Origin of the sequence: Shewanella morhuae, from assembly GCF_900156405.1 — a bacterium.
In the GTDB taxonomy this organism is placed as follows: domain Bacteria; phylum Pseudomonadota; class Gammaproteobacteria; order Enterobacterales; family Shewanellaceae; genus Shewanella; species Shewanella morhuae.
Genome location: NZ_FTNN01000004.1, coordinates 1 through 57,671, shown reverse-complemented (window position 1 = coordinate 57,671; position 57,671 = coordinate 1). Strand labels below are relative to the sequence as shown.

Below are 57,671 nucleotides of genomic sequence, written 5' to 3'. Positions count from 1 at the left end.
CAGTTGAAACTGGTGAATACTTTCACCTTAGTAAAGTTATTTTTGAATATCAAATAGAAGCAATTAAATTCATTGGCGATGAACTTAAAAAACTGTTCCCTAAATTAGGGTTGGAGTGCAAGTTTGAATTTACATTAATTGATTTGAAGCCTTATAGAATAAAACATGATTGCATGAGTCATAGTTCCTTTGAATTAATCCCAGATTTTTTAGTGATAAATAACTTCAGTATGGACGAGTTGTTTAAAGAGATTGATGTATTAAATAAAATGATATTCGATGTTTTATATATTAAAGACAATATCAAGTTGATAGATTTAGGAGATGCGTTATTTCCGCTGAGTAAACCATGGTTTAATTGGACAATTCAGTCGTTACAAGTTCAGATTGGCCGTATAAAAGATGCTCAAAACAATTAACGTACCCGTTAACGGGTATACTTTTCTCCGTCCAAAATTCCCTGAGTGTACTTAGCCAACGCTGTGAAGCGTAGGCACGTTAACCCGCGGAAAACCATGCTTAAAAAATACCTGCCTTTTGTGGAGATGGGAAGGATGTGACAGGCACAACTCTATGCAGGATTTACAGTCTACACAGAGACTACAGAAGTTCCTCTTCCCCTCGGAGTTGCCGCAGGGCATTTGCGTTTGTTGCGTGAGCGAGGCATGGATGCCGAGATAGCGTCAGTCGAATCAGGGACGAGCGTCTGACGCGATAGCATAAGGACGCTTAATGCCTAAGGAGCTTTCAACTCCGTTAGGGGCGTCTTGGAGAATCCAAGGAGGATAGGACGAGCAGTCCTCCTTGGTCGGGTGTGGGGTGAAGCCCCACGACTTTGATTCACCTCGGCCGAAAGGCCGCAATCGAAAGATGGGACATGCATAACTTCTAGGTCGAATTGTAATGGGATCCTTTCACATCAATTTTTCTATAGGCAAAGCTTTACTTGGCCAATTTCCCTTTTGAGCTGTGAAACCCATTTTTGGGCAATAGTTTTTTAGCTAAACTAACAGTTAGAGGGTTGATAAGGATTGGCATTGTTGCAGCAGTGACCGCTGACGATATGGTTGTTCATTCGCTCAATGTGATCGCAACATTCGTACATCTATGTGCAGCAGATGGCGTCGAGCCTATAGGGATGCTTCTTATTAAATCAAAAGATGGCGTGTCACAGGAAAAATAATAGCAATGAAAATAGTGCAATTGAGAAAGTAACTAGCTTTGGGACTAAAGCATCTAGGACAATAGATCTATATTGCTTACGTTTGAGTCGCTTGTGAGGCACGGCTTACAGGGGCAAACGAAACCATACTTATTCTTGGTCTGGCGGTGAGCCTGTATCACATTTCTTGCAGTTCAATTTAAAGCCAAGCATACCCGTCCTTCCGTTTTGTGATATTACCCATGGTCTTACTGACCACGGAGGGTTGTGGCGTACATGCTGAAAGTGACCGCAACTTAATTTCGCCACCCAATGATTCTCTGTATCAAGATGGAAACCTATTATCGGTTGTTCCAAAAAACACCTAGCCTTATTTTTAACTATATGTATTAACTGTAATTTATCATTTCTCTATCGTTTTTTATACACAAAAATCATCAGGAATGTACAAATATATTGATTTATAAATGTTAAAAAGTAAGTAGTTAACATGCTAGCGCATAAGTGGTCGTTAGGATTGGCATTGTTGCCCTAAATAACGGTTAACGATATAGATTTTATCATCGTGCTTATTAAGGGGGATGCTAATAAAACTAAAGTGCGTCAAATTAGTGGGGATCAATGGTAGTCATTATTGTTCCCCTTGACGCTTGCATCGATTGATTCCTACACGCCTTCCTGTAACACCGCTGCATGTTCTATTGATTAAGCTCTAGCAACATCGGTATTTCACAGGCATCGTGGCCTGTGTTACCTAGCGGTGCTGATAAATGCACAAAGCCCAATTTCTCATAGAGTTTTACCGCTTCATTTAGTACCGCTGTAGTTTCTAAATAACAGCCTTGATAACCCGTTTCGCGGGCAAAATCGAGTGCCATTAACGCTAAGCGTGTCGCGAGTCCTTTGCCGCGAATTTCGGGCATAAAGTACATTTTTTGCAGTTCACAAATGCCATCATTGTTGGCTAAAGGCGCAATGCCAGCACCACCTAAAATGCGGCCTTCTAATTCGATAATCCAATAGTTGGCGCCCGCTTGGGAGTAAATCTGGCTGAGGCAATCTAAGGTTGGGTCTGCCACGCCATAGCCTTTATCTGCGGTTAAACCGTATTCAGCAGAAACATCGCGGATGACTTTGGCGATTGCGGCATCATCTTGGGCTGTGGCTTGGCGAATCTGACAACCACTTTGCTGCTTGGCGTTATGTACGGCTTGGTTATATAACATAAGAGCTTCTTCTATTTGTGAGGTTTGTGCAGAGGTTAGTTGGGCTAAAATTTCTTGAAATAATTGATTTTGCTGCGTATCTAATTTTACGAGTAATTTTTTACCCGCTGGCGTGAGTTGCACCACTAAGCAGCGGTTATCCCGTGGGTGAATTTGACTGTGGGCAAGATTTTTATCAACCAGATGTTTAATCGCTCGACTGGCGTTGGACTTATCGATGCTGAGTTTGCAGGCCAGCTCTTTGATGGTTAATGGCTGCTTACCTAGCTCAAATAAAGTATGTGCTTGCACGGGCGAGAGAGGCAAGTCTCCAAAGGCGGCGTTGAGCATGCCTAAATTTCTCACCAGATAGCGAGATAAGTGCCTGAGCTCTGTGGATGAGTCTGGCTCAGCCGTTTGCCTAGTTTGAGGCGTTGGCTTAACTTGCGTCGCCATTATTGCAGAGCCTTGAGTCGATACTGCATTTGTTAGCGCCATAGCTGAATAGGTTTGGTTGTAGGTCACAACTAAGTTAGCGGGCTTCAACTGCGCTTGCAACATGTGACTAACAAGTTTGTGCGTAAATATCGGGATTTAGCAGTGGCGCCATGGCGAGAATTATCGCTTGAGTGTAATTGCTTTCACGGGTTGCATGCCCGTGGGTGAGTAAACCAATAGCGCCACCTTTCTGCTTGATATTGATGGTGTTAAATAACCTATCCATCACATGCCCGAGTTCTTCACCTGCTTCTAATGCGCGATAAACCTGCATTGGCAGCGGCAAAATTGCGCTACGGCCAATGGCGAGTTGGTCTTTATGACCAATAGCGATGTAGGCGAAAGTGGCTGGACCAAAGTCAAAGTTATCAACGCCACCTTCCATGGCAAAGTAGTAATCAGCCTTGGTTGCTTGCGTGTCTTGTTGTTGACAATAGTGCACCCGATTAATCGCGCCTTGGCGAGTTTCACTATCCGTCATTGGCTGCGCCGCTACGCCTGAAGGCGCATCCATACCCTTTACTTCGATAATGCTATCGGGGAACAGTTGCGCCATCGCCGTCGTTGCTGCATTGATTTTAACTGGGTTTTTAGAGCCCACTTTTATGTTAATTATTTTTCGCTGCACACTTTGTTTCATATATGTTGCTTATTTTGGTTATTAATGTGGACGCTCGTTTGAATCATTGCTTAAATGGTCTGAGGTGTCTAAGCGTTTGGGTTTTCTATTTTGCCACAGTCTTTGGTGAAGCTCAGTAAAAAAGCCAACAGTAGGGGAGGCAAAATAGCCAGCTTAGGCACTAGGAAGCGACATGCAACTATTGCTCCTTCAGTCATTTGTCTGGACAGGCAGTAAGGCAATGTCATTGAAGGAATCAAAACCAAGAGATAATAATAATGAAATTCAACAAACTCATGATCGCAATGGGAATGGCCTGCGGTGTCATACTCGCAGGTTGTAACGATAGCGACGATAGCTCTACGCCTACCGAACCTGAAACCCAATTACAAACTTTTGCGCCTAATGGTTTACTCAAAGCCAGTATTCGCCGTACTACCTACGGTGTGCCGCATATCCAAGCCGATAACTTAGAAAGCCTAGGTTTTGGTAGCGGTTATGCACAAGCGCAAGATAATTTATGTGTGTTAGCCGATGGCTTTATTAAAGCTAACTCGCAGCGCTCTATGTATTTTGGCCCCCATGCGTCAATTGATTTTACGACCGGTCTACCCACGGCTGAAGATAACGGCAACTTGATTTCAGACTTTGCCTATAAAGCATTAAAAATCAGGGCACAAGCCGAAGAAAAATGGCCTAGTTTTAGTGAAAATTCACGGGCATTAATCCAAGGTTTTACCTCTGGTTATAACCAATATCTTGCAGATGTCGAAGCGGGCAAACAAACGGCTGAACCTTTTTGTGGTGGTCAGCCTTGGGTGAAAGCCATAGCACCAGAGGATGTGGTCACCTATCTGTTTTCTATCGCGTTATTACCGGGCGCGGCTAATTTTCTCGATTTGATTTTCTACGCTAACCCAGGGGATGCGCAGGAATATATGCCGCGTATTGTTGGGCCTGCGCCAAGCCAAGACCAAACGGCATTTGTTGCCGATATGCAATCTAAGTTGATTGCCCGCGTGGCTCGTATTACTACGCCAGAGACCAATCCTGGTGAGTTAGGCTCCAACGGTTGGGGGTTAGGTAAAGATAAAACTGAAAATGGTAAAGGTATGGTGCTGGGTAATCCGCACTTCCCGCATACGGGCAACCTGCGTTTTTGGCAGTCGCATATCACTATTCCTGGGCATTTAGACATGATGGGTGGCTCGCTAGTCGGTATGCCTGGACCGATTAATATCGGCTTTAATAAAGACTTAGCTTGGACGCATACCTTTTCAACTGCTGAACATTTTGTGATATATAACCTTGAGTTAGTCTCAGGCGATCGGATGCAATATCTGTTTGATGGTAAACCGTTGCCGATCACCAAAGAGACAGTATCGATTTTAGTTAATGGCGGCCCAGCGGGCATGCTGGTGGCTGAGAAGGATATTTATACCACAGCCAAAGGCCCTATGGTCGAAGCACCCGCTGCGTTAGCGCCATTTGGTTGGGATGATGGCGGCGCCTTTATGCTCCAAGATGCCAATATGGGCAATATGGATCCGGTTGACCATTGGCTAGCAATGGATATGGCGACCAATAAAGAAGAGTTTCAACAAGCCTTTAAAGATTACGACGGGGTTATTTTTAATAACACTATGTATGCCGATAAAGAGGGTAATGCCTTCTATATTGACGATTCTACTGTGCCGGGATTGTCAGAAGCGGCGGTAGTGTTACTCAAAACCTCGCCAGACATTAAGGCGGCAAAAGAGAAAGCAGGCTTTACGATTTTACCCGGTAATACCTCGCTGTTCAGTTTCGATGGCCCAACACCCTATGAGCGTGCGCCCAAACTTGAACGCACTGACTTTGTGCAAAACTCTAATGATTCATTCTGGTCAACAAACTTAAATGAACCACTCACTTATTTCTCGCCCATGTATGGTGTAGAAGCGGGGCAGTTATCACTGCGTACACGTATGGGGCTGAGCTTAATGCAAGATGCCGCTGGTGCAGATGGCAAGTTTAGTTTGGAAGAGCTTGAAGCAGCGGTGTTATCTAATCGCAGTTATTTAGCTGAGCTAGTGCTGCCTGATTTGATTGCCCAGTGTGATGCCCAAGGCAGCACACCTGTGGTGGTGTCAGCGAGTTTATCAAAAGATGTCACTTCGGCTTGTGCAGCGTTAAAAGCATGGAATGGTAAGCAAGATAACGACAGCAAAGGCGGCGTCTTAGTGCGTGAGTTTGCTCACCAGTTTAGCCAAACGACGATGTTGACCCAAGGGTTTGATCCCGCTAATGCGGCCACAACTCCTAAAACGTTAACTGCCGATGGCAGTGCATTAGTCGCCTTGGCTTACGGTGCACTTAACCTTGAGGCGGCAGGCTTTGCCTTAGATGCACCATTAGGTGATGTGCAGTTTGTGGAAAAATCTCTGCCCGATGGAACGCCAAGTGGAACACGTTTACCTTGGCCGGGTAGCCATAATACTGAAGGTGGCTTTAACGTGTTCTCGACCAGTTTGTCGGGCGATGACACTTTGATCCCGCAGCACAAATACGCACCAGTTATGGATGTGGTCACGGGTAAGGCGATGAGCTCTGGTTTAACCGCGAAGGGATATCAAGTCCGTTACGGTTCGAGCTGGATGATGGCGGTGCATTTTACCGACGAGGGGCCAGTAGCGCGGGGGATTTTAACTTACTCTGAGTCGAGTAATATCTTAACTCCAGCTTTTGCCGATCAAAGTATCTTGTACTCGACTGAAAAAAGCTTCAGGCCGCTGTTGTTTAAAGAGGCGGATATCGCCCCTGCAGTGTTATCAACAACGGAGTTGAGTTTACAGAAACCTTAAACTCGATAGATTTAACTGCTCACCGTTTATTATTAATGGCTCACCGTGAAGTTTAATTCGCGCTGAGCCATTTTTTATGCAGGGTAAAAACTGATAGTTATTTGTAAAAATTTAACATTGCCAACAGTGATCCGGATCAACTTTACCCGCAAGTTTGTGGTGTTGTGTCATGTTTTGTGGATTTTTGTGACTCAAATTGATTTAGCTGTTTTTATCAACGCACAGGCAATGTCACGACATTGGGCTTTTGGTGAAAAATTTGTGATCTAATGGGGTTTTAGTGTTTGTTTTTTGCTGTTAAATTGATGATTTATTACGTTAAATCAGAGATCTGCATCCCAATATTAGTTTATTATTAAATTCCCTTACATTAAGCGGTGTCAGATCAACTTTTATAGACTTTTTTTGGTTATCCTTAGCACGAATTTATTAAATCAGTCACATGTAAGGTAACTTCTATATGCAAAAAGATGTGATCAGTGTTCTTGGAACACCTCAAAGCACGCAAGAAAATAACACCACAAAAGACTTACCTTGGACACGCCAAGATACTACTTGGATGTTGAGCTTGTTTGGCACTGCAGTAGGTGCTGGTATTTTGTTTTTACCTATTAACGCGGGTATGGGCGGTTTTTGGCCGCTGGTACTAATGGCCGTAATTATTGGCCCTATGACTTATCTTGCTCACCGTGGTTTATCTCGTTTTGTGTGTTCATCAAGCATTCCCGGTAGTGATATCACCCAAGTAGTGGAAGAGCATTTTGGTATTGGTGCAGGTAAGGCCATTACAGTGCTGTATTTCTTTGCTATTTACCCGATTGTGCTTATTTACGGAGTGGGGATTACCAACACCGTTGATAGCTTTATCGTGAACCAGTTAGGTATGGCATCGCCACCGCGCTTCATTCTATCAGGGGTGTTAATTCTTGGTATGATGGCTGTAATGGTTGCTGGTGAAAAATTTATGCTCAAAGTGACTCAACTTTTAGTGTATCCGCTGGTGGGTATTCTCGCTTTTATGTCCCTTTATTTAATGCCTGAATGGAAAATGGACGCGCTGCAAGTGGTGCCAGAAGTGGGGGCATTTTTAGGAACCGTCTGGTTGACTATCCCTGTGTTAGTGTTTGCCTTTAACCATTCTCCTGCGATTTCACAGTTTTCAGTATCATTAAAACGCGACCACGGTGCTAATGCTTCTCGTAAAGCCGATGTAATTTTACGCAACACTTCGATGATGTTAGTCGGCTTTGTGATGTTGTTTGTATTCTCTTGTGTGTTGTCGTTATCGCCAGCTCAGTTAGCTGAAGCTAAAGCGCAGAATCTACCGATTTTGTCTTACTTAGCTAACGTACATTCTAGTGGTTTTGTAAGCTACTTTGGTCCGTTTATTGCCTTTATCGCGATTGCGTCTTCTTTCTTCGGCCATTACATGGGCGCGACAGAAGGCATGAAAGGTGTGATTGTTAAGCAGTTACGCTCAAGTGGTAAATCTGTTTCTGATGTGAAAATCGACAAGTTTATCCTAGGCTTTATGTTCTTCACTATCTGGGCTGTGGCTGTGATTAACCCAAGCATCTTGGGTATGATTGAAGCCTTAGGTGGTCCAATTATCGCTGCAATTCTGTACATTATGCCTATGTATGCTGTGTATAAAGTACCAGCATTAAAAGCATATCGCGGCCGTATTAGTAATATCTTTGTTGTTATTGCAGGTTTACTCGCGATGACAGCAATCGTATTTGGTTTCTTTAGCTAGGTTTGAATGTTCGTCGACGCGCGGCATTAAGCTGTTGCGCCATCTGTAAAAAAGGTCGAGCCACTGGTTCGACCTTTTTATTTTTGTGAATATTTTAAAGTGCTTATTTTTCTTCAAACATTAAGTAGTAACTCTGCTTCATTCCTAGTGCTTGGTAAGTCTGCTGGGCAGCAAGGTTTTCTTGTTCGACATATAAACGAAAACTTGCGGCGCCGCCATTGGTTTCGGCCAGTTGTTTAACTTGGTTATACAGTTTGCCATAGATACCTTGACGACGATTTTGCGGGCGAATATACACACTTTGGATCCAGTAATAATCCTTAGCACGCCAATCGCTCCATTCAAATGTCACCATCAGTGAGCCTACGATTTCACCAGCGATTTCGGCGACGAGATAAAACCCTTTTTGTGGGCTTTCAAGTAACGTGCCCACGCCTTGCGTGAGTGTGGTTTCATCTAAGGCTAAGCCTTCGGTCTCTTCAGCCATGGCTTGATTAAATTGCACTAAGGCCGTTAGGTCTTGGGCTTTCGCTTTACGGATTAACATACAACAACTCCTAGGCGGGTATCTTGATAGACCCTTCTTGTTAATAGAGGGATTTTTAGCGCCACTTTAACATAAAGTACAAAGCAAAAAACGACTAATGCCATAGCTAAATACAGGTTGAGATGATAACGATTAATCGCTGCTGTTAGCGCCGCTAACTTGGCGCAAGCTTAGTTTGTTACCGATTTATCGCTCTATATAAAAGGCATTTTAGTCGACATTATTGACGTGTTTGGCTGATTTTGCGGCGGTTGATTCTTACGTGATACAGATCATCCTTAGATTTTTATCCTTTATGCTAGACTCTGCGCTCTGCTAATTAGGGGAATCGATTAGCACCTGCCAAGGATGGAATTTCGCCATATCTTCATTTCAAATTCAAGGTTATTAACATGTCAAAACAAACATCGTCAGCGTTAGGCCGCGTATGGTCCTACTGGATGTCAGTACCTTTATGGCTACAAATTCTTGTGGGTATGATACTGGGTATTACGGTCGGCGTGGTATTTGGTGAGCAAGCGACCGTGTTAAAACCGATTGGTACCTTATTTGTTAACATTATTAAAATGTTGATTGTGCCCTTGGTATTTTGTTCGCTGATTGTCGGTGTCACTTCAATGGAAGATACCGCTAAAATGGGGCGAATTGGCTTTAAATCTTTTGCCTTTTATCTTTGCACTACCGCAATCGCGATCAGTATCGGTCTGGTTGTTGGTTATGTGATTCAGCCAGGTGCGGGCCTTAATTTACCTCTACCTTCTGGTATGTCTGATGTGGTTAAAGAAGTGCCTTCTGTCATGCAGACATTGCTTGATATCGTACCGACTAACCCGATTGCAGCATTAGCAAATGGTCAAATTCTGCAAGTGATAGTGTTTGCCGTTGCCTTAGGTATCGCCTTGGTACTGATAGGTGACCACGGAAAACCTGCAATTAAAGTATTCGAAAGCTTAGCTGAAGCCATGTATAAACTCACCGATATGGTGATGAAGTTAGCGCCTTATGGGGTGTTTGGCTTAATGGCTTGGGTGGCGGGTGAATACGGTATCGATATGCTATTGCCGCTGCTTAAGGTGATTGTTGCTGTTTATATTGGCTGTATTATTCACGTATTAGGTTTCTACAGTATTGTTTTAAGCGTGTTTTCTAAGTTGAATCCTTTGCATTTTTTCAAAGGGATCAGCAATGCCATTGCAGTGGCTTTTACGACCTCAAGTTCTGCCGGTACGTTGCCCGCTAGCATGAAGTGTGCAAGTGAGTATTTGGGGGTTAATAAGAAGATTTCGAGTTTTGTATTACCTCTTGGCACCACAATTAACATGGATGGTACTGCATTATATCAAGGCGTTACGGCACTTTTTGTAGCGCAAGCTTTTGGTATTGATCTCACTTGGGTGGATTATCTCACTATTATTTTAACTGCTACCTTAGCTTCTATTGGTACTGCTGGCGTGCCTGGTGCCGGTTTAGTGATGTTGACCTTAGTGTTATCGACAGTGGGTTTACCGTTAGAAGGCGTGGCGTTAATTGCGGGGATTGACCGTATTTTAGATATGGCGCGTACTGTCGTAAACGTCTCGGGTGACTTAGTGGCCACAACCGTGATTGCCAAATCTGAGGATGAGCTCGATATGGAACACTACAATGCCGATATGGTGCAAAGTGCTGTGTTAGCAGAGCAGAATATCATTCTTGAAAATACGGCAGCTAAAAACCGTTAAGTCATAGCGATAAAACTGTATTTTGAGTATTAAAAAACCGCCTGATGGCGGTTTTTCTCATTATTTATCTTATCTCGATTCCGCGTCAGCTTGATCTGAATCGATTGAGATATAATGCTTATTTCAGTTGGCTTAGCACCAGCAAAGGTTTGTCGTCACTACCGAGTAAGGTCAGTCGACCTTGGACTAATTTGGCTTGGGTCACTAACGGCATCGCTTGCATCACTTTATGCTCTTGTTGCATTAAAGCATCAACGCAGGCTTTCATCGTACTACCTGCAGGAGATAGCTTAAGCTCTTGGCCTTGTTGGGTATATTGGCCAAAAAAGTTATTACAACTGTTGTTTCCATGCAACTGGCCTTCGGCTTCGAAGGTAATTTGTGCTGGGCTATAATCGATAGTAGGTTGACCTTGTACCATCTCAATTTGCCAACTGCCCAGCAATGGAATGGTGTCGTTTTTAGCGCTATCAGTACTCTCACAAGCAGTAAGCCCGAATAGTAACGCACTTAATATGAATGCTTTTTTTAACATTATCGCGGTTCCTTTTTCATTATTCTTGCCATAGTGTGACAAGTTTAGCTCAAAATCTAAAGAGGTTTATATGACGGATAGCATTAAAAATACTATGAATTTGTTGAAGTTTTTACATTGGTTAGGTGTATTGATGTTAGTTTGTGGGCTTGGTCTGTATATGTTGACTCAATGGAGTCTAGATATCAGTGGGATGTTAGTCATTGCTTGCTTGATTGGTTTAGGGCTAGTGCTTATGTCTCCTTATCCGGTAGTGCTATTTATCCAATGGGCTAAGCGCCAAGACGATATCGGTAAATAAAACCTTGGCTTAGCTGTGGCTCTATTTTTAAACTTGTATACTTACCACGATAAGTGCTCCCAAAATGATACTGCGAGAATGCTGTGAAGATTAGATTAGCCTTACCCCAAGACATTGATTTATTAACGATGCTAGAGAAAAAATACCTGAATGACGAGTTAGCATCTGCCGCGATGGGGCTGCAAGGCCAAGCGTTTTCCCATCGTGAGTTAACTGAGCTAGTAAACAAGCATTGGGTTGTGGTGGCGCAGGTTGAGCAGCAAATTGTGGGTTATGTTATTGCTGGTCGCTGGGGATTTTTTGAGCATTGGCCCATGTACCGCACGTTACTCAATCGTTTACCCCAACTTGATTGGGATGGGCCTAAATTAACCAAAACTAACTCTTGCCAATATGGGCCGATTTGGGTGCAACAAGCCTACAGAGGGCAAGGCATTTTTGTGGCGTTAGTTAATGAAATTCGCCGCCAAGTTGCCCCGCATTTTAGTTATATGTTGACCTTTATTGCTGAAGATAATGAGCGCTCTTTTGCCGCCCATTCAGGGAAAGGCCAAATGCAGGTGGTGGACTTTTTTACCGTAGCCGCACGAGATTATTATTTAATGGCGGCAAAAACACAGCTGTAATCACGCTAATTACTTTGCACTGGCTCAGGTTTATATATGCAAGATTTAGTATTAATGGCAGCCAATGCGACAGTGAATGATGGGAGTCGTACATGAGTACACAATTTGTTGAAGCATTATTAACGGCTTATGCGAGGGTTAATTTAGCGGCTTGGGATAATTTGAGAATTATCTTATCTGAGTGTGCTCAGCATGGGCATGAGGCGAGGGGATTGGAAGTCGAGTTTGCCTCAGGCTCAGGGCAACAGCCGCACTATTGGGTACAAATAGGCCATATATGGCTCGATTGCGGCCGAACTAATGCGTATTCGGCGGCAATGACAATATTAACGGATGAAGATGTTATCCGCGCAAACTCTCAAAAAACCTTAGAGTGCGCGATGTTATCTCAAGAGCAGATTGGTCTACTTTGCATGCAAAACGCCCATTTCGACCATTGTATTTAAGCGTTTTGCTAGGCTAAAAACAGTGCTAATTACGAGCTGTTTTGTGAGGGCATCGCAAGTCATGCTGTTGATTACCGCTTAAATGATGCTAAGCATAACGGCTAATGTATAGCCGTATTATTGTATTAGAGCTTTTATAGGTATCTAAAATCTACTGCTTGCATTAGTCATTTCAGCCATAAAATGTGTATTAATTATCCAATACACGCCATCAAATTGGCCGGCAAACTTTAGCTCTAAAACAGCGTTATTTTCCAACGAAACGGTTATCGGATAGCGTGGTTAAGGGATCTTGTCCATGCTCATACCAACCATCGCGGGTCGGGGTGATATTATCGAAAGCTTGAATATAGGGTTTGATATCGATAATTGGAGTCTGGTTTAATATATCGATCCCTTTTACATAAATACGATTGCCTTCGATGCGTTCAATTTCAACAATTGATAGCCCAATAGGATTGGGGCGTTTCGGGGAGCGGGTTGCAAAAATACCGCGTAATTGATTATCTAAAAAAGGCTTTACCTTTAAGGTGTAATCATTACAGCGGTGTAAGTGAAAGAGCACATATAAATGTGAAAATTCGTGTAAATCGGCTAATCCTTCAGTAAATTCAGCATCGATCACTAATACTCCCTGATTATTTGCCACTTTACATCCTTGAATTGGCATATTCGCTATGTCGTTATATTCGCTTTCAACAAAGCCTATTGCAGAGAAATTGATCATGATTAACTATCCTATGATTAACCCATTAAGGTTAATTTAAAACGATAAAGCCGCCATGCTGGAGGGCGGCTTTGTGCTTGAAAATAGATTGTCTCGTTATATTTTAACCTCAACACCTAACCAGTAGTTGAGACCTTGTTCGATAAATCCTTCTGAATACTCATAACTATGGTCAAAAAGGTTATTGACTGAGGCATTGAGTTTTACATTTTCTGATGCAGTATAGTCAACTCGGATATTGGTTATTGCAAACCCAGCAGCAACTTGAGAAGCATCGCTATTACTATAATTGGAAGAACGCGCTTCTTCTGCAAGTGTAATGCCGATAGGCTCCCATGGTGTAACCGTAATCCACGCATTCGCCATTTGGGTTGGCAAGCCAGTAATTTCGCCTATTTGACCACTTTTTACATCACTATTTGTATAGCTATAGCTCAGTCCCATTTCAGCAATACTGTTGATACGACCCTTGAGGCCTATATCGACTCCCGAATAATCAACTTGGCCTATATTTCGATTTTGTAATGTATTGGCATCAATATTTACCGCCTGAATTGCATCATCCACACGATTATAATAAATACTGGCTTCATAGCTCCAATCATCGTTGAATAAACCATTATAGGTAATATCAATACTACGAGCGCGCTCTGCATCTAAGTGTGGATTAACGATTGCCACTTGACCCGTAGAAGGCTTAGAGGTCGTATAGCGCTCTTTTAATGTAGGGAAACGGCTGCGTTCAGAAAATGATACCGATAGATAATCCTGCTGACGAATTTGATATTTCGCCATTGCTTGCCAGTTAAAAGCATTTTGGTCATTATCGTCGTATTCTGTAATGCTACCGTTATTTTCAAATTGCATTGCTTGTAAGCTAGTGCGTTTATCGTAACTGATGCCCGCCACAATATTAAGCTTTTCATCGACAGCCCATTGGTATTCTGTGGATGCAGAAATAGTGCGATCTTTAAAGCGATCATAATCGCCAATAGGATCGTCTTTTTCCCTATGGATATCTTCTTTCCAATGAATTGCGAAAGCGAGTTGGTCTTGCTGGCGGACTTCTGCGGCTAATTGTAATCCTGCACCATTACTATAATCATCATAATGACTATAAGAGCCATTTTTATTATTTAAATCTTTTAATGAGTTATACATCATTAGGGTATTAACAAAATTATCATGATAAACGCGACTTTTAAGCGTAAAAATATCGCCTAATTTAGTCGTCCCTTGATAGTAATAACTTTCTTTATCATATTCAGGCCACTGCCAATACCGTGACTTTTGTGGGCTAGTACCTGCATAGGGTGGATTATTTTTTTCACTGTTTTGATTAATATAAGTAAAAACATACTCATCGTCAGCATTAGGGGTAAACCCCAGTTTTACTATGCCACGTTTATCATCAGCTGCAGAGTTGATTAACTCCCCATCTGAGCCAGCAATATCATTATCAGTGCCGTAAGGTAAGCCTAAGTAATCTTGTTTTAATTGGCTACCGGAAAACTGTAGATAACCTAAATCATTACTCATACTTAATGAAGCATTAGCATCGTAGGCGTTAGTTTTATTACGGGTAAACCCTTGGCGGTAGCCTGCGCTAGCTTCTAACGTTTCTGTGGGTTTATGGGTGGTTAAATTAATTGAGCCGCCCATTTGGTTAGGCCCCTGTAGGAGTGAAGTATATCCTTTTGATACCTCAATCGAATCGAGGTTAGAGGTTAAAAATCGGCCTAAGTCTAGATTACCATCGTAGGGGATATAAATCGGAATGCCATCGTAAAACACCGGGACTTGGCGATTGTCAAAACCACGCACTCGTACTTGTAATTCGTTGCGACTCCCCGATTTTTGGAGTGAAACACCGGGAATCGTGCTTAAGGCATTAGCGACATTATTTTTACCTAATTTCTCTATCGTCTTTTGGTCAATACGCGCACTGGTATCAGCAACGGCGCTACCCCATATCGTTATTCTTTCTGGATTATTATCTGCTAATTGATTTTGTGCTATTTCATTAGCTATTAGAGGATGTGAAATTCCCATTGCAATTAATAATGGAAGATAGATTTTTTTATATCGCATAATAATCTCTTTCTTGTAGATGTAGTTTAGTGAAATAGCAGCGCCTGATGGCTGCTATTTTATTGATATTCAATTGTGGTGTTTATTAAAGTTGCAGTAGCTTGCTACTTATTTACTTAATGCCACTTTATCCCAATACACTAATGCCCAATCTCTAGACGGGGATATTAGTGCTTCTCCGATGCGGCTTTTATGTTGATAGTAATCAAATAAGCGATTATTTTCTTCATCTGTGAGTCCGCCTAATGACCAATCAATTGTTTTAGAAAACTGCTCGAAATTGTTATTTTTATCTAAACAATTATTTGATTTAATATAATCAACCTGTGGGTTAATCCCCATTTGATATAAAATGTTGACGGCAAAAATATAATTAGGTAGTTCAATTACTTTTCGCCCGATTGCAGCTTGTATTTCAACATCCACAAAAGAGGTGGATACCGTATGTGTGGTATAAACCCTGAGTTTAGCTTTATCGTTAAGCTTAATGAGCGCCGCACGTAAGTCGGACACTAAGGTGGAGCGTGATGCGACGGCAATATCACATTGTGGAATATCCTGCCAATCATCTTCCCATGATTTATTCAGTAGGCTGACATTATTCAGTCCCATTGCGTTTGCCCGACGATGTGCGACATCTAACATGCCTTGGCTGTAATCCACGCCATAAACATGAGTTAGGTTTTCGGCTATGTTCAAACAGACTGAACCGGGACCACAACCCATATCGAATAAAGTTGAGGCGCCGCGCAAATCAATTTTTGCTAATAGTTGGGTCAAGTAACCGTCATTAGCAGGAGCGCAATCGTTTGCCATGGCTTCTGCGCGCTTGTCCCAATGCTCTGGTTTTTTAGTGGTTCGCCCCGCTAATTGCATTTGCTGTTGGTATAATCCAGCGAAATCCAGCTCATCTAATAACATTATTTTTCCTCATGTTTATCTTTAAATATCGAGGCCCAAGTGGTTTCTAATATCGCTTTCTTGGACACCATAAAGTGTGGTGAGACGCTTTGCACTAAGCATGTCGTTAATCGAACCTTGTTGTATTGGTTGATCTTTTGCCACTAGTACTACCTTGTCTGCTACGGCCTTAGCATGCATAGGATGATGCGTTGACATTAATACTGTCATGCCCTCTTTTTTAAGCGTGCGGATCCTTTCGAGTAAGGTAATTTGATGACCAAAATCGAGGCTAGCTGCTGGCTCGTCCATGATAAGTAGTGTGGGTTGTTGGATCAGTGCTCTGGCGATTAAAACCAACTGGCGCTCACCGCCACTGAGTGAAGGATATTGCCGTTTAGCGAGATGGGCGATATCAAGCATTAGCAACAACTCCATTGCTAATGCGCGGTCTTTGACGCCAGGCTGGGAAAATAATTTTAGATGCGTGCAGCGACCCATCATCACCATATCAAGCACACTAAATGCAAAAGGACCATCATGCGCCTGCGGTACATAGGCCACGGTTTGTGCCAGCTCGGTGGTGTTCCATAAATGGAGGGCTTTATCGTGTAGTTGAATACTGCCACCCTTGAGCGGCAAAATTCCTAATAGGCTACGTATAATGGTGGTTTTGCCGCAACCATTCGTCCCCAAAAGACAGCACACTTCTCCCGTTTTTACGGTAAAAGAAACATCGCGGAGGACGGGATGTCGGTTATAACCGATATCGGCATGATTGAAATTGACGATAGTCACAGCCGCTCTCTCCTCATCAGTAAAATAAGGAAAAATGGCGCGCCAATCAGTGCGGTAATAATACCTAAGGGTAATTCTACAGTACCGACGCTGCGGGCAATGGTGTCGGTAAATAATAATAAAATGGCACCGACCGCCATCGACAATGGCAATAATTGTTGGTTATTCGCACCGATTAATGTGCGGCAGATATGAGGAACCACTAATCCAACCCAACCAATAATACCGGCAATGGACACAGTGCAGGCGGTGATTAAGGTCGCACTAATGATAAAAATAATCCGTAAGCGGGTGACATTAACGCCAATTGCTTTGGCTTCGTCATCGGGAAGGCTTGAAAGGTTCATGCGCCAACGTAGTAGAAATAATGGCAATAATCCTATGAGGATTAATGGCATAGCGATAGCAATATCATCTAAGGTAATTGAGTTTAGGCCACCAAGTAACCAAAACGTAATCGAAGGAAGCTCAATATAAGGGTCTGCAAACACTTTTATTAGTGAAATCCCTGCACCGCATAAAGTGCCGATGGCGATCCCAATCAATACGAGTGATAACACCGGATCTTGTCGGCGCGTAAATTTGGCAATGACACACACCAACACGACTACTGTAATGCCCCCTGTAAAGGCAAAAGCCTGAATGAATAACATAGGTAATCCAAGCAAAATTGCCGCGCTTGCTCCTAAACCCGCTCCGGCAGAAACGCCTAAAATATCCGGTGAAACTAACGGATTACGGAACATACCTTGATAGGCCGTACCTGCGGCAGAAAGGCTGGCACCCACCAATATGGCGGCCAACATTCTAGGCAGACGAATTTGCCAAAATACAATTGAAAGGCGAGGATCGCTGGATAAATGGGAAGAAAAAATCAGTTCGTTAATTTGCCCTAATGAGAGGGGATATTTGCCTGCTGTGAGCGCTAAAAACATACTCATTAAGAGTAGTAAGCTCACAACCCCGATGGTTTTTGACATCATCATGGCTGTTTCACTAATTGTTGGTATGACTCATCACTGAGCGTGCTATGGAAAAATAGCTCGAAGAAGGCTTGTGTATCTGCCTGTAACCCTGCCTGTATTTTAGGATCGAAATGGGCATGTAATCTTCGCAAACCTAATAAACGATTAATGCCCGGTGGTGCATCTAACCAACCAAACGGAAAACGAGGGTAGTGTAAAACCTGCTGTTGCTGCACAGCGTTAATACCTTGCCATTGGCTGTTGGTTAAAATGTGCTGATATGTGGATTCATCCTGTGTTAAAACCACATCCGGTTGCCATAGCAGTAATTGCTCCATTGATACTTGTCCAAGGCCATGGCGCCCAGCTTGTTTTGCTACATTTTCTAATCCAAGTAGTTCGGCTGCCTCGGTATGTAATGACCCCGCTAAACCGGTTTCTAATCCTTTTGCGCCTCTGGCGGCATAGAACCGCAGAGGTTTTCTTTGAGTTGATGAAAAGATGCGGGCATCAGTTAGTATTTTTTCAGCCATATTAGCTAAGGGTTCAGCCCTTGATGCCACGCTAAGAACATCAGCTACTTGCCTAATTTGTTCGGCTGAGTCAGACAGTTTACCGCTAACTAAAAGATAGGGGATCCCCGTGAGTGCGGTAATACGCTCCGCCTGAGAGCTAAAAGTGTCAGTAACACTGCCGCTGTCGATAATAATATCTGGTTTGAGTGCGAGTAACTGTTCAATCGACAAGGTGCTAGCACGGCCCGATAATCGGCCTAGTTTAGGTAGTGTTTGTATGCTTTGTGAGAACCATGGGTTATTTCGTGGGATTTCAAAGGCTGAAAATCCAAGTAATTTTTCGGGTACTAGGGCTAACAGTAATATATCAGCAGGAGCGCCAGCACTGAGTACGCGTTGGATTTTGTTAGCCGCAGGGAGCTTACCAAATGGGAAGACTAATGATTGATTCATCGCCCATAGTGTTGAGGGTACTGCAGTTAAAAGGCCGCAAGAAGCTAACGCTTTTAATAATAAACGCTTCTTTGTATCCATGAAATAATGCCACAATATTCGATATATAGTTATGTATATAGCGAAGGGTATGGAAACATTAAAATGATGTCAAGGTGTTGTAATTTACGCTGATAAAAATGTGATTTAGCTCTAGGTTGTATGATTTTTGTGAGTCTTAAGATTTGTTGCTTAGTAATTTTTATGCACTGGATTTTTATTAGCGCGCCATTTTTCCGTGCATTTGCATGTTGTTCAGTTAAATCTGCTTGTTGCAGATTGAGTTAGCAGGTTTATTTAATCGGTTAAGTTAAATTTAGGATGTAAAAAACCGCTGGGTAGCGGTTTTTATGTTTTGTAATCTTAGCAGCTTAAATCGTAAACGATTTAAATTATAAACCCGCGTCAGCGCGCAGTGCTTCTGCTTTATCGGTCGCTTCCCAAGGGAACTCGTTACGACCAAAGTGGCCATAAGCGGCAGTTGCTTGGTAAATTGGGCGAGCTAAATCTAACATCGCCGTTAAGCCGTATGGACGTAGTTCAAAGTGTTGACGCACTAACTTGATCAGCAGTTCTTCAGACACTTTACCTGTACCGAAGGTTTCTATGCTGATAGAAGTCGGCTCTGCTACACCAATCGCGTAAGACACTTGAATTTCACAGCGATCAGCAAGACCCGCTGCAACGATGTTTTTAGCCACATAACGGGCGGCATAGGCTGCACTACGATCCACTTTTGATGGGTCTTTACCTGAGAATGCGCCGCCACCGTGACGGGCCATGCCGCCGTAGGTATCAACGATGATCTTACGACCGGTTAAGCCACAATCACCTACAGGGCCACCGATAACAAAGCGACCAGTTGGGTTGATAAAGAATTTAGTATCTTTATTTAACCATTGAGCAGGCAGAACTGGTTTGATGATGGTTTCCATCACGCCTTCAATTAAGTCGGCTTGTGAAACGTCATCTCTGTGCTGAGTCGATAACACGACAGCATCGATGCCGACAATTTTGCCATCATCATAGGCAAAAGTGACTTGGCTTTTCGCATCAGGGCGCAGCCAAGGCAGTGTACCGCTTTTACGTACTTCAGACTGGCGCTTTACTAATGCATGGGCATAAGTGATAGGCGCTGGCATTAATACATCGGTTTCGTTGTTGGCATAACCAAACATTAACCCTTGATCGCCAGCACCTTGCTCAGCAGGATCGGCACGATCTACACCTTGATTAATATCGGGTGATTGCTTACCAATAGCGTTTAATACCGCGCATGAGTCTGCATCAAAGCCCATATCTGAATTGGTATAACCAATTTCTCGCACGGTTCTGCGGGTGATTTCTTCGATATCAACCCAAGCAGAAGTGGTGACTTCGCCGCCCACTAATACCATGCCAGTTTTGACATAGGTTTCACACGCCACGCGTGCTTTTGGATCTTGAGCCAGAATTGCATCTAGCACAGCATCAGAAATCTGATCTGCAATTTTATCGGGATGACCTTCTGAGACCGACTCAGAAGTAAACAAGTGCTTTGCCATAGTAGGAAAATCTCGTCGTTAGCATTCAAACGTGTAGAAGCATCTACATCTAGACGGCTATTTTAGTGGAATTTCACTTTGATGACACCCCCTAAGCAAAATATTTGCGTGTAAAGTGAGGTGTACCCCAAATGTGAAGATAATATCATCGCTTGGTTTATGATATAAGTTGATGAATTTAATTCATTTAAATTCATCTTTTCATTTTTAAATTAATCTGAAACCGTATGCGAACTCTCTCTAGCTTAGGCCATTTTATCCATAATATTGTTAGGTATCAGTGACAAATAAGCCATGCTAATTTACATGCTAGTGCTATTAATACTGGGTATTTAGCGTGTTTAACAATCAATATACGTAAATTGGAGTGCTTTAGTTCGGTTAAACTTAAGTGCTTTAGTGCATTTTCGTTTGCGTCCTCTTCGGATGTAGGGGAAAATATCCATCCAAATTGCCCGCTAGACCTCACAAACAAGCAGGAGAGAGCATGTCTTCCCGTAAAGTACTCGCAAACGCAATCCGTGCGTTAAGTATGGATGCAGTTCAAAAAGCTAATTCAGGCCATCCCGGCGCCCCAATGGGTATGGCAGATATTGCTGAAGTGCTGTGGAATGATTTCCTTAAGCACAACCCGACCAATCCTAAATGGGTAGATAGAGACCGTTTCGTTCTTTCTAATGGTCACGGTTCAATGCTGATCTACTCTTTACTACACCTGAGTGGTTATGAGTTACCGATTGAAGAACTGAAACAGTTCCGCCAACTGCATTCAAAAACACCGGGTCATCCAGAATACGGTTACACCCCAGGTGTTGAAACCACAACAGGTCCACTCGGTGCGGGCATCAGCAATGCTGTCGGTATGGCGATTGCTGAAAAAACCTTAGCGGCACAGTTTAACCGTGACGGTCACGATATTGTCGATCACTACACTTACTGTTTCCTTGGCGACGGCTGTTTAATGGAAGGTATTTCCCACGAAGCCTGTTCATTAGCCGGTACGTTAGGCTTAGGCAAACTGGTTGCATTTTGGGATGACAACGGTATTTCTATCGATGGCCATGTTGAAGGCTGGTTCACCGATGATACGCCAAAGCGTTTTGAAGCTTACGGCTGGCATGTTATTGCAGGTGTTGACGGTCACGATAGTGATGCTATCCGCGCGGCAATCGAAGCGGCTAAAGCGGTTACCGATAAACCAACAATGATTTGCTGCAAAACCATTATTGGTTTTGGTTCACCTAACAAATCTGGCAGCCACGATTGCCACGGTGCACCATTAGGCGATGCAGAAATTGCCGCCGCCCGTGAGTTCCTTGGCTGGCCATATGCCCCATTTGAAATCCCAAGCGAGGTTTATGCAGGTTGGGATGCTAAAGCTGCGGGTGCTGCCCGTGAAGCAGCTTGGAATGAAAAGTTTGCGGCTTACACTACTGCTTATCCAGAACTGGCTGCTGAATACGATCGCCGTGTACTAAAAGGTGAGTTACCTGCTGATTTTGAAGAAAAAGCGCAAGCATTTGTTCAAGCATCACAGGACAAAGCTGAAGGTATTGCAAGTCGTAAAGCCTCACAAAATGCCATCGGTGCTTTCGGTGCTATGTTGCCTGAACTGTTAGGCGGCTCTGCTGACTTAGCGGGTTCTAACTTGACACTATGGTCAGGTTCTAAAGGTATTCAGGACGATCCAGCTGGTAACTACATCTACTACGGTGTGCGTGAATTTGGCATGAGCGGCATTATGAATGGTGCATCGCTGCACGGTGGTTTCATCAACTACGGCGCAACGTTCATGATGTTCATGGAATATGCCCGCAACGCAGTCCGTATGTCAGCGCTGATGGGGATTCAAAACATTTTCGTTTATACCCATGACTCTATCGGTCAAGGTGAAGATGGTCCAACGCATCAGCCAGTTGAGCAATTAGCCAACTTGCGTATGACGCCAAATATGGCCGTATGGCGCCCATGTGACGCAGCAGAAACAGCGGTTTCTTGGAAAGCGGCTATTCAACGTCGCAATGCTCCAACATCGCTTATCTTTAGCCGTCAAAACCTTAAAGCTCAAGCGCGTACTAGCGAACAGTTAGCTAATGTGGCTAAAGGTGGTTACGTATTGCAAGATTGTGCTGGTACGCCAGAATTTATCTTTATTGCAACGGGTAGCGAAGTACAGCTAGCAATGGATGCCGCTGCGGCATTAACCGAACAAGGTAAACACGTTCGTGTGGTTTCTATGCCATCAACTACTGAGTTTGATAAGCAAGATGCCGCTTATAAAGAATCTGTATTGCCACGAGCAGTAACTAAACGTGTAGCGATTGAAGCTGCGCATAGTGACTTCTGGTATAAGTACATTGGTTTTGAAGGCAAAGTTGTAGGTATGACCACTTTTGGTGAGTCAGCACCAGGTAACGTGTTACTTAATCACTTTGGTTTCACTGTTGAAAATGTGCTGAATGCTGCAAAATCACTGGGCTAATGGCTTAAGAGATTAGATTCAATACAAAAGGTTAAACTTTTTAAGCGTTAATCTGTATAATGCGGCTTGCAATGTTTTGCAGGCCGTTTTTGTATTTAGAGGAAATAGAGACCTCAATGATCCGAGTTGCTATCAATGGTTATGGCCGTATCGGTCGCTCTATTCTTCGTGCTTTGTATGAGTCAGGGAAGCGGCAGCAAATGCAGATTGTCGCGATTAATGAACTCGCTAAACCTGAAGCCATTATTCATTTGACCCAGTACGACACTACCCATGGTCGGTTTGCCCACAAAGTGAAGCTCGCAGACGATCACATGTTGATTGGCGATGATGCGATTAAAATTCTGCACGAGCCCGATCCCACAAAACTCCCTTGGCATGAAATGGACATAGACATAGTCTACGAGGCCACCGGTGTATTACTCGACCGTAAAAGCTGTGAAGCCCATATTCATGCTGGCGCTAAACAAGTACTGATTAGCCATCCATCCTCTGCCGATGTTGACGCCACGATTGTGTATGGCGTTAACCACGATTTACTCTGCGCGGAACATACCGTCATCTCTAACGCTTCTTGCACGACTAACTGTATTGTGCCGGTGATCGATGTACTCGATTATCATTTTGGCGTTAAAAGTGGCGCGATTACCACGATCCATTCCGCGATGAATGATCAGCAAGTGATTGATGCTTACCACGATGATTTACGTCGCACCCGCGCAGCGAGCCAATCTATTATCCCTGTAGACACTAAACTTGCACGTGGTATTGAGCGTATTTTGCCGCACATGAAAGATAAGTTTGAGGCTATTTCGGTGCGTGTGCCTACCATTAACGTGACCGCGATCGACTTGTCTGTAACCCTTGATAAAATTGTTGATATAGCCACGGTTAATCAGGTGTTGGAGTCCGCAGCCAACGGGCGATTTAACGGTATTTTAGGCTATACTGACGAGCCCTTAGTTTCATGTGATTTTAACCATGATCCGCGCTCCAGTATTGTTGATGGCACTCAAACCCGTGTCAGCGCTGGCCAGTTAGTAAAGCTTCTGCTTTGGTGTGATAACGAGTGGGGTTTTGCCAACCGTATGTTAGATACCAGTTTGGCGATGATTGCAGCCAAACGAGGCTAATAAAAGAATAGATTATTCATCAATTGGTTGAGGGGTTGTCGCCCATTTTGCGGCAAGTCGAATGGCATAAATTAAGGCCGATTGAGGTAAAACCAGTTTGTTTTTTGATTATAAAAGGAAGCGTTACCATGGCAATTATCAATATGTCAGATTTAGATCTACAAGGTAAGCGTGTGCTTATTCGCGAAGATCTCAATGTGCCCGTTAGCAATGGCGTCGTCACCAGTGATGCACGTCTGCGCGCCTCTTTACCGACTATCGAGTTAGCCCTTGCTAAAGGCGCCGCCGTAATGGTGATGTCGCATTTAGGTCGCCCGACTGAAGGTGAATACAATGCCGAATATTCACTGCAACCAGTGGTTGATTACTTGGCAAAAGCTCTGCCTTGTAAAGTGCGTTTAGCGACAGATTATTTAGACGGCGTCGATGTTGCTGTTGGCGAAGTGGTGGTGTTCGAAAACGTGCGCTTTAACGTGGGCGAAGGCAAAAACAACGAAGCGCTGTCGCAAAAAATGGCAGCATTGTGTGATGTCTATGTAATGGATGCCTTTGGTACAGCCCATCGCGCGCAAGCATCGACCCACGGTGTTGGCATGTTTGCTCCAATCGCCTGTGCTGGCCCATTATTAGCACAAGAATTAGATGCCTTAGGCAAAGCGTTAGATAATCCAGCGCGCCCTATGGTGGCAATCGTTGGCGGCTCAAAAGTGTCGACTAAACTCACTGTATTAGAGAGCTTATCTGGCATCGTTGATCAGTTAGTGGTTGGCGGCGGTATTGCAAATACTTTCATCGCAGCGGCAGGTTATAACGTAGGTAAATCACTTTATGAAGTGGATTTACTTGATGAAGCTAAGCGTTTAGTTGCCAATGCTAAGAGTCGTGGCGCTGATATTCCTGTGCCGACGGATGTGGTGGTGGCAAACGAATTTAGTCCAACTGCAGCTGCGACGTTGAAAGCAGTGGGTGATGTTAGCGACAGTGAAATGATTTTTGATATTGGTCCCGATAGCGCTGAAGCACTGGCTAAAATCATTGAATCAGCGGGCACTATCGTATGGAATGGCCCCGTTGGCGTGTTCGAATTTGACCAATTTGGTGAGGGTACTCGCCGTATTGCACAGGCCATTGCCGATTCAAAAGCTTTCTCTATTGCAGGCGGTGGCGACACGTTAGCGGCAGTTGATAAGTACGGCATTGCCGATAAAATATCTTACATCTCTACTGGCGGCGGCGCTTTCCTTGAGTTTCTTGAAGGTAAAGAATTACCCGCAGTGGCGATGTTAGAAAAGCGCGGCGCATAAGATATAGATTTAAAAACGCGGCACGTAAGATGCCGCGATAAGCTTTGATAACATTAAAGCTTTCATAAAAAAGTAACATAATTATAAAAAAAAACCGCCCGTATTTAGTTAAGTGATTAGCTGAGTATGGGCATAAAAATCCATCCAAACGATAGCGACCTCGGTGATAGATATCACCCTATTATTGGAGTTACAAAATGGCGTTAATTTCCCTACGACAACTACTTGATCACGCAGCAGAACATGGATACGGTGTGCCTGCGTTCAACGTTAATAACTTAGAGCAGATGCGTGCCATCATGCAATCTGCTGAAGCAACAAACAGCCCTGTGATTGTGCAAGCCTCAGCGGGTGCGCGTAAATATGCCCGCCCACAGTTCCTTAAATATTTGATGGCAGCTGCCCTTGAGCAGTATCCAGATATTCCTGTGTGTATTCACCAAGACCACGGTACCGATCCTGACATCTGTCAGCGTTCTATTCAATTGGGTATGTCATCAGTGATGATGGATGGCTCTTTAATGGCTGACGGTAAAACGCCCGCCTCTTATGAGTACAACGTCGATGTTACCCGCCGCACAGTAGCTTTCGCCCATGCCTGTGGTGTGTCGGTAGAAGGTGAAATCGGTTGTTTAGGTAGCCTAGAAACAGGCCAAGCAGGCGAAGAAGATGGCATTGGTGCAGTAGGCACGCTAAGCATGGATCAAATGCTAACGACTCCTGATGAAGCCGCGCGTTTTGTGGCAGATACCCATGTTGATGCATTAGCGATTGCTATTGGTACTAGCCATGGCGCTTACAAGTTCAGCCGTAAACCTACGGGTGAGGTGCTGCGCATCGATCGCATTAAAGAAATCCACGCACGTATTCCTAACACTCACTTAGTAATGCACGGTTCATCTTCAGTACCGCAAGAGTGGTTGAAAATCATCAATCAATATGGTGGTCAGATCCCAGAAACCTACGGTGTGCCATTAGAAGAAATCGTTGAAGGCATTAAGCACGGTGTGCGTAAGGTGAATATCGATACTGACTTACGCTTAGCCTCAACCGGTGCGGTTCGTAAGTTTTTAGCTGAAAACCCAAGTGAATTTGATCCACGTAAATTCCTTAAGGCATCAATGGAAGCAATGGCCGATATCTGTACTATCCGCTATGAAGCTTTTGGTTGTGCGGGTCAAGCATCTAAGATTAAGCCATTGTCTTTACAAGCAATGTATAAAGCGTACCAGTCTGGTGCGTTAGATCCAAAGATCAATATGTAAGCGTTATTGTTGTAGTAGAAACCCGCCTATGGCGGGTTTTTTTATGCTTTAAATAGATGCAATTTTCATTTTTTAATCGTCAATGCTAATATTGCGCAGATTTTCAGTGGGAAATACTAACCCTTATTAATATGTGTTTATCTAGTTATGTAGGACTAAACAGATATTTATAGGGATTGGATTTACAGAATAGGAACGAATAAAGATGAAGAAAGTACTGACAACCGCAATATTACTGACGACACCTTTTATGGCAACTGCCGGCGCAGATTTTGTTAAAGGCGATAGGACATTCGCTGGCGAAGCCGAGTTAGGTGCTACGTTAACTACTGGTAATACCGAAACCTCATCATTTAAGGGGCGTTTAAATCTTAAACATGAGCTAGGTGATTGGGAAAACCAATACTTACTCGAAGGCTTATACAAAGAGGATTCGGAGACCGTTACGGCTAAGCGTTATTTTGTCGGCGCTCAAGGCAACTATAAGATGACAGATCGTAGCTACCTGTTTGCCAATGCTAACTACGAAGTCGACCCGTTTACGGGCTATGAGTACACTGTTTCTGGTGCTACCGGTTATGGTCATCGGCTTTACGATACCACTAAAACCTTTTTAGATGTTGAAGTCGGCCCTGGTTATATCTATCAACGTCTGGATAATGAGCAAGCACTTATCGAAGGTTATGATACGAATGATAGTGTGGTGGCTCACGGCGTGATTAACTTCGAAACAGAAATTACCGATACCTCTAAATTCCAACAACGTTTTGTGGCTGATTATGGTGATAAGCTTGATGCCCGCTCTGAGACCTCGTTAACTGCTAATATTATTGGTGCATTGGCGATGAAGTTTGCCGTTATCGTACGTTATAACAGCGAGCCATTAGACGATAAAAAAGGTACTGATACTGAAACGAATATGACCTTGTTATATTCTTTCTAATAGCACGCAACCGTTTTAGAAAAGCACCTTAAAGGTGCTTTTTTTATGGATTATTTTTAGATTAAATCGAATGTAATTTAGTTAATCGTGCATTAGCGTCTACGATATATATACAAAAATTAATCTATTAAACTCCCTCTAGCGGCCTAGTAATATAAGAAGTATGCGTTTTATCAACATTTACGCTGGCATAGCTGTGGTAATTTTCTAACTAATTATCTTGGTAGAGATCAACTTTGATGAAATTACAACGAGCATGTAAAAATAGTGGGACAGCATTCCTGAGCTTATTCAGTATGGCGATACTGACAAGCTTGTTTTCACCTGCGACATGGGCAATGGCTGAAAACGTTGAACGGCTTAATTTAACCAGTGCAAGTGTGGGTTATATTGCGGTATGTATATTTGTGCTCGCTTATGTATTGGTTATGGCCGAAGAAACATTACACCTACGTAAATCGAAACCGGTATTAGTCGCGGCGGGGATCATTTGGGGGATGATAGGTTTTGTGTATGTGCAAAATGGTATGTCGGAATTATCTGAAGCGGCATTTAAACATAACCTACTCGAATACGCTGAATTATTGCTTTTTTTACTGGTGGCGATGACTTATATCAATGCGATGGAAGAGCGCAATCTATTTGATGCTATCCGCGGTTGGTTGGTGGGTCGTGGTTTTAGTTTGAGAACCGTGTTTTGGCTAACCGGGTTTATGGCATTTTTTATTTCGCCTGTCGCCGATAACCTGACCACCGCCTTATTGATGTGTGCCGTGGTGATGAAAGTGGGTGCGGGTCAGCGTAAGTTTATAACCCTCGCCTGTATCAATATTGTGGTAGCAGCTAATGCGGGTGGTGCGTTTAGTCCATTTGGTGACATTACAACCTTAATGGTGTGGCAAAAAGGACTGGTACATTTTAACGACTTTTTCCATCTATTTATTCCAGCCGTAGTCAATTTTGTGCTGCCAGCGGCCATTATGAGTCTGTTTATTCCTCATTTTGTACCAGAAAAAGCAAAGGAGCAGGTTTACACTAAGCCTGGAGCAAAACGCATCGTAGCACTATTTTTACTCACTATTGCGACCGCCGTTTGCGCTCATTCTTTTTTAGGTATGCCGCCAGTATTAGGCATGATGACAGGATTAGGTTTTTTACAATTCTTTGGTTTTTACCTGCGTAAAACGTTCAATAAATCTCTTGCCCGCGATCGAGCTAAAGCTGAGTTAATTCAAGATACATTGCGTCTACAGCAACTTGGCAGTGTGGTGCCATTTGATGTGTTCAGTCGAATTTCTCGCGCCGAGTGGGACACCTTGTTGTTCTTTTATGGTGTGGTGTTATGTGTGGGTGGCCTCGGTTTTATGGGGTATTTGAGCTTAGTCTCCGAGGCAATGTATTCCCATTGGGATGTTACTTATGCCAACGTAGCTGTGGGGCTGCTTTCATCTGTGGTTGATAATATCCCGGTGATGTTTGCGGTATTAACCATGAATCCCGATATGCCGTTGGGTCAGTGGTTATTAGTCACGCTGACAGCTGGTGTTGGCGGCAGCTTGCTGTCGATTGGCAGTGCCGCAGGTGTCGCTTTGATGGGACAAGCTCGCGGCATTTATACCTTTGGTGCACATTTACGTTGGACACCTGTGATTGCCCTAGGTTATGCGGCGAGTATTCTGGTACATCTGTGGATGAACTCATCCATGTTTTAACGTTTACTATCAATAACAAAAAAGGCATCCAGTGGATGCCTTTTTACTTAAATTGAGCAGTAACAATTAGATTGATGGCGCTTCAATTAAGCTCAGTTCGTTATTCGCCTTAGCGCCATAAATCTGAATCGCAACTTTGATTTGAGCAACAGCATGGCTGGGATCCTGTTGCTGCCAATCTAAAGCGGGTATTTCAAATTGATATTGCCCCGTCTGTGTTTCTGTTAACTTACCGCCGCATTCCGTTGTATTTTGGCAACGATAACTTTGCGTGGTATGCCAGCGCTTCCATGCTTTAGGGTTTGAAGAAGCTTTATTGCTATCGGGAAAGCCAAAATAGTAAATATCATAGGCTTTTACCGCAGTAATGGCCGCTTGCTGCGCATCCGTTAATGAAAATTGAATCGTGCCTGTCTTTTGGTCAAACTGGTTGAGAGCGAGGTTGATTTGCATCGCCTCATCGATATTCACACTATTAACCGCTGGTGGTGATGGTGGCACCGGAGGGATGACTTCCTCTGATGTATTATCGTCACTGCCACATCCGCTAAGCAACAATATGCTTAAGGTTACTGCGAGTAATGGGTATTTCATTGCAGCCCCCTTAATTGAAGTGCCCTGTATGGCAAGTGGTGCATTCCATATCTGTTTTAACACTCGCAGCAGAACCTAGGGTGCTTGAACTGCCATGGCAGGTTTGGCAATCCTGTGCATCCGGTGTCGGTTTACTGCCAACCAGTCCGCCAATATTTTCACCTTGGTAAGCACGGTTTAATACATCAACTAAGTAATAAGCCATGGACGCAGATAGGCGGTAGCAACGTTCACCTTTTTTGGCAAATGGCAGACCAGAGGCCTTTGACCAGTTACTAATTGATGAATGACATAACACGCTTTTTGCCTTTGATGAGCTGACAACAAGCGCCGTTTTTTCTGCAGTGGAACCTATGCCAGCGACAAATTCGGCTGAAGCTAATGGCAGTGTTGTATTTTCGTAGTAGCGGAAGGTGTTACCAATTACAGCATTATTTTGACCGTTAATGTCATCTAAGATATTGACTAACATGCCAATTGCATTGAGGTTGCCGCAAAGCGTGCCTTGACCTGCGACACCAGCAAAACCATAAGCTGCCAGTGCGGTTGGGATAGTTTTAAATTTAGCAGCATCGACACTGCTTGATTGAGCCAGCATGGTAATAACAGCATGAAACACTTGGTGCATACATCCCCCGCCGGTTTCATAGGCGAGCTTTGCCGTTGCCATCGGGTCAATGGGGGCGTATTTCAGTTTCTCTCCTAATGCTAAATAGTATTGTCCTTCTTCATTAGTGGCAGCGAGAACTGAAGTTCCCATCAGTGTTGCACCCGCGGCAACGGTGCTAATACCGATAATGCGGCTTAAGGCTTGGCGTCTATTGATACTCATCATCTATATCCTCTGTGTAGAATTACTTTTATTTATTAGGTGGCAAAAATAAATCTCTATGGTTTAAATGTTAAACACGCAGGTGATAAATGATGTGATTTAGGCCAGAGGATATGGACCTTTTAAGGATGCGAAAAAACGTGCAATTACATGGGTTTTGCAGATTGAAATCCTATATTGTTATGCGTTAAATAGATTGGTAAGTGACTCACACCTCGTTATTTGTAATATTTATGTAAATTTATGCATAATTACACCAGTGCCAAGGAAGATTTATTTTTGTGAGCTAAAGCTGGCTTTGGTGGATTAGCCTTGAGCTTGGGGCTTGATTCACGAAACGTAACTATTTGCTGTCTTGGGTTAACAAGATCACATTAATCACCCGCTATTTTATCTAGACTTAATTCTATGTTTTTATGGAGTTGAGCGAATGATTATGCAATTGGGAGACTGCAGGTTTGATCGAGAACGAGGTACATTAACTGAATTGTCTCGTGATGAATCTTGGCATCTTCCTCGGGCTGAATTACAAGTGCTCTCTTTACTGGTTGAACACCAAGGTCAATTAGTTTCTAAATATATGCTTAAGATAGGGGATGGTCAGCATCCACCGCTAACGGATACTTCGGTGGCCAGAGCCGTGTTTATGCTGCGATCCTTTCTCGGTACACGGCATGAAGGCTTAATTGAAACCGTCAAAGGCCAAGGTTATTTGCTACAACCATTAAATGGTAATAAACGTAAATATGTCAATTATCTAAGACTACAGACAATCCCGTTATGGAGTGTATTGGTGTTGTTTGGCGCTATGTTAGCAGTGTCATTTTTTTATCTATATCAGATTGATCATAGTAAACCGACCCAAGCGTTGATGAGCTCCGAGATCTCATTGGCTTCTGGTGAGAATGTCCGATTACATCTCTATGCTAATTCTAATACCAATAACCTCTTACTCTTTAAATTAGGCGAGCGTTTAAGCGCTGGATTAACGGCCTGCGGCCAAAGTGATTGGAAGGATGTTTATGCTTCGTTATCCCATGATAAACAAGTGCTTAATGTAACCTTGCGTGGTGAGAAGTTAGGTCAGTCTGTGATCCGTAATATTAAGATCAGCGATTTTACGCAGCCAAAGGAATTTATTGATGCCACATGGCTGCGGGAGGTTGATATCTGTGGCTAGATGGCTAAAGTGGACGATTAATCTCGTTATTTTAACGGCATTGATTACGGCTTGTAGCGTGATTTATTGGAAGTTAATGACTAATCGGACACTGATTTTAAATTGCAGCTCTGAATTATTCGACCGCCATTCTCATGGTAATGTTGACGGTAAATACTATTTGCTCGTTGATGTATTAATTGCCGCTAATAATGCGCAGGTTAATTATCGTTACTTTAATTTCGATGGCACGAGTGCGGGCACTATTTCGATGCAAGGTAAAGTGGAGAAAATAGAAGCCAATAGTATGACCTATCAGATAGCAGTGCAGACGAAAACAGAGTCTGAACTTGAAAAACATAAAGACTGGCCTGAGCATATGAAATATCTTTCATACATCAGTAGCTTACATTTCAATGTGTCTGGAATACACAATCTGAGTATCGAAGTGCTTGATATGGATGACACTAAAGATTACGCGGTGGTTTTATTCCAACCGAGTAATACGGTTTGTGGTTGCCGAATCGTAAATAGTCGAATTTAATCAGTGTATTTGAGTTTATTTCAGTTAAGATTAGTACTCACTTATTCTCGTTTACTGCTATGAGTTATGCCTTTAACGGAGACTCATGAAAAGGATGCTGTGTCTAAGATACGTGTAAAGCAAGAAGAATCGCTATCGATTAAATTTAGCCATCAGATGGAAAAGGGCGATAGCCGTCAGCTCGATCTCTATTTCTTTTTACCCAAGGAAATGGGCATAGGCTCACATACGCTCAATGAAGAAGAGTACTATTTTAGCTCGATTGTCGGGCGCCGATCTTACTATTCTGAAGGTCTACATTTACCGCTGGTGCAGGGGCGTTTTGCCAGTTTGAATCGCCGTACCATTGAAGAGTTTCGCTTATACCTTAATTTATTCGCCTACCAGTTTGCCGTCGCTGTTGAAAACGATGTTAAAGAACTTAAACAAATATCTGACGTAGCTCACTTTTATCTCGCTCTTGATGAGCTGCGCGAACAAGTTATTCAATTACTGAAAAAGTTTCGCCGCAACGAACCTGAGGATCCTAAATGGAAATCCTATTTTGAAAACGCCGATAACTACTTGTCTTGGTTTTGTGAGCAGCAGTTACTGAAAGTGCTTGCTCATGCCACTCGTACCAGTGATTTTAATGATATTCAAGAGCGGGTATTAACCCTATGTCGCAATGAGTGTGCCTATCGGGATGAGCATAAATATAACTCAGTGCAAACGAAGCAAGACCCAAACAGAATATCTAATAAGATGTTGTTATTACGTCGGTTAATCCAGCAGGGCGTGGTGCTCAAAGAGGAATTAAAACCCTTAGGTATTGGCCTTAAAAAGTTCACCACAGGATTAGCGACCGCATTAGTGATGCTAGTGGTATCGGCATTGATTATTCAGGCTCAAGGTGCATTTAGTGGTTTCACCATTGCCCTAGTACTGACCTTGGCAGTAATTTACGGCTTTAGGGAAATTTTCAAGGACGATGTTCGTAATGCCATGTGGCGCTATGTGCAGCGCGGTAGACCTCGCTGGAGCCGCATTTTGCGTGATACAACCAGTCAGGCAATCATAGCTAAGCAATTAGTTTGGCTTGAGTTTATGCGTCAACAAGACTTACCAGATAAAGTCAGCGAAATTTTAAAGCACCGACATAGCCAAAATAAGGTCGATGCAGAAATTTTACACTATAAAATTGCCACTAAGGTGAATCAGAGCGAGTTCCAAGCGGGATATTCGACTATCCAAGAGCAAGTCAATTTTAGTTTAGTGCCCTTTGCCCGTTACTTAGAGCGAGGTAAAGCAAAGATTTATAAGGAAGTTGAAGGTAAAATCAGCCATGAATCGGTAGAGCGTCGCTATCAAGTTAATTTGATTTTAGTGTTACGTGAGAACCGTGAAGCCCCGCAGTATATTCGCTATAAAATTACCATGAACCGTTCAGCCATTATTGAAATTACCCAGAGCAAATTACCCGACTCGGTTAATGCTCCGGAATCTATCATTGATGACGAGTAAAAGCTTGGCCAATATTCTGCTCGTTATTTTGTTTAGCGCGCCTTAGGGCAATTTCAGCATTATTAAGATATTGCTCTAATGTTTGCCCCTCTTGATAACCCGCGATACCTATGCTGATACCTTCACTTAGGCCATTACCAGAGAGTTTTTCCATCATATTAAGCGCAAAACTATGGGCCTGGGTGGCGTCTGTGTCTGGTAACATCATGATGATCTTACCTAGTTGCCAATGCAAAATTTGATAATTAGCTGGGGTTTCAAGTAGTAATTGTACTTCGACTTCTTGTTGTCGATTCGCCAGTTGGTCTATGTCACTCATGTGACTCAACATACCCTCAGGGTTAATATCCATTAGCAATAAGCTAGAGCTAAGGCGGCTTTGCGGTGGTAACGAGCTAAAATAGCTTTCTAAATCGCCTAACCTTTGCAGTATGATATTTCGATGCGGGACTAGGTCACGTTTCTCTCTATTTGAGCCACGCTGATCTGCCTGTTCTAAAGTACATACAATATAATCAATCTCACCATCTGCTGTGACATGACCCTTTAAGGTAGCTTGCAAGCAATGGGATCGCGGCTCTTTGGGGGCACACAGTATTTGCCCTTGCCACTGACCTTGCATGGCGATTTGAGAGCTGATCCTTTGCCATTGATTACCTAAATCGTTGGCAAGTAATGAGGCTAAATCGTGATTTAAATCCCCATTGAGTTGCATCATGGCATCGAATGCCGGGTTAATTTTAATCAATTTACCATTGGCATCGGTGAGCGCGATAGCTACAGTGCTGTCGCAGAGTAGTTCATTGATGAAAGCCTGTTGTTTACTCTGGATTAGCTCACTAATATCTTCAAGGGTTATTAATAAATGTGGTGAACCTCGGCTTGCCCTTGGCGCTTGGCGTACATTAACCCTTAGCGTTGGGCCCTTAATGCTTTCTAGGCTGATATCTCCTGACCATTGCCCTATCTTATGCACTTGCTCCATTAACTGTGCGTATGTGGTGTCATCAAGGCACAAAGTTCGCTGCAGACTGCGGTCGGTCAACTCATCGAGTGGAACTAATGTTGCTTCAGCCGCTTTAGTATTGGCGCTAATCACTCGGGCATTTTCGTTGACCATCATAAAGCCGATATCACTGTTAAATAAACCATTAGCGACATCAATACTGTATTGGCGAGAACGTTGTTGTAAGCGATACATATGGCTAAGTAATATCACCCAAGCGGCTAACAGAGTGAGTATTAAAGATGCCGCGATAACAATATTTCGCCATTGATAAAATTGTGCCGCTATGTCTGAATTACGCACATAAGACAGTAAATAATACTCTCGGCGGGTCTCTGGCTGAGTTGTAAGCTCAAGCTTAAGGTAGACGAACGTGGCATCTTCACCGTGAAATTGACCAAAGTTACTCATCGACATATCACGCCACAATGCGGGGTAACTTTGCTTTAAACTCGCACCTAGAAAAGTGGGCACATTATTTAACGGGGCTAAGCTATTAGTACCAGTAAAGAGTAATCCCTGCGTATCGAGCATTAACATGGGCGAGCGATTACTCGAAAATGCTGGCTTTATGGCCTCAAGCATTTGTTCCATAGAGTTATACGTCACTATATATCCCATCGAACTTTGATCAGCCTTTTCTAGCAATGCCATTTGATACAGATAGGCTTCTAACTTACCGTCAATAGGGACAAATTCTAGTGGTGAGGTATAGACTTCTCGGCCTCCCATCTGGCGACTCACACCAAGTAATGCGGGCGGTATGGGATCTTTGCTGAAATTAGAGGTGGTTGAAAATTTATAATTACCTTGTGGATCGTATAGCGCCACGCCGAGTAGTTCAGGAATTTTTTGAACCAATTCTTGCCAACTTTGTTGTAATTTGAGTTGTTGCTTGGCGGTGGGGTTGCTTAAGTATTGCTTTAGTCGTTCATCATTGGCAAAAATTAAGGTGCGAAATTGCTGAAAAGATATTTTGTCGGTGACAAGCGTGCCTATGGTTTGTAGTTCACTGTATCTCTGTGTAGCCCATTCTTCCTGCAGACGACGCTCACCTAAAGTAATAATCAAGTTAGTTAAAATGATCATGCCAACCACCAGCATGGAAAGCTGGCTTGCAACGGCTAATACACGTTGATGCGACCAGTAGATCCCTTGAGTTAATGAGAGTAGTGGCGCGAGGGAATACGTACTTGGATTATTCTTTAGCATGAATCGATTATGTAGGTGAACTGTTAATTACGCTATGTTAACACGAAAGAATTGTTACTACAGTGCCAGTTGCAACGTAAAATTCCCATTGCAAAATTATGCTGGTTTTATGGGTAGCTTGGGCGCAGCGATATAGCAAAATATTGTAATATTTTAGGCAGTGTTAACCTAAGGCGCCTAATAGACGATGCTTGAATTGGCAGCCATAACTCTCAACTTGTTCACGGCAACGAACGATATCAACCCCTGCTAACCCTTCAATCGCTGAAACTTGTACTGTGTCTATGTAGTGTGGGGCTAACGCAATAAAGGCATGCATTGCAGCATAAGAACCGGCGAGTTTTGGGCGACAATGTTCAATATAGGCGGCTTCATTATCTGCATTAAGAGAAATCGATAAGCTGTCTACGCAGCCAGCAAGTTCTGGCAGAATATTGCGTCTATGGACTAAATTGCCCAACCCATCGGTATTAATGCGTACTCGTCCACCTCTTTGCTTTATTTCTTTTGCCACAGCGAGCAGGGTTGGAAGATTTAAGGTTGGTTCGCCATAACCGCAAAACACATATTCTTCGAAGTCGGTAACCTCACCCAACAGAGGAATAATCTCTTCAGGTTTAGGTTGATGGCTCAAAGCCAATTGATATTCATGGATCTGTTTACTGCCATTATGTTTCGGGCAAAAAGCGCAGCGCAGGGTACAGCGCCCAGTAATATTGAGGTAGCGACTACGGCGAATATCATAGACTAGCGTTTCGGTCGCACAGGTTCCGTTGGTGCAAACATCATCTGTAATGTGACCGTTCGCTAGGGTTTCAGTAGTGACAACGTGCGGGTTATCAAGGTGTTGATTATGCAGATACTTAGACATAATGACGGTTTCATTCTAACGACAACTGACGACTTAACCACAGTGTAGCGAAAGCCAGATGGCATAACTGTCAGCTAGATCGCAACTTGAAAGCTCAAACTCACTCACGGCAAAGTGACTTTGATGCTGATGTGGAATTGAGTGAGCACAGGCAATAAAAAAGAGAGCCTAAGCTCTCTTTTTAAGGATAAGACATTGATTAACTGTCTGTCGTTAACAACCTATAAATAGTCTTTCTTATAGTCAGTCGTGACAGCTTGCTCAAAATCCGGATGCTTAACGTCCTCATCATTGGTTTTTTTAGGCTGCCACCACCAGTTGAAGAAGCGGCTGCTAGAGCGGCTAACATCGTCGAGTATGATGTACAGCAGCGGCACTAAGATCAGCGTCACTACGGTCGAGAATAAGATACCAAAAGCGAGGGAGGTTGCCATTGGGATCACTATTTGTGCCTGCAAACTGCGCTCGAGAATAATGGGTACTAGGCCGACAAAGGTCGTGAGTGACGTTAAAATAATCGCCCTAAAGCGATAACAGCCTGAATCCACCGCTGCCTACCTGACCGATTGGCCTTGCTCACGCGCTCGGTTCACAAAATCGACCAAAATCAAAGAGTCGTTTACGACAACTCCAGCAAGCGCCACGATGCCGCAAAGGCTTAATACGCTCATCGCGAGCCCCTGAATCAAATGACCAAACAGGGCACCAATAATCCCAAAAGGGATAACCGACATGATGATTAACGGCTGGCTGTAGGATTTTAGCGGGATAGCCATCAGGGCATAAATGGTAAACAGGGCAAAGAAGAAACCTTGCAGCAAGCCGCCCATGGCATTCTGTTCATCTAAACTGCCGCCATCGAGCGCAGTTTGAATTTTAGGATACTTGGCTTGTAATTGTGGCAGGTAATCTTGTTGAATTTCCTGTACGACTTTTGAAGGTTCAACGATGTTTTTGTTGGCATTTGCCGTGATGGTAATTGCTCGCTTACCGTCAACACGGGTAATTGAGGCATAGGATTCACCTTTCTCAATTTGTGCCACAGTCGAGAACGGAACTGACGTACCCTTTGGCGTACGGATCAGCATGTTTTCCAGATAACCCACAGTACGACGCTGCTCTAATGGATAGCGCACCATTACCTTGATTTCTTCTTTGTTGCGTAAAATACGTTGGGCTTCATAACCATAAAAACCATAACGTACTTGGCGGGCTAAATCAGAAAGGGTTAAACCAAGGGCTTCCGCCTCTGGACGTATCTTCAGGCGAATTTCATGGCTGCCCGAGGAGAAGTTATCAGCAATATCGTACACGCCCTCATAACTGGCGAGTTTTTGCTTTAGTTCTTTTGATGCCGCAGACAGTTCATCGAGATCGCTTGAGGTCAACCTGAAGGAAATATCGCCACCGGCATCATTGGTGCTCGCGTTAAAGCTGAGTTTTTTAACCGATAACAGTTCGGGCAATTGTTCACGCCACGCCGCAGCAATCGTCACGCCGTCGACTTCGCGGTCTTCGCCTTTGGTCAGTTCTGCAAAAATAAAAGCAGAGGTACGTGAACTCATGTTAATAAAGCTGTGCTTCACTACTTGATAGCCGTTATCTTGCTCCATTTTATCGTTCATTTTATACAGGGCTTCTTCTATGCTCTGTACCACCTTTAAGGTGTTATCTTCTGAGCTGCCCTCATCCATTTCAAGTTGAACTTGAATAAAATCTGATGGAATATCAGGAAAGAATACCCAACGTACTTTACCACTGGCAACTAGGGCTATTGACAGAATCAACACCCCGACAAAAACAGCCACGACATTGTATCTGTGCTTGATACAACGCTCGAGAAAGTGGCGATAACTGTGGTGAATAAAGTATTGCACTCTGTCGTTGAAATTAGCTTTAAAGCGACCAAAAAGTCCCCTTGGTGCGCCAGGCTTTTTAAACTTCATATGCGCTAAATGCGCTGGCAGGATAAGCTTAGATTCAATCAATGAGAACACTAAACAGAGAATGACTACCATACCGATGGATTTCCAGATAATCCCCATCGGGCCAGAAACGATCAACATAGGGATAAAAGCAGCAATCGTGGTTAATACGCCAAAGGTAGCGGGCATTGCCACTTTTTGCGCGCCGCGGATCACGTTTTCAACCGAGTGACCGTGGCGTTCGACTTCGGTGTAAGCGCTCTCACCAATGACAATAGCATCGTCGACCACTATCCCGAGCACTAAAATAAAGGCAAACAGGGTTAGCATGTTAATGGTCATTGAAAAAGGATCAAGTGGCATAATCAGCATAGTGCCAAGAAACGACACAGGTATCCCCATCATCACCCAAAATGCTAACTTCAGATCAAGAAATAGGGCTAGGATGATAAACACCAGTAAGGCACCGTAAAACATGTTTGACGTCATCATGTCTAAACGGCCCTTTAGGTAGTGAGTCATATCACCCCAAGTATCGAGCTGTGCGTTAGCGGGAAGCGTAGCGCGGCGTTTCTCAACATATTTTTTAACTTGGTCTGCAATATCTAAGGCGTTTTGGTCGTCAATGCTGGTGACTTCGATAATCGCCGCAGGTTTACCGTTGAAGCGGGTGTATTCCAAGCGTTCTTCAAAACCGTCTTTGATGCTTGCCACCTGCGGCAACATCACGCGGCTACCGTCTGGGCGAGTGGTGACAACGATATTCGCAAAGTCATCGCCGGTGTAAGCTTGCCCCTTAGTGCGTAGCAGAATATCGCCATCTTGAGCGCGAATAGAACCGCCGGGTAAATCAAAAGAGGAGTTTTGTACTGCTAACGCTACCTGTGAAAAAGTCAGGCCGTATTCACGCAGTTTGTCCTCTGAGGTTTCGATAGCGATTTCATAATCACGTACTCCTGTGACTTTAGCACGGGTTACTGCGGGGAGTTGGGTTAAATCATCACGTACTGATTTAGCCAATTCTTTCATATCGTGTAGTGATATATCGCCATAGACAGATACCCAAATAACGTTATTCTCGGGCTTAATTTGGTAGATGTTGGGTTTTTCAATGTTTACTGGAAAAGTCGAAATAGCATCTAATCGTAACTTGGCTTCATCGAGTACTGCTTGTACTTCATAGCCGTCCTCGACTTCAACTGTAATAGAGCCCACGCCTTCGCTCGCAACTGACGTGACTTTCTTAATGCCATTGATATCTTGAATGGCTTCTTCAATCTTGATGTTAATGCCTTCTTCAATTTCCTGTGGTGCTGCGCCGGGATAAGCGACGGAGATATTCAGTAAATTGAGTTCAAAAGAAGGGAACACCTCTTTATTGATTAAAACCGTACTAAATAAGCCGCCGATTAACAGCACCCACATTAGCAGGTTAGCGGCCACACTGTTGCGGGCGAACCACGCTAAAATCCCTGTTTGAGTGTCCATCATTTAACCTCAGTGGCCGCAAGACTCGATTCAGGCGTGTCTTCTGTTTGCATATTAATGGGTAGTGCTGCTTCGCCTAATACTTTGACCAGTTGGCCATTTGCCATATTGTTAAAGTGAGTTGTAGCCACTCGTTCACCCGTTTTTAAACTGTCCTTGATAAATACACTTTCAAGATCGCTACGAACGACATTGACATGGCGGATCTCAACAATATTTTTATCATTCACAAGCACAACTTGATCGTTACGGACCACATGGCGTGGTAATTTAACTATGCCATCGACAGTGCGGCCTTTAATAATGGCATTAACAAAAGCGCCGTATTTGAGCGGTAAGCTACCGACCACTTTATTAGCGCGTAAATACGGATCTTTTATTTCAGCAACTAAATACACCATGCGATTTTCTGCATCAATCACACCTTCGCTACGGACAATATTGCCTTGCCAGCTATTGTTTTTTCCGGCTAGAGAGGCGCTAAGCGTCACTTCGGTATCGGGATTATCAACAGACTCTAGGTAGGCTAAATCATCATTTGAAATCGGCAAGCGGATTTCGGCAATACTGGTATCGTAAAGCTCCCCTAGATTAGTGCCTAAGCTAACGTACTGACCTAAATCGACATTTCTTGCCTTGATGATGCCATCAAAGGGGGCGCGGATAACGGTGCGCTCAAGATTGCGTTGGGCACGTGCCAGTGCTGCTTGGGCATATTTTACGTTGGCTTGTTCTTTTTTGAGCTGCGGAATACGTAGGCCTAACTCAGGCGGTAAGCCCTTGTCATAGCCTTTAAATTCAATTTTAGCCACTTCACCGCGAGCAATTTCTTCGTTCAGTGCCGCAGTGGCTTGAGCTAAAGTAGCATCAGCCTGCATTAAGTCGGCCTCGTAATCAGAGGGTTCGATTTGGGCTAATTGTTCGCCTTTTTTGACTATGCCACCAGCAACAAAGTTTGTTGAAATTGTTAATAATCTGCCTTGAACTTCAGTTACCAATTGAGTTTTATATTTAGGGGTAACCACACCGTAAGAAGGTAAATTGAGTGATACAGTTTGTTGAGTCACCTGCAGGACATCGACAATAGGAACAGGTATCTCTTCAGCTTTTTGTTCTGGCGCCTCCTTCGTTTGCATTAATAAGGCTGCGCCCAAAACAAACAGTAGCAGAATAAAAAAAGGAGATAATCTCCTTAATAAGGTCTTCATCATATTATCGTTACATCCATGCTAATCGCGTAATGGGGGTTAAAGTATCAGAGTCGGCCACAGCAATAAATTTATTTTTGTAAATAAAATGTATCTAAAGAATAATGTTGTAAAATCTAACGCTTAGCAGTGTACGTTTATTGATGGCGGTAAGATCAACAGCGTGTGTGATTCGGGTTCGCTTTTTTGTTCGCTGAATGTGTTTTTACTGTCTATTTATAAACTTAATCAAGTTGATAGAGGATCATGTTTAGGCTGGGTTCGTGGTTCGCTTTATTGTTGTGTTCATCTTTATGTTATGGAGTATGTGCATAACCTTAGATCGGGATAAGCTCTGCGTCTCTACAGGTTATTTCTCCCTTTATCTGCGTTAACTTTGCTACTAATAGCCCACTATTAGGTATAGGTATGTAAACTTGCCTTGATAACGGGAAAACTACCTCTGTAGAGTTAATTTTGCGAATAAGGTAATAAGATTAATCAGTTACCACAGTCACTATCTTGAGCTCAGGTTACATAATAAAAATGTAGCCAATATGCTGATAATAGGCGTGATAGGTATAAAAAAAGCCGCAAAAGCGGCTTTTTTTATAGAGTGCTAAAAAATGAATTACTTGTTCTTTTTTCTAGCAATCTTACTGGCTTTTTTAGCGGCTTCTTTCTTGCTGGTTTTCTTTGCAGCTTCTTTCGCTTTCACTTTGGCTTTTTTCTTACCCGGTGTGCGCGCTTCTTTATTCTTTGGACGCAGCTCTTCAATCACACGGCGTTTCAACGGCTGCTCGATATAACGCTCGATTTTACCTACGATACGCATGTCGTGGGCTTCGGCAAGTGAAATGGCAGTTCCTTTTGCGCCAGCACGGCCAGTACGACCAATACGGTGAATATAAGTATCGGCAGAGCGCGGCATATCAAAGTTGATTACATGGGTGATATCGTCGACATCAATACCGCGTGCAGCCACATCGGTCGCCAGTAATACGTTAACTTCACCTTTAGTAAAGCGGCTCAAGGCTTGGAAACGTTTCTTTTGTTCCATATCGCCACGCATGAAGGCGCAGGGAATGCCAGCTTTGAGTAACAGACCATCTAAGCTAGAAACGAGCTCGCGTGTTTTCACAAATACGATAGTGCGTTTAACATCTTCTTGGCGCAGCAAATGACATAGCAGTTCAAACTTATGTTCTTTATCGTCCGCTAAGTGGATCCACTGGTGGATTTTAGCTTTTTCGCTACGTGGGGCTTCAACATCGATTTCAATCGGGTCGTTGAGCACTTCACGGGCAAAACGTTGTACACCGCCGCCTTCTAAGGTGGCAGAGAACAGCATATTTTGTTTACGGCCTTGGGCTTCAATCGCAATCGCTTGCACAACCGAAGAGAATCCCATATCTAACATGCGGTCAGCTTCGTCGATAATTAAAATATCGACTTCTTGAGCGTTGAAGTTACCTTTATCAAGATACTCCATCAAACGGCCAGGGGTCGCAACTAGGATGTCCACGTTGCCAGCTAAGGCTTCTTCCTGTGGTCCGTAAGGCACGCCGCCAGTGACAATCGCGATATCTAAATCTTGGCCTGTGGCTAAATGGCAGGCATAGCGATGAATTTGGCTAGCTAACTCACGGGTTGGCGTGAGAATAAGGATACGAGCTTGCCCTGCAAAACGACGAGGGAAGTCAATTAAATGCTGTAGTGAAGGCAGTAAAAAGCTCGCAGTTTTACCTGTTCCTGTCGGGGCGCGCGCTAGAATATCTCTTTGCTCTAGGGCATAAGGGATAGTTTCTTGCTGAATAGTGGTGGGTGAATGATGCCCCATGGCATTAAGCGACTCTAATAAGCTAGGGTCAAGCTGGAAATCTTCAAATTGCATGCGCAGCGTCTCGACGGATATATAGCGCAGCATTATAAAGGTTATAGCGGTTAACTTAAATGACTTACTCTAGATCTCCGGTGTTTATCTTCTCAGTCGCTCAGGTTTTATGGTCGTAGGTATTAGCTAAATGCTTTTAGCTCAATGTATTAGCATTTGATTTGCGGGGTATTGCGCCTTTCATTAACGTTATCAAACTTAACTCCCTTTATGTAAAGTCTCAGAGGTGAGCCCAGTATCAGTATTTAAGGTAAAAATCTTGTATCAATTGCACCATGGTTTGGGTGTATTGGCCTGAAAGTTCTCGGATAATGATGTCACTGCTTTTAGGAGCCATTTCAGGCTGAGTTTTATGTGCAAGTACGCAAAGCACTCGATTGGCACTTTTCCCTACAACGCTGATAAGGTGAGTTATTTCAATCAAGCTGAGTTGTGAGAGTGCTAAACAATCATTAAAACGCGCCATACTCTGCATCGGTAATATAAGGCTTGCGTTTCCTTGCGGTGCTAGGCACACATGAATAGCATCGAGTAGTGCGGTAAAACTTAAGCTATCAGTGTGACGGGCCATCGCGCGCTGGGATTGTATTGCTTGTGTGCCTTGTTCAAAATAGGGTGGATTACAAATGATATGCTCAAACTTCCCTTGATATTCAACCTGTTGGCAAAATTTTTGTATGCTGCTATTCACTAAGGTCAGTCGATTAACCCATGGGCTATTACCAAAGTTATGTTGGCAAGCATGGGCGGCACTTGCGTCTAACTCAACTGCGGTAATCTGTGCTTGGCTACGCTGCGCGGCCATTAAACTGAGTAAGCCACTACCGGCGCCGATATCTAAGACAGTTTTTGCTGTGGTTAGTTGAGCCCACGCGCCTAAGACGACACTATCTGTGCCTACGGCCATGCCGCAATTCATGTCGTCGATATGAAATTGTTTAAAAGTAAATGCCATTGATAGTTTGCTTTGCCGTTGGAGTGTGATGAGCGTTCAATTGGGAATGGGCATTATTCTAAAGCCTGCCTTGGGTTTTTAGCTACCGCTTTAAACAAATGCAAAGACTTGAGTGACATAAGCCCTATTGCAGAGGGAGCTCATTTTTACCCTAATAATCCAGATTTCACTTAATTAACGCTTTAATTTATTGCCTCGATAACCTGTAGTTAGCAGTACATTAGCATTATTTTACCTTTTTAAGCCGCCAAGCCTAGTTATCTTGCATTAGCGTTGCAAGTTTGGTATTAGTTTCGCCCCCATTTTTAATCACTTTATTGATTAACGGATAGGTAAATGAGTTTTGTGGTGAATAAATAGACGGTTACGTCATGTTTAGCTTCGTCACTGTTTATTAACTCAGCAGATATTCAATATATTTACCACGGAAATGTGTAAACATAGATTTGCATTCCAAATGGGCTTTGTTTTAGCTATGGCTAATCGACACATAATCACTTAAGTTTGTAAAAAAACAATAAGACTAAATGGGGCTTCCAGTGCAAGACAATCATATGAGTATCGGGGATACATTGGGCTTAGGTTTTATGACCTTTGCATTTTTTTTGGGGGCAGGTAACTTAATATTTCCGCCGTTTGCTGGCATGTTGGCGGGGGATAATATGCCCTTCGCTATGTTGGGTTTTTTAATTACCGCCGTAGGTTTACCTTTAGTCGGGCTGATTGCCGTCGCTAAGGCTCAAGGTAAGGTTATGGCTATGCTGCCTGTATTTGCAGCAACGACATTGGCTATCGCGATTTATATTATTATTGGCCCTGCTTTTGCGGCGCCGCGTACCGGTTTAGTGGCCTATGAAATAGGGGCTAAACCTTTTATAGATAACACCACAGCTACGTTTTTATTAGGTAATTTAGAACTCAACCTGTCGCAGTTGTTGTACACCTTGTGTTTTTTTGCTGTCACTATGCTATTAGCGCTTTTTCCTGGGAAATTGCTCGATAGTGTCGGTAAAGTATTAACCCCAATCCTACTGATCTTATTGGTTGGATTAGCAGCTTCAGTGATCTTTTTACCCGCATCTGAAGTCGGTCAAGCGATGGGCGACTATCAAAAACATCCGCTTACCAAAGGTATTTTGGAAGGCTATAACACTATGGATACGCTCGCGTCCTTAATGTTTGGTATGTTGATTATCGATATTCTACGAAAAAAGGGCATATCAGAACCGAGCGCCCAAACTCGATACCTGATCCGCGCCGCCTTTATTGCTGCTGCAGGTTTAGCCTTCGTTTATGTGTCGTTGTTCTTTTTGGGTGCAACGGCAGGTGATATCGCGATTGGTGCTAAAAACGGTGGCGAAATTTTAACAAACTATGTCACACGTGAATTTGGCGATTTGGGTTCAATCTTACTTTCTACCGTAGTGACCTTAGCGTGTTTAACCACTGCTGTCGGTTTAGTGAGTGCTTGCTCTGAGTTCTTTAATGAACTGATGCCAAAATTGTCCTACCGCTTTTTGGTAATCTTTTTAAGTGTAATTTGTGCTGTGATTGCAAACGTAGGGTTATCTCAGTTGATCGCGATTAGTATTCCAGTGCTAATGACTATTTATCCGGTAGCCATTGCGCTTGTAGTGGTGACTTTTCTGACGGCTTATTTTGCTAATCCGCAGTTTGCGCACCGTGCAGTGTTGAGCGTGGCGTTACTGTTCGGTATTTTCGACGGCCTTAAAGTGGCAGCGAGTAGTCTGACAGGCGCTGACGGTCAAGCGGTTAATGGCATGGCACAGGGATTTATCCATATCGTTGATTCAATGTCTCCGGTGTTGTCTATGTTGCCGCTGTATGAAGAAGGTATGGCTTGGTTACTCCCCACAGCTGCAACGATTGCACTGTGCTTAGTATTCGGTCGTGGCCGAGGTCAAGTGGCTGCAGCTTAAATTTTATGATGAAAACTTACAGGCTCAGTTCAATTAAGCCTATATAGATTTAACCACATTTAATTTAATATCAACGGCGTATCATTTGATTACGCCGTTTTTTTATGGAGAATCTGTGCCTAAGACTTATCAGAGTGACCCACTTATTGATGCTTTTCTTGATGATATTTGGTCAAGTAAAGGGTTGAGCGATAACACGCTATCGGCTTATCGTACCGATCTGTGCCATTTTGAGCGTTTTCAAATTCAGCAAGAGGTTACGCTACTCGCGGTTTCTCAAGCTGATATTCGGGCGTATTTAGCCTTTAGGGTCGAACAGAATTTTGCGCGTACCAGTAGTGCTCGGCTACTCAGTAGTTTACGGCGTTTCTATAGCTACCTTATACAGACTAAACACATCACGACGGATCCCTTGGCGTTAATCGAGTCGCCCAAATTAACCCGTCATTTACCCGACTCATTAAGTGAATCGCAGGTCGAGCGTTTGTTGTCAGAGCCCAATGTAGAAGATGCCGTTGAATGCCGCGATAAGGCGATGCTGGAGCTGTTATATGCCACTGGTTTAAGGGTGAGTGAACTCGTTAGCCTGACGATGGAGCAAATGAGCCTGCGTCAAGGCTTAGTGCGGATTGTCGGTAAGGGCGGTAAAGAGCGGCTGGTGCCACTGGGTGAGTTGGCGATTACTGAAGTCGAAAGCTATATGAAATTTGCTCGCCAAGAACTGCTCAGTAATAAACAATCTGATGTAGTGTTCCCGTCTAAACGCGGACAGATGATGACTCGGCAAACCTTTTGGCATCGAATCAAGTTATATGCCCTGCGTGCTGGGATTGAGACTGCATTGTCACCACACACATTACGCCACGCTTTTGCTACCCATTTGCTCAATCACGGTGCCGATCTGCGGGTGGTGCAATTGCTGTTAGGTCATAGTGATTTGTCGACAACACAAATTTATACCCATGTGGCCCGCGCAAGGTTGCAGGAATTACATCAACAGCACCATCCTAGAGGTTAATAAAGGATTTAGTTACAGCATAAATTTGCTTTCCGAACGGCTTGCCTGTAACTTTTCGCCCCCATAGAGGGTCTATTAAGTATATCGAATTTGAACGACCTCAAAATCTCTTCGTAGAGACTCAATTTATAGGATGCCCCATGAAGTTAACCCGAGCATTATCTTTAATTTTTGCCTTTGTTGTTGCGCCTCTTGTGAACGCGGCAACGGCGACCTCGCCAGATACTGCGGCGATTAAGCAAAAACTGACCGAGACGTTAGATGTTGAAGTCATTTCTATGCAAGACTCACCCATTGACGGTTTGTATCAGGCTATGACCAACCGCGGTGTACTTTATATCACTCGTGATGGCTCAAAACTGTTTCACGGCAGCGTATATGACTTAGATAAAGGCATGAAAAACTTAACCGAAGCCGCATTAGCTGGCCCACGTTTAGAAATGATGAAGCCGCTTGAAGATAATATGTTGGTTTATAAAGCCAAAAACGAAAAGTATGTCGTCACTGTATTTACCGACGTTAGCTGTGGCTATTGCCGTAAATTGCACAGCCAAATGGATGAATACAATAAACTAGGTATTACCGTGCGTTATTTAGCGTTCCCGCGTGCGGGTGTGCCTTCGGCCAATGCCGACGAGATGCAGGCGATTTGGTGCGCTAAAGATCCTTTAAAAGCCATGACAGATGCCAAAGCGGGTAGCAAAGTTGTCGCGGCTACATGCGATGCTAAGATTGCCGAACAGTATGCTTTAGGGGCAACATTTGGTGTTAATGGCACGCCTGCAATCGTGTTAGACGACGGTAATATGATCCCCGGTTATCAACCCCCTGCAGACTTATTACGCACCTTAGAGGCGCGTCAATAATACTCAGAACCGTAAAAATTATCCCACTAAAGGTGAGCTTAACGCTCACCTTTTTGTTATCTTATTGCCACGATTCCCTCAGAGTTAGAGTCCCTTGATCCATAAGATAGTCCGTCGCCCAACCGTTGATGATAGCCATTTACCCGCTCATCTTTCGCCGCTATTAAAGCAGCTTTATGCTCGTCGCGGCGCGCTAACTCACGAGTGTGAACTTGCTCTGAAGGGGTTGTTAAGGCCTGACACCATGAAAGGTTTGGCTGAGTCTGCTGCACTTATCGCCGATGCAATGCAGGCGAAGAAATCGATTTTGATTGTCGGTGATTTTGATGCCGACGGCGCAACCTCGACCAGCGTGTGCATGTTGGCGCTGCGGATGATGGGCGCGACCAAAGTGGACTATTTGATTCCCAATCGCTTTGACTATGGCTACGGCTTAAGCCCTGAAATAGTTGCTGTTGCGGCGACTAAACAAGCCGAAATGTTGATTACGGTGGATAACGGTATTTCATCAATTGATGGCGTAGCCGCGGCCAAAGCCTTTGGCATGCAAGTAGTGATTACTGACCATCATCTACCCGGACATGAATTACCTAATGCCGATGCAATCGTCAATCCGAATCAACCCGGTTGTTCATTTGCCAGTAAATCGATTGCTGGCGTCGGGGTGGCTTTTTATTTGATGACGGCGTTAAGAGCCGAACTGCGAGCGCGAAACTGGTATCAAACGCGCGGTATTACTGAACCTAATTTAGGCTCTTTGCTCGATATCGTTGCCCTTGGCACCGTTGCCGATGTGGTGTCACTTGATGCCAATAATCGTATTTTGGTCGAAGCGGGTTTGCAGCGTGTGCGCGCTGGGCGCTGCCGAGTGGGAATTACCGCATTGCTTGAAGTGGCGAAGCGAAACCCTGCGCGTATCGTTGCATCCGACTTTGGTTTTGCCGTAGGCCCAAGACTTAATGCCGCAGGGCGGTTGGATGAAATGGCGCTTGGCGTTGAAACATTACTTTGTGAAGACATGATGCTTGCCCGCCGCATGGCCGCGGAGCTTGACGGTTTAAACCAAGAGCGGCGTGAGCTTGAAGTGGGTATGCAGCAAGAGGCATTGAAAACTCTTGAGCAATTAAAGCTCAACGAAGCCGAGTTACCTTGGGGTATCGCTTTATTTCAAGAAGATTGGCATCAAGGCGTGATTGGGATTTTAGCCTCGCGCATTAAAGATAAATACCACAGACCGGTAATAGCCTTTGCCGATGCAGGCAACTGTGAAATTAAAGGCTCGGCGCGCTCGATTAAAGGGCTGCATATGCGTGACTTACTTGAACTGGTGAACACGCGTAACCCTGGGCTGATTATCAAGTTTGGCGGCCATGCGATGGCGGCTGGGTTATCACTTAAAGCCGGCAGTTTTGCTACGTTTGCCAAAGCCTATGATGATGCGGTGCGTGAACAGCTTAAAGCGGAGTTATTAACCGGCGAGTTTTGGTCCGATGGTGAACTTACCCCAACAGAGTTGAATCTGGAGATGGCGCAGTTATTGCGCAATGCTGGACCTTGGGGTCAAGCCTTTGAAGAACCGCTATTTGATGGTTACTTTACCATAGTGCAACAACGCCTTGTTGGTGAGCGTCACCTTAAATTGGTGCTTGAAACCCAATGTGGCACAGTGATGCTTGATGCGATTGCTTTTAATGTGGATTTACACACATGGCCCGATGCAACTATTCGCCACGCCCGTATTGTTTATAAACTTGATGTGAATGAGTATCGCGGTAACTTCTCATTGCAACTCATGGTTGAGCAAATTGAGGCCATGTAACTCAATTTTTAGGATTGCCTTTGCAATTCTGATTAAATAAGTTTTCTAACTTGATTGGTATATCGATATCTCCTATTAAAAATGTAATGTTGGAATATAAAACATGGAAACTAGAACGTTATTTATTAAGGCAAGCAGACCTGTGAGTGGAGAGCTTAAATTAGACCCTGTATTGATTGCAAAAAATAAGTTAGCTGGTATTGAAACAACTATAGCATTAGATACTAATATATTGATAAGCATGGAAAAGGTTGTAGATAATGGAAATAAATGGGCGTCCGTAAAAAAACAAGGGTTGCATAATCTGATTAAACTTTTACAAAGGTGTCCGCCTCAGAGTGTTTGCATATCACCTGGATTAGCTTTGAATGAAATGCCACCAGAGCTTGCACAAAAGTCTAGAGAAAAGTATGAGTTATTTTGTACTGAACACTTACCTGGATTTATTGATACTCCAAATTGCGTATATTCAGAGTATACAGGGAAGAGTGAAAACTACGGATACAATGATCTTTCACATGAAGCAAAAACCACTTTAGCAATATCATTTTCATGTATTTTATATTTGAATTTAATTGATAATAAGTTCAAAGGAAAGCCGATTGAAAAATTTAAAAAATTTTTAGATAAAATTGAACGTAAAGTTGACATCTTGAGTGCTGCGGAAATTGAAATTGCAAAATACTGCTTTGTAGAACCACCTTCTAATAGTAGGGGGATTATTGAATTAAGAAGAAAGATTAGAAACAACTTTCTTAAAACAAGTGAGGGTAAGTTACCGACTAACTCTGCAGAGGTTATGAAGATCGCATTTAATGGTGCTTGCGATATTCATCTATTACAGACTGCTAATATCGTCGAACAAAATGGTATCGACGGTGTAAATCAAGATGTCTGGATTGCTACAAAAGACAAAAAATTAGCCGAGTTTTGTAATGTTTTTCATCATGTTAATCTGGATGGTGAAGTAGGAAAGTATGCTACAAGTATGATTCATCCGGAGCATTCAAAAGACATCTATTGGATGTTAGTTGATACCGAGTTTAGTCTAAAAAGCATAATGAGACGCTCATATCATGAATCTAGAGAAATTAAATATAATGATCTTATTAAAGTTGCTAATGAAGCAATCCAAGAAATTATAGAAGCGTTTGATTAATGTATGATTGGAGATGTTTTTAGTGTTAACTGAGCTTGTGTATAAATATTATTAGAGCGTGCGAGAGTGTAATGTTTTCTATGAATAAAAATAGCCAGCGGATGCTGGCTATATGTTTGTGTTACCGTCGATGTTGATTAACTTGTTAAGCCACTTTGGTCTTAGCGGTTTCTTCATCACTATGGCGAATTAAGTAATCAAATGCGCCCAATGATGCATTTGCGCCGCTGCCCATGGCAATAATGATTTGCTTGAAAGGGGAGTCAGTCACATCACCTGCGGCAAAAATACCTGGAACAGAAGTTTGTCCGCGTGCATCAACAATAATTTCGCCCCTTGGGGTTAAATCAATGGTGCCTTTCAACCATTCTGCATTGGGTACTAAACCAATTTGTACGAAGATACCTGCAAGTGTGACATGATGGCTATCACCTGTTGCTCTGTCTGTGTAGTTCAGGCCATTCACTCGGGTGCCATCGCCAGTCACTTCAGTGGTCATCGCTTGGGTAATAATAGTAATGTTACCCATAGAAGCCGCTTTACGTTGCAGTACATCATCGGCGCGTAGGGTTTTATCAAACTCCAGTACCGTTACGTGCTCGACAATATTCGCTAAATCGATAGCAGCTTCGATACCTGAGTTACCGCCACCAATCACAGCTACGCGTTTACCTTTAAATAACGGGCCATCGCAATGTGGGCAATAAGCCACGCCTTTGCCGCGGTATTCTTTCTCACCGGGGACGTTCATTTCACGCCAGCGGGCACCTGTGGCCAATAATATAGTACGGCTACGTAATTTAGCGCCGCTTGCTAACTCAAGTTCAAACAAACCGTCAGTGCCTAACGACACGGCTTTCTGGTTGTCCATGATGTCAACTTCGTAGTCTCTTACATGGGCTTCAAGGTTTGCTACAAGCTTTGGACCTTCAGTCGATTTGACTGATATAAAGTTTTCAATACCTACGGTTTCAGCCACTTGTCCGCCAAACTTGTCGGCAACAATACCAGTACGTAAGCCTTTACGCGCTGCATAAATAGCCGCTGCAGCACCTGCTGGGCCACCGCCAACCACTAATACTTCAAATGGGGCTTTTTCAGCAATTTCATCAGCCTTACGGCTGGCGGCATTGGTGTCGAGTTTATTCAAAATCTCGCCAATACTGATGCGACCTGCAGCAAACACTTCGCCGTTTAAGTAGACCGATGGTACAGCCATGATGTTGCGGCTATTCACTTCGTCTTGGAACAAAGCACCGTCAATCATCACGTTAGTGATATTTGGGTTGATTGCGGCCATCATGTTCAGTGCCTGAATGACATCAGGGCAGTTTTGGCAGGTCAGAGATACGTAAGTCTCAAAGGCATATTTGCCGGGCAGATCGCGGATCTGCTGGATAATCTCATCGCTGAGTTTAATTGGGTGTCCACCTGTGTGCAGTAAGGCCAGCACAAGTGAAGTAAATTCGTGACCCATAGGCAGACCAGCAAAACTAATTTGCGTATTAATCTGTGGGTTTATTACTGTCATTGCTGGGATGCGTTCGCCCTGAATTTCTTTCAGGCTCACCAAAGAAGAAAGGCTGACAATGTCTTGCGCTAAACTTTTTAATTCTTGAGATTTTTTAGACTCGTCTGCAGACACGACAAGTTCAACTGGTCTCTTGAGGTTTTGCAGGTAGGTTTGCAGTTGATTTTTTAAATTCGCATCTAACATGTGATAACTCCAAAATTGCTTAAAAGGGAGAGATAAAAGGCGCCAGTCTAGGCCCATGCAGGGGCGGGCTTAGTCCTTTGCAATGTGGCGTTGCAGTTTCGGGGTGCAACGCCATTTAGCTCAGGATGCTAGACTGGCGGGGTTGACGCTTTGGGCTAAATTAGATTTTGCCAACTAGGTCTAAAGATGGTGCTAATGTGTCATCACCTGGCTGCCATTTAGCTGGGCAAACTTCACCATCGTGAGTCGCAACATATTGAGCAGCTTGAATTTTACGAACTAGCTCTTGAGCGCTACGGCCAATACCTAAATCGTGAACTTCGCTAACCTTGATTTGGCCTTCTGGGTTAATAACAAAAGTACCACGCAGTGCTAAACCGTCTTCTTCTATCATCACACCGAAGTTACGGCTGATAGTGCCTGTTGGGTCAGCCAACATTGGGAAGTTAATCTTCTTAATGGTGTCTGACGTGTCATGCCATGCTTTGTGAGTGAAGTGAGTGTCAGTAGAGACTGAGTAAACTTCAACACCCATACCTTGTAGCTTTTCGTAGTAATCAGCCATGTCGCCTAATTCAGTTGGGCAAACAAAGGTAAAGTCAGCAGGGTAGAAGAATACCACTGACCATTTACCTAACAGGTCTTGCTCTGTCACTGGAACGAATTCACCATTGTGAAACGCAGTGGCTTTGAATGGTTTGATTGTGCTGTTGATAATTGATTGAGTCATTTTTATGCTTCCATTTAGTTGATGATTGCTTAAGTTCATAACGAGGGCGTTTGCTTGCGTCCTGTCGATGTGAAGCATACTACCGACTCGCTAATAATTAAGATAACGGATAAAAGCTATCATTCTAATCGGTTTAATAGAATGCAAGTGAGATCTGGCCGGACTCAATCGGTTTACCACGCCCACTGCAGGTTTGGTGTGATTGGGGTTGCTCAGGGTTTTAGGCGAGTGCTTATCTGTGAAGGATGTGGGATAAATTTCAGGTATAAAAAAGGGATATCTATGATATCCCTTCAAACATAAATTCAATTAGAACAAGACCATTTTACAAATGCTTAGGTGCTGGCAAGCTAAATGTGATTACTGAGTCTTAGGCTGAGTTAGCCAAGTGCTGAGTAAACGTACGCCATAACCTGTTGCGCCAGCTGGCACTACGGCGGTATCGGTGGCGGTTAACGCATTACCCGCGATATCAAGGTGTGCCCAAGGTTGTTCGCCCGCAAAGCGTTTTAAAAACATCGCCGCAGAAGAAGCGCCAGCACTTCCTTCTTTACCGGTATTTTTTAGATCCGCGATCGTGGATTTAATCTCATCAGCATAGGCTTGATCTAACGGTAAACGCCATACTTTTTCATCAACCTGTTGTCCTGCATAGGTTAACTCTTTGACTAAGGTCTCTGAATCGGTAAACAATCCCGCATACACGCTGCCAAGTGCGCCGACTTTAGAGCCGGTTAACGTCGCGACATCAATGATAATCGAGGGGTTGTAGTGTTCTCGGGCATACCAGAGGCCATCGGCCAACACTAAACGACCCTCTGCATCGGTATTGAGCACTTCAACGGTAAGCCCTTGGGCCGTTTTAATCACGTCCCCAGGGATCATCGCATGGCCGGATATCATGTTCTCTGCCATGGGCATAATTGCCACAACGTTGACCGCTGCTTTTTGAATCGCCATGGCTTTAATGGTGCCAAGTACCGTCGCCGCGCCCGCCATATCTGACTTCATCCGTGCGATTGAAGTGCCCGTTGCTTTGATATTATAACCGCCCGAGTCAAAGGTAATGCCTTTGCCAACCAGTGCAATTGGCGCGTCTTTACTACCTGGCCAATGGGCGACGACTAACTTAGGTGGGCGCTCACTGCCTTTACCCACCGCAGCTAAAGCGCCTAGTTGTAAGCGTTCGATATCTTTGGCTTCTAATACTGTGACTTTAACACCGAGGGATTTAAGTTTTCTGGCTTCATTGGCAAAGCTATCGGGATACATAATGCCAGCAGGTGCGTTGGTTAAGTCGCGGGCTAAAAACACGCCTTCTTCAACCGCTTGTAAGTTTTTGTGGCGTTTCTGGTTGGCGCTTAAATCATCGACGGCAATTTGATAGTTTTTTTGCTTATGGGTACTGGCTTTAAACTGAGTGTAACGGTAGCTACGTAGCTCTATACCATGGGCAAGCTCAGCAGCAAATAGTGGCGCGGCCGTTAAGCCTTGAGTAAATATACGCACCGTGGCCTGCGGAACAGTATCGAGTTTTGCAGCAATATTGCCCCCAATAGTATTAATGGAGCCTGGGGTTAAGATTTTTGCATCGCCAATGCCTACCAGTAATATCCGTTTAGCATCGATTTCGCTCGGTACTAAAATCTCGAGGGTTTCTCCCTGCTTACCGGAAAAAATATTATCCGCCGTTGCAAGGTTTAGTTGGTCTTGGGTCGACTGAGGTAAAAGGTCGATACCATAGGTGGTTGAATCAGCACTTTGGAATAGCACTAAGGTATCTGAGTTCAGTGAGCTACGAGTATCAAAACTAAAAATTTCGGCGTTAGCATTGAGAGGATTAAGGCACGCCAGAGCCATAACGCTTAACATAAATTTGTGCTTATTTTTCATGGTACAACTCATATCATTGGAGTGTGAGAAGAATATCAAAGCTCAGCCTTAGGGTTAACTAATTTAAGCTATTTGGCTGAGATTAAGATTAAATCCAAGGCCCAAACCGCGTTAACGATCGCTCAAGGGCAAAGCCTAATTGCTGGGATAACGATTGGGCATTGCTTTTAAGGGCCGATGTACCTAAAAGCTGGGGTGTTTGGCTAGCAAAAATCACCCAATTACCGCCGCCCGTCAGGCAGGCGTCAACATGGGCAAAGTGCTGTTGTAAGTCGGCTAATAATTCGCGATTTTGGCTATGCTCTTTCCAGCAGTTTAGTACTAAATAACCGTTAGGTTTGATGAGGTTAGTGCATTGCTCTAGGAATACTGGCGAAAGCTGGCCTGCTTCGACTCCTTTGGCGGTGTATATATCGGCAAAAATCACATCGACTTTTTTATGCTCGCCAGCGGCTAAAAATGCGATGGCATCATCATTAATAAGATTCAGCTTTTTACCTATGGGGAGTTGGAAGTAGCGTTTAGCTAACTCAATCACTATAGGGCGTAATTCCACCGCCGTTAACTTTATGGCTGCGTCGAAATTGCGTAGAGAGTGAATAATCGAGCCACCACCTAAACCTAAAACAATAGCGCTCTTGGGCTTACAAAATAGCAAAACTAACAACATGGCTTGCACATAAGTATGTTGGGGGATATGTGGCGCAGCTTTTAAAATTTTACTCTGCTCATCATTATCCCCAAAGGACAGGATCCGTGAGTCGTCATAATCGATTACGCGAATTGGGCCTAATTCATCTTGAGTTTCATATAAGAGGGTAGAATCAACCATATTGAATCAAATACTCGGTTTTGCTGCATGGCTTGTTTGCGTGTGCTATAACTCAGCGCGCAAAAAAGTTAGAATTCAGACAGTTTAGTTAATTGAGCGGCTATTATGACAAATCAAATCCTGCTTGCCTGTATTTATCTTGCAGTGTTTCTCTTTTTACAGCGTGCATTAACCCATTGGGTGCGCAAACTTGCGCAAATGAAGCAGGTGAGTGTAACGCGCACCAGTTTAGTTACGCGGTTTATCTCATATGTGATGTTCTTTATTACACTATCACTGATGGCGGTCTCTTTAGGGCTTGGCTATCAGGATGTATCGCTATTTGTTTCCTCTGCTTTTGCGGTAATGGGCGTCGCGTTAGTGGCGCAGTGGTCAATATTAAGTAACTTAACGGCAGGTGTACTGATTTTCTTTGTATTCCCTTACCGCATAGGCGAACGTATTAAGGTGGTTGATAAGGATGAGGACATCAGCGGTATTATTGTTGAAATCGCTTTATTCCATGTACTCATCCACCGTGATAACGGCGATATGGTGACTTACCCTAATAACTTGATGTTGCAAAAGGCGGTACTAAAGCTAGCCGATCAAACTCCATTAGCTCAGCGGCAAGCTCAGTCAGACAGTAAAAAACGCTTTGACCCAGAATAACCGGCAAGCTTTCGCACATCTTGATAGCGCATCTACCTCGCTGTGAATGTGTTAGCTCGCCTTGATTCATAACATGAGGTTGAGCTCAGCAGTTATTACCTTCACCTTTATTACCTACTTCTACTTCCTCTTCTTTATATAGCTAGTTAACCAATGATGAAGTCATAACGTGCGTTTGGATCATCCCTGTCACTTTCTTTGACATGGCTTGTTTGCAGTATGACAAATGCCGACTTAAATTGATTCACAGGCATTAAATAGCGGTTTTATCCCAAATAGTATTGCTCCTAGCTACATGACTTGAGTCATCAACACACTTATTCGCCATTATTAATAAGCCAAAGTTGCTGGTTTTGTGGATAAGTCTGGGGGTAAGCGGTGGGTAGTGTGTGGCTAGTGTAGATATCAGTAATTAACGGCTAATTTAGTGAAAAAAGGGTTGCACAAAATCTCGCGCTGCCTATAATGCGCATCCACTGACACGGCAGACAGCGTTAAGCCGTCTGATGTAGTAACAGTTCATCGATAAGTTTACTGATTGATGAGTGTTGAGAAAGTTTGTAAAAACTCCTTGACGCACAATGGGAAATGCGTAGAATACGCAGCCCTAGCCACCTGGAAGCATTTGATGCTCAGTGTGGTACTCACATTCTCTGATGAGATTGAGTTGCTCTTTAACAATATAAAACAAGAAATCTGTGTGGACACTCACAGGTGTTGAGTTAATCGAAACTGCTTAGCCTTCG

The 57,671-nt window shown here is 43.6% G+C and carries 45 protein-coding genes and 1 pseudogene (1 of these 46 running past the window's edge); 22 read left to right on the top strand and 24 right to left on the bottom strand.

Annotation, left to right across the window (positions count from 1 at the left end):
- Positions 1-419: the 3' portion of a hypothetical protein gene (locus BW947_RS06245; RefSeq protein WP_143562211.1), read on the top strand. It extends 73 nt beyond the left edge of the window; the window shows 419 of its 492 coding nt (coding positions 74-492); its start codon lies off the left edge, out of view; it ends in the stop codon at positions 417-419.
- A gap of 893 nt (positions 420-1,312) precedes the next feature.
- Here the strand turns inward: BW947_RS06245 and BW947_RS06230 are convergent.
- The 3 genes from BW947_RS06230 to yjjX form a co-directional block, all read right to left on the bottom strand.
- Positions 1,313-1,519 (bottom strand): DUF3565 domain-containing protein, encoded by a 207-nt coding sequence (locus BW947_RS06230; protein WP_076497618.1) that lies wholly within the window; start codon positions 1,517-1,519, stop codon positions 1,313-1,315.
- Positions 1,520-1,860: 341 nt separating this feature from the next.
- Positions 1,861-2,928 (bottom strand): bifunctional helix-turn-helix transcriptional regulator/GNAT family N-acetyltransferase, encoded by a 1,068-nt coding sequence (locus BW947_RS06225; RefSeq protein ID WP_083948150.1) that lies wholly within the window; start codon positions 2,926-2,928, stop codon positions 1,861-1,863.
- A 4-nt stretch (positions 2,929-2,932) separates the two neighbouring features.
- Complete coding sequence (gene yjjX / locus BW947_RS06220; protein ID WP_076498038.1) at positions 2,933-3,493, bottom strand: inosine/xanthosine triphosphatase; 561 nt, start codon at positions 3,491-3,493, stop codon at positions 2,933-2,935.
- A 269-nt stretch (positions 3,494-3,762) separates the two neighbouring features.
- Between yjjX and BW947_RS06215 the strand changes: the two genes are divergently transcribed.
- Together BW947_RS06215 and BW947_RS06210 are read left to right on the top strand one after the other, a co-directional pair.
- Positions 3,763-6,327 (top strand): acylase, encoded by a 2,565-nt coding sequence (locus BW947_RS06215; protein WP_076497616.1) that lies wholly within the window; start codon positions 3,763-3,765, stop codon positions 6,325-6,327.
- A gap of 460 nt (positions 6,328-6,787) precedes the next feature.
- The gene (locus tag BW947_RS06210) at positions 6,788-8,083 is read left to right on the top strand and encodes an SLC5/6 family protein (protein WP_076497614.1); all 1,296 of its coding nucleotides are present in this window, start codon (positions 6,788-6,790) and stop codon (positions 8,081-8,083) included.
- 103 nt (positions 8,084-8,186) lie between these two features.
- On the opposite strand, the gene BW947_RS06205 is transcribed toward BW947_RS06210, so the two are convergent.
- On the bottom strand, positions 8,187-8,630 hold the full coding sequence (locus BW947_RS06205) for a GNAT family N-acetyltransferase (protein ID WP_076497611.1): 444 nt from the start codon (positions 8,628-8,630) through the stop codon (positions 8,187-8,189).
- 392 nt (positions 8,631-9,022) lie between these two features.
- On the opposite strand from BW947_RS06205, the gene BW947_RS06200 reads away from it, so the two are divergent.
- Positions 9,023-10,351 carry a dicarboxylate/amino acid:cation symporter gene (locus BW947_RS06200; RefSeq protein ID WP_076497608.1) on the top strand — a complete coding sequence of 443 codons (1,329 nt, stop codon included), beginning with the start codon at positions 9,023-9,025 and terminating at the stop codon, positions 10,349-10,351.
- 118 nt (positions 10,352-10,469) lie between these two features.
- Here BW947_RS06200 and BW947_RS06195 read toward each other — a convergent pair whose 3' ends face one another.
- A complete protein-coding gene (locus BW947_RS06195; protein ID WP_076497606.1) occupies positions 10,470-10,886 on the bottom strand; it encodes an META domain-containing protein in 417 nt (138 codons plus the stop codon).
- 70 nt (positions 10,887-10,956) lie between these two features.
- On the opposite strand from BW947_RS06195, the gene BW947_RS06190 reads away from it, so the two are divergent.
- The 3 genes from BW947_RS06190 (at position 10,957) to BW947_RS06180 (ending at position 12,259) form a co-directional block, all read left to right on the top strand.
- Complete coding sequence (locus tag BW947_RS06190; protein ID WP_076497604.1) at positions 10,957-11,187, top strand: hypothetical protein; 231 nt, start codon at positions 10,957-10,959, stop codon at positions 11,185-11,187.
- Between the two features lie 83 nt (positions 11,188-11,270).
- A complete protein-coding gene (locus BW947_RS06185; RefSeq protein ID WP_076497602.1) occupies positions 11,271-11,813 on the top strand; it encodes a GNAT family N-acetyltransferase in 543 nt (180 codons plus the stop codon).
- Between the two features lie 92 nt (positions 11,814-11,905).
- Positions 11,906-12,259, top strand: coding sequence for a hypothetical protein (locus tag BW947_RS06180; protein ID WP_076497599.1), 354 nt, complete (start codon positions 11,906-11,908; stop codon positions 12,257-12,259).
- 247 nt (positions 12,260-12,506) lie between these two features.
- Here the strand turns inward: BW947_RS06180 and tsaA are convergent, their stop codons facing one another.
- The 7 genes from tsaA to metK all read right to left on the bottom strand — a co-directional run bounded on the left by tsaA (position 12,507) and on the right by metK (position 20,291).
- Entirely contained in the window at positions 12,507-12,986 is a 480-nt protein-coding gene (tsaA, locus tag BW947_RS06175; RefSeq protein ID WP_076497596.1) for a tRNA (N6-threonylcarbamoyladenosine(37)-N6)-methyltransferase TrmO, read from the bottom strand.
- A gap of 96 nt (positions 12,987-13,082) precedes the next feature.
- Positions 13,083-15,077: a TonB-dependent receptor plug domain-containing protein gene (locus BW947_RS06170; RefSeq protein ID WP_076497593.1), complete on the bottom strand. Its 1,995-nt coding sequence runs from the start codon at positions 15,075-15,077 to the stop codon at positions 13,083-13,085.
- A 108-nt stretch (positions 15,078-15,185) separates the two neighbouring features.
- Positions 15,186-15,998 carry a class I SAM-dependent methyltransferase gene (locus BW947_RS06165; protein WP_076497590.1) on the bottom strand — a complete coding sequence of 271 codons (813 nt, stop codon included), beginning with the start codon at positions 15,996-15,998 and terminating at the stop codon, positions 15,186-15,188.
- Between the two features lie 21 nt (positions 15,999-16,019).
- The gene (locus tag BW947_RS06160) at positions 16,020-16,775 is read right to left on the bottom strand and encodes an ABC transporter ATP-binding protein (RefSeq protein WP_076497587.1); all 756 of its coding nucleotides are present in this window, start codon (positions 16,773-16,775) and stop codon (positions 16,020-16,022) included.
- Positions 16,772-17,761, bottom strand: a complete 990-nt coding sequence (locus tag BW947_RS06155) for a FecCD family ABC transporter permease (protein ID WP_076497584.1) — start codon at positions 17,759-17,761, stop codon at positions 16,772-16,774. The genes BW947_RS06160 and BW947_RS06155 overlap by 4 nt, the downstream gene beginning before the upstream one ends.
- A complete protein-coding gene (locus BW947_RS06150) occupies positions 17,758-18,789 on the bottom strand; it encodes an ABC transporter substrate-binding protein (RefSeq protein WP_076497582.1) in 1,032 nt (343 codons plus the stop codon). Before BW947_RS06150 ends, BW947_RS06155 begins: the two co-directional genes overlap by 4 nt.
- A 350-nt stretch (positions 18,790-19,139) precedes the next feature.
- Complete coding sequence (metK, locus tag BW947_RS06145; protein WP_076497580.1) at positions 19,140-20,291, bottom strand: methionine adenosyltransferase; 1,152 nt, start codon at positions 20,289-20,291, stop codon at positions 19,140-19,142.
- Positions 20,292-20,778: 487 nt separating this feature from the next.
- Between metK and tkt the strand changes: the two genes are divergently transcribed.
- The 6 genes from tkt to nhaD all read left to right on the top strand — a co-directional run bounded on the left by tkt (position 20,779) and on the right by nhaD (position 29,130).
- A complete protein-coding gene (gene tkt / locus BW947_RS06140) occupies positions 20,779-22,773 on the top strand; it encodes a transketolase (RefSeq protein ID WP_076497577.1) in 1,995 nt (664 codons plus the stop codon).
- A 116-nt stretch (positions 22,774-22,889) separates the two neighbouring features.
- Positions 22,890-23,906 (top strand): erythrose-4-phosphate dehydrogenase, encoded by a 1,017-nt coding sequence (gene epd / locus BW947_RS06135; RefSeq protein WP_076497574.1) that lies wholly within the window; start codon positions 22,890-22,892, stop codon positions 23,904-23,906.
- A 128-nt stretch (positions 23,907-24,034) separates the two neighbouring features.
- Positions 24,035-25,210 carry a phosphoglycerate kinase gene (locus BW947_RS06130; protein WP_076497571.1) on the top strand — a complete coding sequence of 392 codons (1,176 nt, stop codon included), beginning with the start codon at positions 24,035-24,037 and terminating at the stop codon, positions 25,208-25,210.
- Between the two features lie 197 nt (positions 25,211-25,407).
- On the top strand, positions 25,408-26,475 hold the full coding sequence (gene fba / locus BW947_RS06125) for a class II fructose-bisphosphate aldolase (RefSeq protein ID WP_076497569.1): 1,068 nt from the start codon (positions 25,408-25,410) through the stop codon (positions 26,473-26,475).
- A 205-nt stretch (positions 26,476-26,680) separates the two neighbouring features.
- Positions 26,681-27,418: a DUF481 domain-containing protein gene (locus tag BW947_RS06120; RefSeq protein ID WP_076497567.1), complete on the top strand. Its 738-nt coding sequence runs from the start codon at positions 26,681-26,683 to the stop codon at positions 27,416-27,418.
- 239 nt (positions 27,419-27,657) lie between these two features.
- A complete protein-coding gene (gene nhaD, locus BW947_RS06115; RefSeq protein ID WP_076497565.1) occupies positions 27,658-29,130 on the top strand; it encodes a sodium:proton antiporter NhaD in 1,473 nt (490 codons plus the stop codon).
- Positions 29,131-29,196: 66 nt separating this feature from the next.
- Here nhaD and BW947_RS06110 read toward each other — a convergent pair whose 3' ends face one another.
- Both BW947_RS06110 and BW947_RS06105 read right to left on the bottom strand, forming a co-directional pair.
- A complete protein-coding gene (locus tag BW947_RS06110; protein WP_076497563.1) occupies positions 29,197-29,724 on the bottom strand; it encodes a hypothetical protein in 528 nt (175 codons plus the stop codon).
- Positions 29,725-29,734: 10 nt separating this feature from the next.
- Positions 29,735-30,556 carry a cytochrome c3 family protein gene (locus BW947_RS06105; protein WP_076497561.1) on the bottom strand — a complete coding sequence of 274 codons (822 nt, stop codon included), beginning with the start codon at positions 30,554-30,556 and terminating at the stop codon, positions 29,735-29,737.
- Positions 30,557-30,986: 430 nt separating this feature from the next.
- Between BW947_RS06105 and BW947_RS06100 the strand changes: the two genes are divergently transcribed.
- The 3 genes from BW947_RS06100 to BW947_RS06090 all read left to right on the top strand — a co-directional run bounded on the left by BW947_RS06100 (position 30,987) and on the right by BW947_RS06090 (position 33,762).
- Positions 30,987-31,736, top strand: a complete 750-nt coding sequence (locus BW947_RS06100) for a winged helix-turn-helix domain-containing protein (protein WP_076497559.1) — start codon at positions 30,987-30,989, stop codon at positions 31,734-31,736.
- Positions 31,729-32,259: a hypothetical protein gene (locus tag BW947_RS06095; protein WP_076497557.1), complete on the top strand. Its 531-nt coding sequence runs from the start codon at positions 31,729-31,731 to the stop codon at positions 32,257-32,259. The genes BW947_RS06100 and BW947_RS06095 overlap by 8 nt, the downstream gene beginning before the upstream one ends.
- Positions 32,260-32,358: 99 nt before the next feature.
- On the top strand, positions 32,359-33,762 hold the full coding sequence (locus tag BW947_RS06090; RefSeq protein WP_076498036.1) for a hypothetical protein: 1,404 nt from the start codon (positions 32,359-32,361) through the stop codon (positions 33,760-33,762).
- Here the strand turns inward: BW947_RS06090 and BW947_RS06085 are convergent.
- The 6 genes and pseudogenes from BW947_RS06085 to BW947_RS06060 form a co-directional block, all read right to left on the bottom strand.
- On the bottom strand, positions 33,746-35,980 hold the full coding sequence (locus tag BW947_RS06085; protein WP_076497554.1) for a PAS domain-containing protein: 2,235 nt from the start codon (positions 35,978-35,980) through the stop codon (positions 33,746-33,748). The two genes, BW947_RS06090 and BW947_RS06085, sit on opposite strands and share 17 nt — an antisense overlap.
- Before the next feature lie 163 nt (positions 35,981-36,143).
- The gene (locus tag BW947_RS06080; protein ID WP_076497552.1) at positions 36,144-36,851 is read right to left on the bottom strand and encodes a TatD family nuclease-associated radical SAM protein; all 708 of its coding nucleotides are present in this window, start codon (positions 36,849-36,851) and stop codon (positions 36,144-36,146) included.
- Positions 36,852-37,072: 221 nt separating this feature from the next.
- A pseudogene (locus BW947_RS06075) lies at positions 37,073-40,264 on the bottom strand (efflux RND transporter permease subunit).
- Positions 40,264-41,475, bottom strand: coding sequence for an efflux RND transporter periplasmic adaptor subunit (locus BW947_RS06070; protein ID WP_076497550.1), 1,212 nt, complete (start codon positions 41,473-41,475; stop codon positions 40,264-40,266). Before BW947_RS06070 ends, BW947_RS06075 begins: the two are co-directional and overlap by 1 nt.
- Positions 41,476-42,082: 607 nt before the next feature.
- Positions 42,083-43,345: an ATP-dependent RNA helicase SrmB gene (gene srmB / locus BW947_RS06065; RefSeq protein ID WP_076498035.1), complete on the bottom strand. Its 1,263-nt coding sequence runs from the start codon at positions 43,343-43,345 to the stop codon at positions 42,083-42,085.
- 238 nt (positions 43,346-43,583) lie between these two features.
- Positions 43,584-44,300 carry a tRNA1(Val) (adenine(37)-N6)-methyltransferase gene (locus BW947_RS06060; protein WP_076497548.1) on the bottom strand — a complete coding sequence of 239 codons (717 nt, stop codon included), beginning with the start codon at positions 44,298-44,300 and terminating at the stop codon, positions 43,584-43,586.
- 527 nt (positions 44,301-44,827) lie between these two features.
- Here BW947_RS06060 and brnQ point away from each other — a divergent pair.
- The 5 genes from brnQ to BW947_RS18550 all read left to right on the top strand — a co-directional run bounded on the left by brnQ (position 44,828) and on the right by BW947_RS18550 (position 51,102).
- Complete coding sequence (brnQ, locus tag BW947_RS06055; protein WP_076497545.1) at positions 44,828-46,240, top strand: branched-chain amino acid transport system II carrier protein; 1,413 nt, start codon at positions 44,828-44,830, stop codon at positions 46,238-46,240.
- Between the two features lie 115 nt (positions 46,241-46,355).
- Positions 46,356-47,258 carry a site-specific tyrosine recombinase XerD gene (gene xerD / locus BW947_RS06050; RefSeq protein WP_076497542.1) on the top strand — a complete coding sequence of 301 codons (903 nt, stop codon included), beginning with the start codon at positions 46,356-46,358 and terminating at the stop codon, positions 47,256-47,258.
- Between the two features lie 140 nt (positions 47,259-47,398).
- Positions 47,399-48,124, top strand: a complete 726-nt coding sequence (gene dsbC, locus BW947_RS06045; RefSeq protein ID WP_076497539.1) for a bifunctional protein-disulfide isomerase/oxidoreductase DsbC — start codon at positions 47,399-47,401, stop codon at positions 48,122-48,124.
- 94 nt (positions 48,125-48,218) lie between these two features.
- The gene (gene recJ / locus BW947_RS06040; RefSeq protein ID WP_076497536.1) at positions 48,219-49,943 is read left to right on the top strand and encodes a single-stranded-DNA-specific exonuclease RecJ; all 1,725 of its coding nucleotides are present in this window, start codon (positions 48,219-48,221) and stop codon (positions 49,941-49,943) included.
- Positions 49,944-50,046: 103 nt separating this feature from the next.
- Entirely contained in the window at positions 50,047-51,102 is a 1,056-nt protein-coding gene (locus tag BW947_RS18550) for a hypothetical protein (protein WP_076497534.1), read from the top strand.
- A 145-nt stretch (positions 51,103-51,247) separates the two neighbouring features.
- Here BW947_RS18550 and ahpF read toward each other — a convergent pair whose 3' ends face one another.
- The 4 genes from ahpF to BW947_RS06015 form a co-directional block, all read right to left on the bottom strand.
- Entirely contained in the window at positions 51,248-52,819 is a 1,572-nt protein-coding gene (gene ahpF / locus BW947_RS06030) for an alkyl hydroperoxide reductase subunit F (RefSeq protein WP_076497532.1), read from the bottom strand.
- A 160-nt stretch (positions 52,820-52,979) separates the two neighbouring features.
- A complete protein-coding gene (gene ahpC / locus BW947_RS06025; RefSeq protein WP_076497531.1) occupies positions 52,980-53,549 on the bottom strand; it encodes an alkyl hydroperoxide reductase subunit C in 570 nt (189 codons plus the stop codon).
- A gap of 360 nt (positions 53,550-53,909) precedes the next feature.
- Complete coding sequence (locus BW947_RS06020) at positions 53,910-55,442, bottom strand: leucyl aminopeptidase (protein WP_076497529.1); 1,533 nt, start codon at positions 55,440-55,442, stop codon at positions 53,910-53,912.
- Between the two features lie 88 nt (positions 55,443-55,530).
- Positions 55,531-56,274: a spermidine synthase gene (locus tag BW947_RS06015; protein ID WP_076497528.1), complete on the bottom strand. Its 744-nt coding sequence runs from the start codon at positions 56,272-56,274 to the stop codon at positions 55,531-55,533.
- Positions 56,275-56,379: 105 nt separating this feature from the next.
- Here BW947_RS06015 and BW947_RS06010 point away from each other — a divergent pair, with 105 nt between their 5' ends.
- Positions 56,380-56,925 carry a mechanosensitive ion channel family protein gene (locus tag BW947_RS06010; RefSeq protein WP_076497526.1) on the top strand — a complete coding sequence of 182 codons (546 nt, stop codon included), beginning with the start codon at positions 56,380-56,382 and terminating at the stop codon, positions 56,923-56,925.
- The last annotated feature ends 746 nt before the right edge of the window (positions 56,926-57,671 follow it).

What these genes read in the sequence shown, in the direction of transcription:
- BW947_RS06225 (WP_083948150.1), bottom strand. Translation starts at nt 2,928, where the DNA reads ATGTTGCAAGCGCAGTTGAAGCCCGCTAACTTAGTTGTGACCTACAAC.
- BW947_RS06215 (WP_076497616.1), top strand. Translation starts at nt 3,763, where the DNA reads ATGAAATTCAACAAACTCATGATCGCAATGGGAATGGCCTGCGGTGTC.
- BW947_RS06210 (WP_076497614.1), top strand. Translation starts at nt 6,788, where the DNA reads ATGCAAAAAGATGTGATCAGTGTTCTTGGAACACCTCAAAGCACGCAA.
- BW947_RS06205 (WP_076497611.1), bottom strand. Translation starts at nt 8,630, where the DNA reads ATGTTAATCCGTAAAGCGAAAGCCCAAGACCTAACGGCCTTAGTGCAA.
- BW947_RS06200 (WP_076497608.1), top strand. Translation starts at nt 9,023, where the DNA reads ATGTCAAAACAAACATCGTCAGCGTTAGGCCGCGTATGGTCCTACTGG.
- BW947_RS06195 (WP_076497606.1), bottom strand. Translation starts at nt 10,886, where the DNA reads ATGTTAAAAAAAGCATTCATATTAAGTGCGTTACTATTCGGGCTTACT.
- BW947_RS06190 (WP_076497604.1), top strand. Translation starts at nt 10,957, where the DNA reads ATGACGGATAGCATTAAAAATACTATGAATTTGTTGAAGTTTTTACAT.
- BW947_RS06180 (WP_076497599.1), top strand. Translation starts at nt 11,906, where the DNA reads ATGAGTACACAATTTGTTGAAGCATTATTAACGGCTTATGCGAGGGTT.
- tsaA (WP_076497596.1), bottom strand. Translation starts at nt 12,986, where the DNA reads ATGATCAATTTCTCTGCAATAGGCTTTGTTGAAAGCGAATATAACGAC.
- BW947_RS06170 (WP_076497593.1), bottom strand. Translation starts at nt 15,077, where the DNA reads ATGCGATATAAAAAAATCTATCTTCCATTATTAATTGCAATGGGAATT.
- BW947_RS06165 (WP_076497590.1), bottom strand. Translation starts at nt 15,998, where the DNA reads ATGTTATTAGATGAGCTGGATTTCGCTGGATTATACCAACAGCAAATG.
- BW947_RS06155 (WP_076497584.1), bottom strand. Translation starts at nt 17,761, where the DNA reads ATGATGATGTCAAAAACCATCGGGGTTGTGAGCTTACTACTCTTAATG.
- BW947_RS06150 (WP_076497582.1), bottom strand. Translation starts at nt 18,789, where the DNA reads ATGGATACAAAGAAGCGTTTATTATTAAAAGCGTTAGCTTCTTGCGGC.
- metK (WP_076497580.1), bottom strand. Translation starts at nt 20,291, where the DNA reads ATGGCAAAGCACTTGTTTACTTCTGAGTCGGTCTCAGAAGGTCATCCC.
- tkt (WP_076497577.1), top strand. Translation starts at nt 20,779, where the DNA reads ATGTCTTCCCGTAAAGTACTCGCAAACGCAATCCGTGCGTTAAGTATG.
- epd (WP_076497574.1), top strand. Translation starts at nt 22,890, where the DNA reads ATGATCCGAGTTGCTATCAATGGTTATGGCCGTATCGGTCGCTCTATT.
- BW947_RS06130 (WP_076497571.1), top strand. Translation starts at nt 24,035, where the DNA reads ATGGCAATTATCAATATGTCAGATTTAGATCTACAAGGTAAGCGTGTG.
- fba (WP_076497569.1), top strand. Translation starts at nt 25,408, where the DNA reads ATGGCGTTAATTTCCCTACGACAACTACTTGATCACGCAGCAGAACAT.
- BW947_RS06120 (WP_076497567.1), top strand. Translation starts at nt 26,681, where the DNA reads ATGAAGAAAGTACTGACAACCGCAATATTACTGACGACACCTTTTATG.
- nhaD (WP_076497565.1), top strand. Translation starts at nt 27,658, where the DNA reads ATGAAATTACAACGAGCATGTAAAAATAGTGGGACAGCATTCCTGAGC.
- BW947_RS06110 (WP_076497563.1), bottom strand. Translation starts at nt 29,724, where the DNA reads ATGAAATACCCATTACTCGCAGTAACCTTAAGCATATTGTTGCTTAGC.
- BW947_RS06105 (WP_076497561.1), bottom strand. Translation starts at nt 30,556, where the DNA reads ATGAGTATCAATAGACGCCAAGCCTTAAGCCGCATTATCGGTATTAGC.
- BW947_RS06100 (WP_076497559.1), top strand. Translation starts at nt 30,987, where the DNA reads ATGATTATGCAATTGGGAGACTGCAGGTTTGATCGAGAACGAGGTACA.
- BW947_RS06085 (WP_076497554.1), bottom strand. Translation starts at nt 35,980, where the DNA reads ATGCTAAAGAATAATCCAAGTACGTATTCCCTCGCGCCACTACTCTCA.
- BW947_RS06080 (WP_076497552.1), bottom strand. Translation starts at nt 36,851, where the DNA reads ATGTCTAAGTATCTGCATAATCAACACCTTGATAACCCGCACGTTGTC.
- BW947_RS06070 (WP_076497550.1), bottom strand. Translation starts at nt 41,475, where the DNA reads ATGATGAAGACCTTATTAAGGAGATTATCTCCTTTTTTTATTCTGCTA.
- srmB (WP_076498035.1), bottom strand. Translation starts at nt 43,345, where the DNA reads ATGCAATTTGAAGATTTCCAGCTTGACCCTAGCTTATTAGAGTCGCTT.
- BW947_RS06060 (WP_076497548.1), bottom strand. Translation starts at nt 44,300, where the DNA reads ATGGCATTTACTTTTAAACAATTTCATATCGACGACATGAATTGCGGC.
- brnQ (WP_076497545.1), top strand. Translation starts at nt 44,828, where the DNA reads ATGGGGCTTCCAGTGCAAGACAATCATATGAGTATCGGGGATACATTG.
- dsbC (WP_076497539.1), top strand. Translation starts at nt 47,399, where the DNA reads ATGAAGTTAACCCGAGCATTATCTTTAATTTTTGCCTTTGTTGTTGCG.
- BW947_RS18550 (WP_076497534.1), top strand. Translation starts at nt 50,047, where the DNA reads ATGGAAACTAGAACGTTATTTATTAAGGCAAGCAGACCTGTGAGTGGA.
- ahpF (WP_076497532.1), bottom strand. Translation starts at nt 52,819, where the DNA reads ATGTTAGATGCGAATTTAAAAAATCAACTGCAAACCTACCTGCAAAAC.
- ahpC (WP_076497531.1), bottom strand. Translation starts at nt 53,549, where the DNA reads ATGACTCAATCAATTATCAACAGCACAATCAAACCATTCAAAGCCACT.
- BW947_RS06020 (WP_076497529.1), bottom strand. Translation starts at nt 55,442, where the DNA reads ATGAAAAATAAGCACAAATTTATGTTAAGCGTTATGGCTCTGGCGTGC.
- BW947_RS06015 (WP_076497528.1), bottom strand. Translation starts at nt 56,274, where the DNA reads ATGGTTGATTCTACCCTCTTATATGAAACTCAAGATGAATTAGGCCCA.
- BW947_RS06010 (WP_076497526.1), top strand. Translation starts at nt 56,380, where the DNA reads ATGACAAATCAAATCCTGCTTGCCTGTATTTATCTTGCAGTGTTTCTC.